Origin of the sequence: Sphingobium limneticum (assembly GCF_008710155.1) — a bacterium.
Lineage (GTDB): Bacteria > Pseudomonadota > Alphaproteobacteria > Sphingomonadales > Sphingomonadaceae > Sphingobium > Sphingobium limneticum.
The window spans coordinates 114257-170554 of record NZ_VYPZ01000007.1; the positions used below are offsets into that span (position 1 = coordinate 114257).

Below are 56298 nucleotides of genomic sequence, written 5' to 3' on the forward strand. Positions count from 1 at the left end.
ATCATATCCGACGACAATCACGAATTCTTCCAGCGCACGTTGCTGCTGAAATTCGGGATGAATTGAACGACCAGATTGTTCCCCCTCCCGCTGGCGCGAGGGGGCTAGGGGGTGGGCTGGACGTCGCTACGGCCCACCCCGCTGCGACTAGCGCGCTGCGCGCGTAAGTCTCGCTGCCCCTCCCGCTGGCGGGAGGGGTGGAATATCATGGGCCACCAAATTCAAACGCAAAAAAGCGGCCCGGTGAGGGGCCGCTCCTTATGCCGAAACGAATCGGTCGAGAATTAGGCTGCGACGGCAGCCTTCTTCTTGACGATGTCGCGCTTCAGGCGACGAGCCTTGAGCGACAGCTTGTCGTCGTTGGTCTTGACCAGCCAGTTGTCCAGGCCGCCATTATGTTCGACCGAACGCAGACCATGGGTCGACACGCGCAGCTTGACGGTGGTTTCCAGCGTCTCGGAGATCAGCGACACGTTCTGCAGGTTCGGCAGGAACACGCGCTTGGTCTTGTTATTGGCGTGGGAAACATTGTGACCCACCTGGCGACCCTTACCGGTCAGCTCGCAAATGCGCGACATAGTCAATCAACCTTTGAAATTCGGGTTCGTTCGGAAAGCCGCGCCGATAACGAGATTCGTCGTCCCCGTCAAGCCGCAGCAAGGCAGGATCGCAACCCTCTGCGACCCCACGCGTTGAAAGGGCAACTAACCCAGAGGAGGGACAAATGCGAGTCATTGGTGGAATATTGGTCATCATTTTGCTGGTTCTGGCCGGCGGCATCGCCACGGGCTTCATCGACCTGCAAAAAACGCAGGAAGGACGCCTGCCCGCAATCGCGGTAAAGGAAGGCGCCTTGCCTAAATATGAGGCGAACGTCGCCAAGGTGGAAGTCGGCACCCGCAAGGAAACGGTCGATGTTCCCACGGTGGACGTGAAGAAGCCCTGATTATTTTGCTTGAGACACCGCACCGGCCCGCTCCCCCACCCGGCCACCCATAGAATACTGGCGTTGGGTAACCGGGCGAGGGACCGGGCCGGTGCGGTGCCAACTTGCTCTCATCCTTTCGCTGGGACGGACAATCCTGTAACGGGCGGGGCTGATGGTCCCGCCCTTTCCCTTGCCCGCGCCCATGCGCCGTGCCCTCGACCTCGCCCGCGCGGCGGAGGCGGCGGGCGAAGTGCCGATCGGCGCCGTCGTGACGAAGGATGGCGCCATCATCGGCGAGGGCGAGAATCGCAACCGCCGCGACTATGATCCCACCGCCCATGCCGAAATCGTCGCGATGCGCGCAGCCGCCAGGCATCTGAGCGACTATCGCCTGACCGGCTGCGACCTGTGGGTCACGCTGGAACCCTGCCCCATGTGCGCGGGCGCAATCTCGCACGCCCGCATCGCCCGGCTTTATTATGCGGTGGACGATCCCAAGGGCGGCGCAATCGAACAGGGACCGCGCCTCTTCGCCCAGCCGCAATGCCTGCATCGGCCGGATGTCTATGGCGGCCTCGCCGAAGCCGAAGCCTCAGCGCTGCTCCGCGACTTTTTCGCCGCCCGGCGCTGAGTAATTGATGCGATAGAGCTGATAGGGCAGCGTCATGCCCGTCTTCAGCGTCACCGGCACCAGCCAGTTCGGGATCGTCCCGCGCATCAGCCCGGCATAAAAGCCACGCGGGCTGCGCGACTGATAAATCGTCCCTTCCGGGAAATTGGGGCAGACCAGCAGATAGGTGGCATGATGCTTCGCCGCGATCGTGCGGAATCCGTCTGCCGGCCCATCATAGGCGTGGTGCATGTCCAGGATCGTTGCGCCGTTGCGATGATAAGGGCCGGCGATCGCGCTATGATGCGTCGTCGCGATCAGGCGCGGCCCCAGATCGACCATGGTGAAGATGGTCGCGGGCGGCAACTGATCCAGCACCTCCAGCGCCGGCAGCGTGCGGCATCGCCCATTTGCTTTCTTGATCGCATCGGTGCGCGCGATCGCCGAAGGGCGCCAGGGCTTGGGCTTCGTCCCCGTCGCCCCCTGATACAGCGTCACCAGCTGCGGATAGAGCGGATAGGCGCAGGCGATCGCCGCCAGCAGCGCCACGCCCACCCCAGCGGCGATCCGCACCCGGCGGGTCCCCGTCAGGATCGCGGCAACCAGCCGATGTGCGGCCCAGGCGGCGGGCGGGATCGCCAGCAACTGCGCCGCCGGCCCGGCCCGCAACTGCCAGAACAGCAAGGCGGTGGAAAAGACCATCATCGCGCCCACCGTCGCCCAGGCCCAGAGCCGCTCGCTGTCCCGCCGCGCATCCCACAAGGCCCAGAGCAGACCGATCAGCCCCGCCGCCGGCAGCGCCAGCAACGGCACGACCATGGACTGTGCCTGCGCCGTGATCGGCTTGGCCTCCCGGATGTTGGCCAGCCACAGCCGCTGCAACTCCGGCGAAATCTGATAGGGGCTTAGGCATTGCGGCCAGTTCAGATAGAAAAACGCCGCCACCGCGCCGCCCACCAGCGCGCCCGCCGCCAGCCGCGCCGGCCAGCTGCGCAGCGGCGCGATCGACAGGATCACCATGCCCGCGCCCGCCGCGCCGAACACCGCCACCCAGATCGGCGATATCGCGTCGCACACCATCTCGCGATTGGCGTAACTGGCGAACAGCACATAACAGAGCGACGTCGCCCCCGCGAGGCTGAGGCCATAGGGCAACATCCGCCGCTCCGCCCCCGGCCGGAATACCCAACGCAGCGCGATCAACCCACCGCCCGCCGCCAGATAGACAATCATTTCCATGCCGATGGCGATCGACAGCGCGCTGCTGATCCCCGCCATAAGCCCGCCGCGCAGCCGGTTGCCGTCGATCACCCCCGCCAGCATCGTCACCGCCAGCGCCAGTTGCCAGCCATGATGGTCGATCCGCATCGGCGCATACATGCCCAGCCCCATCTGCGCGGCCAGCGGCGCCAGCACCGCCAGCAGCCAGCCATTCGGCCCCGCCAGCCGCCGCCCGATAAAGCCCAGGCTCAGCATCAGCAGCAACAACGGCAACAAAGGTGCGATGCCGCAGGCCAGCCGATCGGCCAGCCCCTGATCGACGAAGGCGCGGAAGAACAGGATCAGCCCCGCGATCGGAATGTCGACCAGCCGCGACCAGTGGATGTTCGCCCCGCCCGGCGGGTCCAGTCGATATTGGCGCAGATCATACCAGCCCTGCCCGGCCAGCCAGTCCTTCACCTGCACATAACGGATATTGTCGTCCGTATCGCTCAGCACCAGCCAGTGAATGGCGGGCCAGCGCGTCGCAACCATCACGATGGCGATGACGATCCAGATCAGGAAGGTCAGCCATTTCCAGTGCCGCTGGGTGTAAGCGGTCAGGATGGGCGCCCAATGGCGCGCGCGGGCGCGCAGGATATCGCGGCTAGGCAAGGTCATGGCTGTCGATTAGACGCTCCGCATCAAAGCGCAACGGGGCGATCCATGAAATATCTGTCACGACTTTATGCAGAACATGGCGCGCTCTTCTGGCAGATCGTCCGCTATGGCGTGACCGGCCTGTTCGTCACCGCCTGTCAGGCCGCGATCTACTGGAGCCTCGCCGCGCTCGCCGGCTTCCATCCGCAGGCCGCCAATTTCATCGGCTATCTCGCCGCCGTGGCGATCGGCTATGTCAGCCACAGCCTGTTCACTTTTCGCGGCCAGGGCGGCACGGGCAACCCCGCCACGCGCGGTGCGAAATTCGTCATCGTCTCGCTAATCAGCTATGCGCTGAACGCCCTCTGGGTATTCCTGTGCGTCACCCATATGGGCTGGCCCGAATGGTCCCCCATCCCCGCGATGATCTTCGTGACGCCGGCGGTGATGTTCGGCCTGAACCGGCAGTGGGTGTTCAAGTGACATCGAGAGCAGGGGATTGTGACCCGAAATGGACATCTACGACATCGTCATCCCGGGCTCGAACCGGGATCCCGCTTTTCTTTTAGGCCTGACTTGGAGAAGATAGCGGCCCCCCGGGTCAAGCCCGGGGTGACGGGGGTGAAACCGTCACCTCTCTAAATCGCCATCGCCACCTGCGGCATGGCCCGCAAGCGCCCCATATCCCGCACCGGCGGCGCGCCGAAGAGGCGGCGATATTCGCGGCTGAATTGCGACGGGCTGTCATAACCCACCCGAAACCCCGCCTCCGCCGCGTCCAATCGGTCGGCCAGCATCAGCGTGCGCGCCGCCTGCAACCGCAATTGCTTCTGATATTGCAGCGGCGTCATCGCGGTTGCGCGGCGGAAATGGTCGTGGAAGCTCGACACGCTCATCCCCGCCAGATCCGCCAGTCCCGGCCCGTTATACGGCTCGCGGAAATGCGCCTTGAGCCAGCCGATCGCCCGCGCAATCTGCCCCGTCCGGCTCTCCCCCGCCGCGATCGCGCGCACGATGCCCCCGCTCGGCCCGGTCATCAGCCGCACCAGCAATTCCCGCTCGATCAGCGGCGCCAGCAGCGGCGCACTCGCCTGATCGCCCAGCAAAGCCGTCAGCCGGCTCGCCGCATCCAGCAATTCGGGCGTGATCGGATGCAGCGACAGCGCACTCCCCTCCACCACCGGCCCCGCCGGCGGCAGTGAAATGGCGATGTCGGACAGCAGCACCGGGTCCAGATAGAGGCAGAAGCAGAGATAGGGCGCATCGTCGCTCGCCTGCGTCACCATGCCGGTGATCGGCAGGTCGAGCGAGGCGACCAGATAGCTGGCCGGCCCATAGGCCACCACGCTGTCGCCCAGCATCACCCGCTTGGCCCCCTGCGCGATGATGCAGAGCGCGGGCCGCTGGAGCATATGCACCGGCTCATCCGCATGGCTCCAGCGCACCAGTGTAAGGCGCGGAATGGCCGTGTCGACGATCCCGTCCCGATCGGCATATCGGGCAATCTGCTGACCAAGGGAATCATGCGACATAAGGCTTTCTCCTTGCCGTCGATCTTATCGGCCATGCCTCCGCCTGAACAGCCCGCTCACCCCATATCTGGAAAATCGTGCAAGCATCGCGCAAGCCCATTCTACCGCCTCCGCCCCATGATGGCCCATCCATGGGTCATCGGATCGACGGTCGATCCGCCCAATCGGGAGACAGGATATGGCAATCGACAACAAGGTCATCGCAATCACCGGCGCCAGCAGCGGCATTGGTGAAGGCACGGCGCGGCTGCTGGCGGCGCGCGGCGCGAAGCTGATGCTGGGCGCGCGGCGCACCGACCGGCTGGCCAGCCTTGCCGACGAACTCAACGCGGCCGGCGGCACGGTCGCCTTCCGCGCGCTCGACGTCACCGACCGCGCCGATGTGGAAGCCTTCATCGCCACGACCGAGGCCGAATTCGGCCGCATCGATGTGCTGGTGAACAATGCCGGGCTGATGCCGCTATCGCGCTTCGACAGTCTGAAGGTCGATGAATGGGACCGGATGATCGACGTCAACATCCGCGGCGTGCTGCACGGCATCGCGGCTGCCCTGCCCCGGTTCAAGGCGCAGCGCAGCGGCCATTTCGTCAACATCTCGTCGATCGGCGGCTATCGCGTCTGGCCGACCTGCGGCGTCTACAGCGCCACCAAATATGCGGTGCGCGCCATTTCCGACGGGTTGCGCATGGAACATGACGATATCCGCGTGACCGTGGTGTCGCCGGGCGTGGTGGAATCCGAACTGGCCGGCACCATCACCGAAGCGGGCGCCGCCGCCGCGATGCAGGATTTCCGCGCCATCGCCCTCACCCCGGACGCGATCGCCCGCGCCATCGCCTATGCGGTGGAACAGCCCGATGATGTGGACGTCAACGAACTGATCGTGCGCCCGGTGCGGACGATGGATTGATACCGACAAGCGACGATAAGAAGCTTTGCCTCTATGTTCCCCGGCGCAGGCCGGGGCCCAGTTCCACGGTCTGAACTGGGCCCCGGCCTGCGCCGGGGAACGCTTCCTCAGAAACAAGCTGTCGCGTCTTGGATCGAACCATAGAAAAGGGGCATTCCCGCCTACGCGGGAATGCCGATCGGCTTATGTCAATGGACGAACCGCGCCACCACGTCGCGGTACGACCGGCTGACCTTCACCTGCGCGCCGCTTTCCAGCACCAGGAAACATTCGCCGTTGGTGTGGGGCTTGACTTGCCGCACCTGGCTCAGGTTCACGATGGTGGACCGATGCACGCGCTGGAAATTGCGCGGGTCCAGCCGCTTTTCCAGATCCTTCATCGTTTCCCGCAGGATCAGTGAATTGTCGGCGGTGTAGATGCACATATAATCGCCCGCCGCGTCGATCCGCTCGATCGAATCCACATCCACGCGGAAAATCTGCCCGCGATCCTTGATGTTGATCAGTTTCTCGAATCGGTTGGACGCTGGCGAATCATCGTCGGTCACGAAATCGCTCATCGCCTGCGGCGCGACTTCGGCCAGCACTTCGCGCAGTTTCTCGACTTCCTGCACCTGTCGCTTTTCGTTCAGTCGCTGGCGCACGCGGTCCAGCGCGTCGGCCAGGCGCCCTTCGTCCACCGGCTTCATCAGATAATCGACCGCCTGCGCCTCGAACGCGCGGATCGCATGGTCGCTATAGGCGGTGCAGAAGATGACGAGCGGCGGCTCCACTTCCATCAGCCCCTGGACGACGGAAAAGCCGTCGAAGCCGGGCATCTGAATATCGAGGAACACAAGGTCGGGTTTATGCGTCTTGATCGCGCGGATGGCTTCGCGGCCGTTGTTGCAGGTTTCGATAATTTCGACATCCTCATGCGCTTGCAGACGCAGCTGGAGCCCTTGAATGGCCAGGCTTTCGTCATCGACGAGGATTGTTCTGATGGTCATGCGGCCACTTTCGATGTTTCATCCATGTTAAGCGGAAATTCGATGATGACCGAAAATCCGCCCGGCGTGGAACGCGTTTCGAAGCTCTGTCGTTCCCCGAAGGCCTGAATTAATCGGTCCCGGATGTTCGGCAGGCCCACTCCGGTCCCCTCGCTCATGGGAATGTGCGGCTTCATTCCGCCTTCGTTCAATCCCGGCCCGCTGTCCGATACGACGATCCGGACGTTATCCCCGGCAGGCTGCGCCGTAACCGCGATTTCGGCCCCTTCTTCCTTGGGCGTCACCGCATATTTGATCGCATTTTCGACCAGAGGCTGGAGCAGGAGGGATGGCAAGCGCGCATGGGCGACGGCCGGATCGATGGTGAAGACCGGGCGCAACCGATCCTCGAACCGCATCTTCTCGATCTCCAGATAGAGCTTCAACGTCTCTATCTCCTGCTCGATCGTCACCTGCGCGGTCGGCTCATTGATCAGCGTATAGCGCAGGAAGGACGACAGGCGCGATAGCATCGCATTGGCCCGGTCGGTCTGTTTGAGCAGCACCAGCGTGGAGATGCTGTTGAGCGTGTTGAACAGGAAATGCGGGTTCAGCTGGTACCGCAGCATCGCCAGCTGCGCGTTCGCCGCCTGATTCTCCAGCCGCAACAGCTGATCCGCCTGCTCCTCCACCGTCAGGTAGAAGTTGATCGCATAATAAAGCGAGGACCAGGCGCCGAGCAGCGTCATCGACAGATAGAAGGCGCCCAGGAACAGTTGCAGCCCCGCCGTCTCGCTCGCCCGATTTTGCGTCGAAAAGACCCAGGCGTCGATGAACGCGACCAGCCCCGCTGCGAACACCACGGTCACGATCGACACGCCCCAGGTGATGATCGGCCGCTTCTTCACCAGAAAGCGGAACATCACCGCGATCAGCAGCGTCACCGAATAGCCCGAGACGGTGGAGATCAGCACCGGCACCAGGCTGGAAAGCGGCTGGCCATTGGCGATGGTGGACGATCCGCGCAACAGGAAAGCCCCGGCCCATCCCAGCGACTGGAGGTTCCAGAAAGCGCGATTCTTGTCAGCGAAAAAGGGCTGCGGCTTGATGCGGGGGACGGTGACGGACATTGCGTCCAGACTTAAGCCATTTGTGCGCCCGGTCAAAGATGCTTTGCGTCCGGGTGGTCGGATCGGCCTGAGGGCTGCACCCTGCGCAGTGGCACGCCGGACAATGTTTTGCGTGGGAACACAATATCAAGCCCCTCCCTTGAACGGAAGGGCTGACAGCAAAGTCAGCTTCTATCCCCCTCAGGCCGCGACAGCCGGCTCCTCGGTCATCGGCGTCACCTCGTCAGTGCACAGCCAGACCAGATCGGCCAGTTCCAATGTGCGCCCGTCATGCGCCAATATGCCGATCGGCCGGATCGGATGGCCATCGCGCTTGTCCGCCAGCACCTGGCAGGCGGGCGTGCCGCATCCCCATTTTTCGCCCCACTGGCGCAGCGCGATCATGGCGGGGGCAAGCCCCTGCCCCTTTTCGGTCAGCCGATATTCGACCTTCCGCCGGTCGCACTGCATCGGTTCGCGCACCAAAATGCCATTTTCGACCAGCCGGGCGAGCCGGTTGGCCAATATGTTGCGCGCGATGCCCAGGGTCGATTGAAACTCTTCGAAATGGCGGATGCCCGACAATGCGCCGCGCAGGATGAGGAACGACCAGCGTTCGCCCATCATCTCCAGTGCGCTGGGCAGCGCGCATTGTTCCAGATCCTGAGCAAGGTTATGTTTCATGGCCCTAACGCATAGCGTAAAGTCACAGGCGTTGCAAAATCGCCGCCTTATTCATTCAAATGGGATTTTTTTGTTGCACCGCAAGCCCGTTCTCACACAATCGGGCAACGATGCTGCGTCAATATGAACTTGTCGAACGGGTAAAGCGCTACGATCCGGATGCGGACGAAGCGATGATCAACCGCGCCTACGTCTTTTCGGTCCAGAAGCATGGCAGCCAAAAGCGCGCCAGCGGCGACCCCTATTTCAGCCACCCGATCGAGGTGGCGGGGATTCTCACCGACTTCAATCTGGACGACCAGACGATCGTGACCGCGCTGCTGCACGACACGATCGAAGATACGCTCGTCACTTATGAGGAGATCGAAAGCGCGTTCGGCAAGGATGTCGCGCGCATGGTCGATGGCGTGACCAAGCTCAGCAAGATCGAGGCCATGTCCGAAAATGAGCGGGCCGCGGAAAATCTCCGCAAATTCCTGCTCGCCATGTCGGACGATATCCGCGTGTTGCTGGTGAAGCTGGCCGACCGGCTGCACAATATGCGCACGCTTCACTTCATCAAGAATCCCGACAAGCGCCGCCGCATCGCCAAGGAGACGATGGATATCTATGCCCCGCTGGCGGAGCGGATCGGCATGTATGATTTCATGCGCGAAATGCAGCTGCTCTCCTTCCGCGAGATCGAGCCGGAAGCCTATGCCAGCATCACCAAGCGGCTGGAGCAGTTGAAGGAAGGCGGCCATGACAAGGTCGACCGGATCGGCGCCGAACTGCAACTACTGCTGGCGGGCAAGGGCATGTCGGTCAGTGTTTCGGGCCGCGAGAAGCACCCCTATTCCATCTTCCGCAAGATGCAGGAACGGCATATCAGCTTCGAACAGCTGACCGACGTCATGGCCTTCCGCGTCATCACCGACAGCCATGAAGACTGCTACCGCGCGCTCGGCATCATCCACCAGACGTTCAAGATGGTGCCCGGCCGGTTCAAGGATTATATCTCCACGCCCAAGCGCAACGGCTATCAGTCGCTGCACACCACGGTCATCCATCAGGACAATGCCCGGATCGAGGTGCAGATTCGCAGCCGCGACATGCATAATGACGCCGAACTCGGCCTGGCGGCGCATTGGGCCTACAAGCAGAAGGGCGACGCCACCGACCATCATGCCGCCTGGCTGCGCGACCTGGTCGAAATCCTGGAGCAGAGCCAGGATGCGGACGAGCTGCTCGAACATACCCGCATGGCCATGTATCAGGACCGCATCTTCGCCTTCTCGCCCAAGGGTGAGCTGCATCAGATGCCCAAGGGGTCGACCCCGGTGGACTTCGCCTATGCGGTCCACACCTCGCTCGGCAACCAGACGGTCGGGGCCAAGGTCAACGGCCGCGTCGTGCCGCTGCGCACCAACCTTGAAAATGGCGATCAGGTCGAAATCCTGAAATCCGAAGGGCAGGAACCGCAGCCCGGCTGGCTGACCTTCGCCATCACCGGCAAGGCCCGCGCCGCCATCCGCCGCTACATCCGCCAGAAACAGCGGGGCGAGGAAATCAAGCTGGGCGAAAAGCTCTATGACGAGATCGTGGGCCGCTTCTCCCCAGACCTGGCGAAGGAACTGGGCGACAAGGCGCTGACCGCCGCGTTGAAACGTCTGAAGCTGGAGGATCGCGCCGGGCTGATGGTGGCGATCGCGACCCACCGCCTGCTCGACAGCGAAGTGATGGAGGCGCTGGTCCCCGGCTCCACCTCGCATGAAGGCATGGCCGAAGCGCATCCGCGCCAGCACGAACCCGTCTCGATCCGCGGCCTGACGCCCGGCATCGCCTATAATCTGTCCGATTGCTGCCACCCCGTGCCGGGCGACCGGATCGTGGGCGTGCGCCGCACCGGCGAACCGATCGAGGTGCACACGATCGACTGCCGCTCGCTGGAGGTGGATCAGGACGACGACTGGGTCGACCTGTCGTGGGACAGCAAGTCGAAGGGTGGGACCGCCCGCCTCTCCGTCATCGTCAAAAACCAGCCGGGCGCGCTGGCCGCCGTCGCCAACGTCTTCGGCGCGACCAAGGCGAACATCCTCAACCTGCAACTGGTCAACCGCGAAGGCCCCTTCCACACCGACATCATCGACCTGGAAGTGGCGGACGCGCAGCATTTGAACCGCATATTGTCGGCGTTGCGGGCGATCGACGTGGTGGTGCAGGCGGACCGGGTCTAGATACCGAACCGCCTGAACGGCATGGCCTATTTCTGCGCCGGCGCCTTCACGCCCGCTTCCGCCATCAACGCCTCCCACTGCGGCTTGTCCAGATGGTTGGTGAGATCGGACATATAGGCGTTGGAGGCATCTTCCCGCATCAGGTCAGCCATGGCGATCTGCCCCAATGTGCCGAACGCCTGCTGGATCGCACCAGCACCTTCATATTTGATCGCCTCGACCGTCTGCCGATGGCAATCCGTCAGCATCAAACGCTGCATCAGGCCAGCCGCGTTGACGCTCAAGGACTTGGCCTGATCGGCAGATACCTGCGACATATCCTTGATCTTGGGATTGGAGGCCATCGCGGCAAAAACCCAGCGCAGCAACATCGTCCTGTCCTCGGGCTTTGCCGCGGAAACCAGACAACGGCTCAAATCATCCTGATAAAGACCGGCCTGCCCCGCCGTCGCACCAACGCCAACAGCCAAGACTGCAACCACCAGCTTCGCTGCACGTCGCAATTTCATAACTTCTCCCTGTCTATACCCCCCATGCCCGTTCGATATGGCATGATAGCTCGCTATCCTCCATCGCGCGCGCCTGCGCAACGAACAGAAACCGCGTGACATCGCCGTCCATTTCCCCTAATGGCGCGCCAGCAGATCGGTGGCTGAACCCCGCCGATCTTCCGTCCGAGACAGTTGGTGAAGGGAATATGCCCTTCTTAATGCCCAGCCTAGACGGGGAAAAGTTCTTTACCGAACGGGTCATGCACCCGATTCGGGTCTGCCTGTTCCTTTGAGGGGACATGGCCGGTCGATCTCTCCCCTTTCGGACTTAGTGCCCCGCGCGCCCAACAGGCTTGCGGGTTTTAGCCGTTCGCTTGGACCTTCCGGGCGAAGCGAACATGAAGTGGAGTAATGGCATGGATCGTAATCAGAAAGCTGATGTCGTTTCCGCGCTGAACGCAGAACTGAACGAAGTTGGCGTGGTCGTCGTGACCCGCAACCTCGGCATGACCGTCGCACAGTCGACCGTCCTGCGCCAGAAGATGCGCGAAGCCGGCGCGACCTACAAGGTTACGAAGAACCGCCTCGCCCGTATCGCCCTTGATGGCACCAGCTACACCGGCCTGAGCGACCTGCTCACCGGCCCGGTTGGTCTGGCCACCTCGGTCGACCCGGTTGCAGCCGCCAAGGTTGCGATCGATTTCGCCAAGACCAACGACAAGCTTGAGATCGTTGGCGGCGCGATGGGTGAAGTGCTGCTCGATGCAGAGGGCGTCAAGGCGCTCGCATCGATGCCGTCGCTGGATGAACTGCGTGCGAAGCTGGTCGGCCTTCTGGTCGCCCCGGCTACCAAGCTCGCAACCGTCACCCAGGCACCGGCTGCGCAGCTTGCGCGCGTCTTCAACGCCTATGCGGAGAAGGAAGCGGCGTAAGTCGTTCCCGACCTGTTTTTTTGACCCTCATCTGACGGGGCATTTCGCCCCAAAAAAGGAAATATATCATGGCAGACATCAACGCTCTGGTCGACCAGCTCTCGGCCCTCACCGTCCTCGAAGCCGCCGAACTGTCGAAGGCTCTGGAAGAAAAGTGGGGCGTTAGCGCCGCTGCTGCCGTCGCCGTTGCCGGCCCGGCCGCTGCCGCCGCTGCACCGGCTGCTGAAGAGCAGACCGAATTCGACGTGATCCTGACCGGCGACGGTGGCAAGAAGATCAACGTCATCAAGGAAGTCCGCGCCATCACCGGCCTGGGCCTGACCGAAGCCAAGGCTCTGGTCGAAGGCGCTCCCAAGGCTGTCAAGGAAGGCGTGAACAAGGACGAAGCCGACAAGCTGAAGAAGCAGCTTGAAGAAGCCGGCGCGACCGTCGAGCTGAAGTAATCGGACTGGCCCCGGTGCGAAAGCGTCGGGGCACACCGATCCGGTTTCAGCCGGAGAAACAGGGGCGGCACCTTCGGGTTGCCGCCCCTTCTTCGTGGGCGCCGCATCGGGGCGTAAAGTGCCGGCTTCGGGTGTGGGACGCTATCCTTGGCCCTCTCCCGTCTTCACAGGAGAGGACGCATAAGGCCGAACCGCCCCCGCTTCCGATCAATAATTCCACTGCACCTGCGTACGGATCAGGCTACCTTCGGCCCGGCCCACGCGCCGCTCGTCCGCCTCGCTCCGCTTCATCCGGGCATAGGCCAGCGTCCATTCCAGCGCCTTCCATATCTGCCACTCGACACCCAGTTCGAGTTCATCGGTTTCCAGTCGCGGCGCGCTGGTCGATGCCTTCCATCCGCCGCGATAGCGCTGCCAGCGACCATAGGGGATCAACGTACCGACCGTATCGGTGGGCAGGCGGTACATCATCTGGACATAGCCACCGCTCAGCTTCTTGGTGTCGATCGATTGGCTGGCCAAGTCATATTCCGGCCCCTTGCCCCAATTCCATTCGACCTGGATGCCGAAGGGCTGCGGATAGAGCATCGCGTGCAGGCCGACGCGATTATCCTTGTAGGCAACCGGGCTGATGGATCCGCTGCGCAATTCGGGCTGGACATCGTTCAACATCGCCGACCCGCCGATTTCGACCACCTGCCCGCCCAGGTCGAAAGGCCATGTGGCAAAGGCGACCTTCATCAATCCCCGGTTCTGCTCGGTCCGGTTGATACCCTGACCGTTGAACACGCCGACGCCGAAGGCGCCGTAATTGCCGAACAGCTTTTGCCCGTCATCCCCCAGCCGGTCCCAGATCTTCTGCACCGACGGCGGCGTATAATAAGCGATGACGCCCAGATCGCGCTCGCTGGGCACCGCGCTGTTGATCGCGTCGCTTCGGTCCAGCGTCAGGCGATTGGACGAGGACTGCATATTCTCCCAGCCATAGGGCACTTTGGACTGGCCCAGGCGCAGGCGGAAATTCTTGTCCTTGTCGATGAAGATGTCGGCATAGGCATCGCGCAACTGGACATAGCCCTCGCGCCGTTCGCTGCCGGCCTGATTGTTCACCGCCGTCGCGAAATCGGATTGGAAATAGAGCGATACGCGATCGGACACATCGCCCTGCAACACCAGCCGCGCCCGACGCAGCGAAAAGCCGCCACGATCGGAAATCGCACTGTCATGGACGGACCGCAGGCGCGATACGCCCGCCGGTGCGCTATCGTCGCCGGACAGGAAGGCGTTGTAGCGCATCTGAGTATAGCCGCGCAGCGACAGCTTTTCGTACCAGGCCTTCGACTTGGGCGATGGCGCCGATGCCGCGACGGCGACCGGCGCGGCGGCAGGCGGCGTGGACGTCGCGGCCAGAGCGGAGGACGCGCCCTCGCCAGCCACCGGTGCGGCCGCAGGACCGGGCGTCGGACCTGGCGCCGGCGCATTCCTGCTGGCGGCCAGCGCGGACGTGAGCGCCTGCACCTGCGCCTTCAACTCGTCTATCTGCTGCTGCAACGCGGCGTTGCTCTGCGCCTGCGCCACCTCCGGCATCAGGGCGATCAGGCTTACCGCCAGCATCGCGCCTTTCCATCTTGATCCTGTCATGGCCCCGCCTCCGATCCGAATGCGGCGGAGCATTATGTCAGTTTGATGACGTGAAAATGACATTTACATCTCACTTTGATGACAGCGGTGGAGGAATGGTCGAGAAGCGTCGCGGGTGCATGGCAGCGGGAGGTCCGTCATCGCTGGCTTATCGCGATGGGCGCGTCTTCCTGCCCTTCGGGTGTTTCCACCTGCCCCCCAAATGCTCTAAGCCTTCGATCAGCATGTTCATCTTCACCCCCTTCGCCCGGTCTTGCCGCCGCGCCACGCTGGTCGCCGGAGCGGGGCTGGCCCTGCTCGCAAGCGGCTGTTCGGACGAGGGCAAGGGGCCGGTCGTCGTGAGCGTACTGGGCGATAAAGACGATTTCGCGAAACCGCTGCTCCATCTGCCCGACCCTGGCGCCAAGCTGATATTGGAGGCGACGGCACAAGGGCTGGTCGCCTTCGACGCCAGCGGGGAAATCCTGCCCGCGCTGGCACAGCGCTGGATCGTGGAGGATGACGGGCGATCCTATATTTTCCGCCTGCGCCGCGCTTTCTGGGCCAATGGCGCGCGCGTCACCGCCCCCGATGTCGCCCGCATGCTGATGGCGCGAATCGAATCGCTGCGCCGGCTCGACCCGGACGGTCCGCTCGATGTGGTGCAGTCGGTCGTGCCGATGACCGGCGAAGTGATCGAAATCCGCCTGACCGCCCCGCGCCCTTATGTGCTGCAAATGCTGGCTCAGCCGCAGATGGCCGTGCTGTCGCGCGACGGCGGCACCGGCCCCTATCGCCGCGCGACCAAGGGCAACGCCTCTTATCTGACGCCCGTGGACCGCACGACCGGTGACGACCCCGACGAACCGCCATCCCCTTCCCAAACGCTGGTTCTGCGCGCCGAACGTGCTGCGCTGGCGATCATCCGCTTCCGGGAAAGGGATGCCGCGCTGGTGCTGGGTGGCCGCTTTACCGACCTGCCGCTGCTGGTGCCGGCCGGTGTCGACCGGAACAGCGTCCGGGTCGATCCGGTCAACGGCCTGCTCGGCCTTGCGGTCACCGGTCAGGGCAAGCTGCTGGACGATCCGGCCATCCGCGCCGCGATTAACATGAGCATCGACCGCAGCCAGCTGCCCGCCCTCTTCCCACTGGGCGGCTGGGCGACCAGCGAGCGGCTGCTGCCCGATCAGATGGACCTTGGCCGCGCGCCCACCGATCCCGACTGGGCGGGGCTGCCGCTCGACCAGCGGCGCGCGCAGGCCGGGGCCAGCGTCACCCGCTGGCGCGCCGATAACCGTGCGCCGCCGCCGCTGCGCATCGCCCTACCACGCGGCCCCGGTGCCACCTTATTGTTCGGCATGCTGCGCCGCGACCTCGCCACCATCGGCCTGCCCATCCGGCGCGTGGCGCTCACCGCCGAAGCCGATCTGCGGCTGGTCGATGAAGTCGCCGCCTATGACAGCGCGCTCTGGTATCTGGGCCGTATCGGTTGCGCGCGGAAAATCCATTGCAGCGATGCCGCCGATGCGCAGCTTCACGCTGCCAGCCTGGCCCCGACCATGGACGAACGGGTCGCCCGCATCGCCGAGGCGGAGGCGCAGATGGTCGGCCACAACGGCTATATCCCTCTGGGGGCGCCGGTGCGCTGGTCGCTGGTGTCGAAGCGCCTCACCGGCTTCCAATTATCCGCCCGCGCGCGCCACCCATTGAACCATCTCTTGCGCACCACCAATTAAGGGGGCCGAGGAGAATTTTCAGATGGCGATTTCCCAGGACCAGTTCGACCGTATCGCGCGCGAAATGCCCGGTTTCGGCCGCGACCCCGCCTCGATCCGCCGTCGGATCGAAGCGATGGAGGCGGTGCTGGAAGGGCTGTTCGTCATTCCGGGCACCAAATATCGCGTGGGCCTCGACAGTCTGGTCGGGCTGGTCCCGGTGGTGGGCGATCTTGCCACCGCCGCCATGGGCGCCTGGATCGTGTGGGAAGCCCGGAACCTTGGCATGTCGAAATGGCAGATCACCCGCATGGCCGCCAATGTCGGCGTGGATACGGTGATCGGCGCCATTCCCTTCGCCGGCGACCTGTTCGACTTTCTCTACAAGTCGAACACCAAGAATCTGCGCATCATCCGCAAGCATCTCGATCGCCACCATCCCGCGACGGTGACGATCGACGCATAATCAGGCCTTCGGTTCGATCCGCAACTGCGCCCGGTCCTTCACCCCGCCCTGCTGCGGCGGGCAGCTGATGTAGCGATAGTTGCGGTTCATGCAGATCCACACTTCGCTGAGCGCGCCGTCGCGCGTCACGTTCAGGCGAATGCCGTCCGCGACCATCCCCTTATTCTCCGCTGCAAAGGCCTGCGCGAAATCCCGCGCCGACAAGGTCGGCCGCGCAGCCAGCGCCGCCATGTCGGGATAGCGCAGCCCCTGATAAAGCTTGCGCGACAGGGCGAAGAATTTGGTCGGATTGGTCGGCATGCAGGTGCCGTGCTTTTCCCATTCATGCTGGATCAGCTGCACCGACGGCGTCGAACAGAGGTGATCGCGGACCACCTTACGCGGCAGGACACCCGAAGCCTTGCAATATTGCGGCCATTCCTGCCCATAGCCGTCCGGCCACAACCCATGCAGGGTGAAGGCGAAATCATTGCCCGACTGGCACTGGAACGCATCGCGCGCACCGCCCCGCGACGTCTTGCAATATTGCGGCGCCCAGCTGACGGCGAGCGTATAATAGCCGATCGGCAGCACCCGCTTGGGATCATCGGCCGTCGGCCCCTCGATCTTCGGCCGCGCGATCACTTCCGGCAGGCGGCACTGATTGGCCTGTGCCATGGCCACGCCCGGCATGGCGATCGCGATGAGGGGCAGCAGCATTTTAAGCATAAGCGAAATCCAGTCCGATGTCGGCCGCCGGCGCCGACTGGGTCAGTCGGCCGACGCTGATATAGGTGACGCCCGTTTCCGCCTTGGCGCGAATCGTGTCCAGCGTGACCCCGCCCGAGGATTCGGTCGGCACCCGCCCACCGATCAGCGTCACGGCCCCGCGCAGCGTCGGCGCATCCATATTGTCGAGCAGCAAATGGGTGGCGCCAGCGGCCAGCGCCGGCTCGATCTGGTCCACCCGGTCGACCTCGACGATGATCCGCTCGACGCCCGCCGCCGCCGCGCGGCGCACCGCTTCGTCGACCGATCCGGCGACGGCGACATGATTGTCCTTGATCATCGCCGCATCCCACAGGCCCATGCGATGATTGGTCGCGCCGCCCTGCCGCGTGGCATATTTTTCCAGCACCCGAAGCCCCGGAATAGTCTTGCGTGTGTCGAGCAAGGTCGCGCCGGTCCCCAGGATCGCATCGACATAGGCCCGCGTCATCGTCGCGATGCCGGTCAGATGCTGCACCGTATTGAGCGCGGACCGCTCCGCCGTCAGCATCGCCCGCGCCTTGCCCCGGATGCGCAGGATGTCGGTCCCGGCCGTCACCCGATCGCCATCGCGATGCAGCAGTTCGATCTCGACCTCCGGATCCAGCGCCCGGAAGAACGCTACCGCGATCGGCAACCCCGCCAGCGTCACATCGTCCCGGCTGTCCATCACCCCGTCGAACACCGCATCGGCAGGGATCACCGCCTCACTGGTCACATCGCGCCCATCGGGGCCAAGATCTTCGGCCAGCGTGGCCGCCACGAAAGCATCAAGGTCGAAACCGGGTAGGGAGAAGGCGGTCATGTCAGGGCCGCGCGCCCACATCGCCCTGCCCTACCGTGCCGCTGGCCATTTCCAGCATCCGGTCCAGACTCTTCTTCGCCTGCAACCGCAGCGTCTCGTCCATTTCGATGCGCGGCTGCAAGTCGCGGAGCGACAGATACAGCTTCTCCATCGTGTTGAGCGCCATATAGGGGCAGATGTTGCAGTTGCAGTTGCCGTCCGCACCGGGCGCCCCGATGAAATTCTTGTCCGGCACGGACTTCTGCATCTGGTGGATGATATGCGGTTCGGTCGCCACGATCAGCGTGTCGCCGGGCATCGTCTTGGCAAAGTCCAGGATGCCGCTGGTCGACCCGACATAATCGGCATGATCGACGATATAGGGCGGACATTCGGGGTGCGCGGCGATCGGCGCATCGGGGTGGACGGCCTTCAGCTTCAGCAACTCCGTCTCGCTGAACGCCTCATGCACGATGCACACGCCCGGCCACAACAGCATGTCGCGGCCCAGCTTGCGCTTGAGGTACCCGCCCAGATGCTTGTCGGGGCCGAAGATGATCTTCTGATCCTTAGGGATCTGCGCCAGAATCTTTTCAGCGGACGAAGACGTCACGATGATGTCGGACAGCGCCTTCACCTCGGCCGAACAGTTGATGTAGCTGAGCGCAATATGATCGGGATGCGCCTCGCGAAACGCTTTGAACTGGGCCGGCGGGCAGCTGTCTTCCAGGCTGCAACCGGCGTCCATGTCCGGCAGCACGACGATCTTGTCCGGCGACAGGATCTTGGCCGTTTCCGCCATGAAGCGCACGCCGCAGAAAGCGATGACGTCGGCGTCCGTCTCCGCCGCCTTGCGCGACAGTTCCAGGCTATCGCCGACGAAATCGGACAGATCCTGAATTTCGGGCGACTGATAATAATGGCCAAGGATCACGGCATTGCGCTCCTTGCGCAACCGCTCGATTTCAGCACGCAGGTCGGTGCCCTGCGGAATCCCGGTGAAAGCGTTCATACCCTGTAACTCCTGCGTCCCTGCAAAGCGGGCTTACCGCGCGCCCTAGCGGGCCTGTCTCCGGTTTGCCAGTACCTCGTTGATCGGTGTGGTGACGTCCCATTGCTCGCGATGATCCGCCCTGCGCTCCGACGGGAAGGTCACGATCACCCGCGCATCGCCAAAACCCATCGCGGCCAGCGGCGCACTCATCAGCCTGGCCGTCGCATTGCGTCCATATTCGCGCGCCTGTGCCATGCGTTCGGGCGACCGGGCGGAGGCTTCCGCCCGCGCCTGCGCATGGGCGGACGCCTTGCGGCTCAATGCCTCGCCCGCCTCGCGCGTGACGAACATGCCGCTGGTGCGCACCAAAGTCCGGCGCGCTTCGTCCACATTGGCCTTGTCCGGCTTCACGTCCGGCGCGTTCACGATCAGCGTCCGGCTCTTTGCATCCCATTCCAGATCGCGCGCGGTCAGGCCCGACAGGTCGATGAAATAGTCGACCGAATAGGGCATCTTCACCACCTGGTCGGATTTCAGCCAGCCAAAGCCGCGCACATCCTGCGCCGTACTCTGGACCACACCGTTCAGCCGCGACACGCGCAGGTCGCTGGTGCCGGCGATCTTTTCGGCGATGATCTTCGTCACCGCCGACCCGTCATCCTCCACCGCCACGACATAGTCGCGATTATAGCGCTGCCAGCCGACCAGCATCGCCGCGCCCACGAACAGGATCAGCAACGCGGCGCCGATCGGCCCGGCATAGCGTTTCAATGCGCCTGTCAACGCATCTGCCATCGACCGTCCCCGGTGGGTTCGGCCAGTCCCCGACCGCCCAGGTCGATCAGATGCGCCAGCACCGATCGTCCGGCGGCGCCATGCAGGCGCGGATCGACGCCCTTGTACATCTCCGCCACCATGTCCGGGATGGCGCTGTCGCCATTGCGTTCGAGGAAGCGCAATATCTGCCCCTCCCGCTGCTTGCGATGCCCCATCATCCCGCGCACCAACCGCTGCGGATTCTCGATCGGCTCGCCATGGGCCGGGTAATAGACGACATCGTCGCGGCCCAGCAGCAACTGCATGGACCGCATATAATCGGTCATGTCGCCATCGGGCGGCGAAATGACGCTGGTGGACCAGCCCATCACATGATCGCCGCTGAACAGCGCCTTTTCCTCCAGCAGGGCGAAACATAGATGGTTGGACGTATGGCCCGGTGTCGCCACCGCCGCCAACGTCCATCCCGGACCACTTACCTGATCGCCATCGGCCAGCACTTGGGTTGGCCGATAATCGGCGTCGAAAGCCGCATCCGCGCGCGGCCCGTCATCGTCCAGCGTCAGCGGCGCGCAACCGATGACCGGCGCGCCGGTCAGGTCGCTCAACGGCCGCGCGGCGGGGCTATGGTCGCGATGGGTATGGGTGCATAATATCGCCACCACCGGCCGCCCCGCAATCGCGGCGGTCAGCGCCGCCAGATGATCGGCATCGTCCGGCCCCGGGTCGATCACCGCCACCGCCTGCGCGCCGACGATATAGGTCTGCGTGCCCGTATAGGTGAAAGGCGACGGATTGGGCGCCAGCACGCGATGAACCAGAGGGCTGAGCGCCATCATGACGCCGGTCGGCAGGTCGGCCGGATCGAAGGGAGGTGCCATGCCCACCCATGTGCCCATTTACGCGCGGATTTCAAGGGTGGGCGGCGGGGCAATCGCCGAGGCGGCATGTCTTGAAACAGCAAAAGCGAGACTTAGCTTGGTCGTCACCCCGGACTTGATCCGGGGCCCCGCTTTTCTGGACGCAGCGTACCGCGAGAGAAGCGGGATGCCGGGTCAAGCCCGGCATGACGAAAGAGGGTATGACTGCAATCGACCAAAGTCGAACGCCCCTTTGACCCTCTCCCGCCTTCGCGGGAGAGGCAACGAAGACTTGGCAGCCTGCTGCCTAGTCGCAGTCGGTGAGGGTCTTTTTTTTCTTTCTGACCAAGCACTCTCTGCCAGCAAGAAAAAGGCCCTCACCCAACCCTCTCCCGTGAAAAACGGGAGAGGGTTAAGGCAAGCAGCCATTCCGCTAGCTACCCCTACCCGCCGTTCAACTGTCCTACTCCGCCCCTCTCTGCTATGCTTCCCCCATGCCGACGCCGCACCCCTCCTCACCCTCGCCCACCTCGCAACAATATGTCCAACTCCTGTTCCAAAATGTCGCATTCAGGGGGAAATGTGCGAAGTTAAGCGCGGCTTTTCCAACATGAGCGCTGCCCTCCCCGAACGCTGGCGCCAGCATCTCGCGCTTGATCGGCGCCGTTCCACCCACACCGTGCGCGCCTATATCGCCACGGCGGAGCGGTTGATCGCCTTCCTCGCGGAGCATCGCGGGGAAGCCGTCACCGCCACCATGCTCGCCAGCCTCGATCAGGCCGACCTGCGCGCTTTCCTGTCCAGCCGCCGCGCCGACGGCATCGGCAACCTGTCCGCCGCGCGTGAACTGTCCGCCGTGCGCGGTTTCCTGAATTTCGTCGGCGGCGACGATGCCCGCGTGCCGCATCTCAAAGGCCCACGGGTCAAGCGTGGCCTACCCCGCCCCATCTCCCCCGACGAAGCGATCGCGCTGGCGCAGGATATCGCCGAAACCGCCCGCGACGGCTGGATCGGCGCACGCGACTGGGCGGTGCTGTTGCTGCTCTATGGCGCGGGCCTGCGCATCGGGGAGGCGATGGGCCTGAACGGCGACATTTTGCCGCTGGCCGATACGCTGCGCGTCACCGGCAAGCGGAACAAGACCCGCATCGTGCCCTTGCTGCCGCAGGTGCGCGACGCGATCACCGCCTATCTCGACCTCTGCCCCTATCCGCCGGCCCGAGACGAGCCTTTGTTCCGGGGTGCGCGCGGAGGGCCGCTTTCCCCCGCGCTGATCCGCCGCGCAGTGCAGGGCGCGCGCGGGCGCCTCGGCCTGTCGGACCGCACCACGCCGCATGCGCTACGCCATAGTTTCGCGACCCATCTGCTCGGCCGCGGCGCGGACCTGCGCTCCCTTCAGGAACTGCTAGGCCATGCCAGCCTGTCCTCGACCCAAATCTACACGCAGGTCGATGCCGCCCATCTGCTCGACATCTACCGCAACGCCCACCCGCGCGCCTGAAATCGCCTTATATCGGCCGCAATCGCAGGACAGCTTGCATCTTCCTCGGCCCGAAGGGGAATGCGATGATGCTGCGTCTGATATTGGCCCTGCAAAGCGTCGGCGCCGCCGACATTCCTGCCGATTTCGACCTGAAGAAGGTGAAGCCCTCACCTGACGCCAACGCCATCGTCGTCACCGCGCGCCGCCAGAGCCAGCGGGTCGATAACGAGCCTGTCCCATTGAATAGCGAACCGCCACTCGGCCGCGCGGAAATGGGGCTGTTCGGCAAGGTGAAGGGCAATGTCCGTGCCGAAAGCCAAAGCTTCAGCAACGGCACCACCTCCCAACGGGTGATGGTGGGGGTGAAGATCCCCTTCTAGCCTTTGGGCCGCCAGGTCGCGAGCCGCCAGAGATAGAGCAGCACCGCCCCGACGACGCAGGCGGTCGCAGCCGGCCCGACATAATGATCGATGTTGCGGAAATTCTGCCCCAGCACATAGCCGGCATAGGCCAGGATGACGTTCCAGATCAGCGCCCCGCCGGTGGTCCACAACAGGAAACGGACATGCCCCATGCGGAACAGCCCGGCCGGCAGCGATATCATCGTGCGGAACGCCGGCATGAAGCGAAACACGAAGACGACGATCTGGCCATATTTGCCGAACAGCCGGTCCAGCGCCTCGACATCGCGCCATTCCAGCGTCGCCCAGCGGCCATAGCGATCGACCAATGGCTTCAACCGGGCAAAGCCCAGCATATGGCCGACCAGATACCAGAAATAATTGCCGATGGTGGTGCCGATGGTGCCGGCCAGCAGCAGCCATTCCATCGCCATCCGCCCCTGGCCGACGCGAATGCCACCAATGCCCATGATCAGTTCGGACGGGATCGGCGGAAAGACATTTTCCAGGATCATCAGAAAGAAGATCCCCCAATATCCACCCGCGTCGATCAGGCGGAGCACCCAGTCGGTCATATCCCTAAACCCGTTCGTGCTGAATAGAGGCTGAGCCTGTCGAAGCCTCGTATCGAAGCGTCACGCAAAAAATCCTTCGATACGCCATTTCGACAGGCTCAATGGCTACTCAGGACGAACGGTTGAACGGGGTGCATGGCCTCACGCCGCCGCCCGCGCTGCCAATCGCGCGTCGATCGCATCCCAGATCAGCCCGCCCGTATCCGTGCCGTCGAACGCGTCGATCGACACGATGCCGGTCGGCGAGGTCACGTTGATTTCGGTCAGCCATTCGCCGCCGATCACGTCGATCCCCACGAACAACAGCCCGCGCGCCTTGAGTTCCGGGCCAAGCGCGGCGCAGATTTCGCGCTCCTTATCGGTCAATTCGGTCTTGGCCGCCGATCCGCCGACAGCCAGGTTCGATCGGATCTCACCCTTGCCCGGAATGCGGTTGACCGCGCCCGCGACCTCTCCGTCGATCAGCACGATCCGCTTGTCGCCTTCCGCGACGCCGGGGATGAAGGCCTGCACCATGAAGGGTTCGACCCATGACGCGTTGAAGAGTTCCACCAGCGACGACAGGTTCGCGCCGTTGCTGCCGACATGGAACACCGCCACGCCGCCATTGCCGTACAAAGGCTTCACCACGATCTCGCCATGCTCGGCCAGAAACGTCTTCACCTGGGCCAGGTCGCGAGTGATCATCGTTGGCGGCATGAAGCGCGCATAATCCAGCACGAACAGTTTTTCAGGCGCGTTGCGGACGCTGGCGGGATCGTTCACCACCAAAGTCTCATCCTGCACCCGTTCCAGCAAATGGGTGGCCGTGATGTAGCTGAGGTCGAAGGGCGGATCCTGCCGCATCCACACGACATCGACGTCGCGGCCCAGATCCAGCAGCTCCGGCTCACCGAACGCGAAATGGTCGCCCTGCACCTTTTGCACCTTCACCGGCCGCGCCTGCGCCAGCACCCGGCCGTCGCGGAAGGTCAGGTCCGGCGCCAGATAATGATAGAGCCTGTGCCCCCGCGCCTGCGCCGCCAGCATGATGTGGAAGGTCGAATCGCCCCCGATCTTGATCCCCTCCATGGGGTCCATCTGCATCGCGACGGTCAGGGGGTTGAGTTCGGTCATGCGCGCGGCTTCCTTCCATATCCGTTCGTGCTGAGTAGGGACTGAGCGAAGCCGAAGTCCCGTATCGAAGCATCGCCCAGCACCCATCCTTCGATACGCCACCTCGACTTAGCTCGGCGGCAACTCAGGACGAACGGGGAAGCGAGACGCCTATCCCCCATGCCAGACATTGGCCAGATGGCGCGGCGCGCGGCCCGGCGCAAGGAGGATGACGTCGATTCGCATATCATCGCCCGGTTTCGCCAGATCATGCCACAATATTTCCGCCGCCGCTGCGACCCGCGCCAGCCTGCGCTCGTCGATCGCCAGGTTGAGGTCCGCCGCACTCCCCCGCGCCTTCACCTCGACGAAGGCGATCATGCTGCCGCGTCGCGCGACCAGATCGACCTCGCCCGCCGGGGTCCGCATGCGGCGGCCCACAATCTGCCAGCCTTTCAGCCGCAGCCACCAGGCGGCGATGCGTTCGGCCTGACGCCCGCGCTTCTCCGCCTGCTGTTTGCTCATTCCTCGGCTTCCGCGGCCTTCAATTCCGTCGCCCGGTCGTAGAGCGTCCGCCGGTCCAGACCCAGCTTCTTCGCCACCTCGCCCGCCGCCTTCGATACCGGCAACCGCGTCAGCGCCTCGAGCAACGCCGCGTCGGCATCTTCCGCGCTCGCCGGTGGTGCTTCTCCGGGCGGTCCGACGGTCACGACGATCTCCCCCTTGGGCGGCGCATCGGCGTAGCGGGCGGACAATTCGGTCAACGTCCCCGTCGCCGTCTCCTCGAACGTCTTGCTGATTTCCCGGCTGACCGCAGCATCCCGGTCGCCCAGATGCGCGGCCATCGACGCCAGACTGTCCGACAGGCGCGGCCCGCTTTCGTAAAAGACCAAGGTCGCCCGCAGCGCCGCCACCTCGTCCAGCGCATCACCCCGCGCCTTCGCCTTGCTGGGCAGGAAACCCATGAACAGGAAACGATCGGTCGGCAGCCCCGACAGCGTCAGCGCCGCGATCGCCGCGCTGGGGCCGGGCAGGGTCGTGATCCTGCGCCCCGCCGCCCGCGCGTCGCGCACCAGCTTATACCCCGGATCGGAAATCAGCGGCGTCCCCGCATCCGAAAGCAAGGCGACCGATTCGTGGCCCATCCGCTCCACCAGTCGCTGCCGCACATTTTCCGCGCTATGATCATGATAGGGGACCATCGGCCGGTCCGACCCGGCATGGCGCAGCAGGCGCGCGCTCACCCGTGTATCTTCCACGGCGACCACATCGGCCAACCGCAGGACTTCCGCCCCGCGCGGCGTAAGGTCACCAAGGTTGCCGATTGGCCCCGCCACGATATAAAGCCCGGGTTCAAGCCCTGAAGGTTCAGTTTCCATAAGGACGCCAGATGACAGAGACGGATGCCCCCCGGCAAGCAAACATGTTCGCCGCCGCAAAAAGGGGCGCACGGATCGCCTTCATGGGGGCGGCGCTGTTCCTGGCCGCCTGTCAGTCGATCGTGCCCAAGGGGCCGGGACCAGTCGCGCCCACTGGCCCCACCCAGCCGACCGGCCCCGAAGTGGTGCAGGGCCTGCCGACCGACACCGCGCGTCATCGCGTCGCGCTGCTGGTGCCGATGACCGGCACCAATGCGGGCGTGGGCCAGTCGATCGCCAACGCCACCACGCTGGCGCTGCTGGATACCAAGACCGACCGGGTGCGCATCACCACCTATGACACGGCGCTGGGCGCGGCGGCCGCCGTCAACAAGGCACTGGCCGACGGCAACCGCCTGATCCTTGGCCCCTTGCTGGCGGAGGATGCCCGCATCATCGGGCCTATCGCCGCGCGCGCCAATGTGCCGGTCGTCAGCTTCTCCAACGATGCCAGCATCGCGGGCAGCGGCGTCTATGTGCTGGGCTACAACACCGCCCAGTCGATCGACCGCGTCGTCGATTATGCCAAGGACAAGGGTCTGACCCGCTTCGGCGCGCTGGTGCCGCGTGGCGTCTATGGCGAACGGGCCGGCAACGCCATGCTGCGCGCGGTCGAGCAGGCCGGCGGCACCGTCGTGTCGATGCAGACCTTCGACCGATCGCCCGCCTCCATCACCGCTGCGGTGAAGAAGCTTCAGGCGTCATCCAGCTATGACGCGCTGCTCATCGCCGACAGCGGCCGGGTTGCGTTGCAGGTCGCGCCGATCGTGCGCAAGAATGGCGGCGCCACCGCGCGCCTGTTGGGCACGGAACTCTGGAACACCGACACCGCGCTGGCCGCAAGCCCTGTGCTGCGTGGCGCTTGGTTCGCCAGCGTGTCCGACACGCTCTATCGCCAGCTCGCCAACAAATATCGCGCCCGCTACGGCAGCGCGCCTTTCCGCCTGTCGTCGCTCGGCTATGATTCGGTGCTGCTGACCGTCCGCATCGCGCAGGACTGGAAGCCCGGCTCCCCCTTCCCGGCGGCCCGCCTGCGCGATGCCGGTGGCTTTTCCGGCATTGACGGTGCCTTCCGCTTCAACCGCGCGGGCGTTGCCGAACGCGCGCTGGAAGTCGGCGAAGTCGGCGCCGGCGCCATCACCGTGATCGACCCCCCCCCGCGCGGCTTCGGCGAGTAAAAGACGATCCTCCCCCGCAAGGGGGAGGATTTAGCGGACCCGCCCCATCGGCAGGATCAGCGGCACGTCCCCGTCCCGCTCGATCCGGGCGGTCACGCCATAGACGCGCGCCAATATGTCGGGCGTCAGCACATCCATCGGCGCGCCGTCCGCGACCAGCGCGCCATCATCCATCAGCAGCAGCCGGTCGCAATAGCGCGCCGCCATGCTGAGGTCGTGCAGCACCGTCACCACCAGCGCCCCGTCCCGCGCCTCGGCCCGCAGCAGGTCCATCACGTCGATCTGATGTCCGGGGTCGAGCGCGGCCAGCGGCTCGTCCGCGATCAGCGCTCGCGCGCCCACGGCCAATGCCCGCGCCAGCAGCACGCGCGCGCGCTCACCGCCCGACAATTCGGTCGCGACCCGGCCTTTCAAATGCAGCACATCGGCCCGCGCCATCGCCGCCTCGATCACCGCCGCGTCATCTGCCGACAGGCGCGACAGCGGGCCCAGATGCGGCAACCGTCCCAGCGCCACCAGCCGCTCGACACCCAGCGGCCAGTGCAGCGTCTGACCCTGCGGCAGATAGGCGATCGACCTCGCCACGCTCTGCCGATCCAGCCCGGCGACATTGCGCCCATCGATCAACACTTGCCCGGCTTCCGGCTTTACCAGCCCCAGCAGCGCGCGGATCAATGTGGACTTGCCTGCGCCATTGGGGCCGATCACGCCCACCAACGTCCCCGGCGCCATCGTCACGCCGACATTCCGAACCGCCGCATGGCGCCCCAGCCGGACCGACAGCCCTTCCGCAACGATCGTCACCATAGCCGCCGCTCCCGCATCAGATGGACAAGAAAGACCGGGACGCCCAGCAACGCCGTGACCACGCCCAGCTTCAGTTCGTTGGTCGACGGGATCAGCCGCACGCCGATATCCGCCAGCGTCAGCAGCGCCGCCCCGCCCAGCAGCGAGGGCAGCAGCACGGCCGATGGCGACCGGTCGGTCAGCGGCCGGACCAGATGCGGCACGATCAGGCCGATAAAGCCGATCGAACCGGACACCGCCACAGCGCCGCCCACGCCGATCGCCACGCCCAGCATCATGCGCAGCCGCGCCGCCGACAGGTTGACGCCCAGCGCCTGCGCGCCTTCCTCCCCCAATGTCAGCGCGTCCAGCGTCCGCCCGTCGGCCAGCAGCAATGCCGCGCCGACGATGACGCAGGGCAGCGCGATCCAGACATGGTCATAGCTGCGATTTTCCAGGCTCCCCAACAGCCAGCTCATGATTTCCATCGCGGCGAAGGGGTTGGGCGACAGGTTGAGCGCCAGGCTGATCCCCGCCCCCGCCAGCGTCGATACGGCGATGCCGGCCAGGATCAGCGTCAGCGGGCTTTCCGCCGATCCCGACAGCAGGAACAGCGTCAGGATCGCGATCGCCCCGCCCAGGATGGCCAGCAACGGCAATGCCAGCGGATGCAGTTCGGACAGGCCGAAATAGAGCGCGCAGACTGCCCCGAGTGCCGCCGAATTGGATGCGCCCAGCACGGATGGTTCGGCCAGCGGATTGCGCAGATAGCCCTGCAACGCCGCCCCCGCCACGCCCAGCATCGCGCCGACCAGCAGGCCCAGCAGCATGCGCGGCAGGCGCAGGTCCAATATGATGGTGCGGGCGATCATGTCGCCGCCACCGGTCAGTACAGCCCAGATGCGCGTCGGGCTGATCGTCACCGCGCCCAGAAATATGGAGGCGAAGGCCGCGCCGACGACGATCAGCGCCAGGCCGGGGATCAACAGGGGATGATAGCGGCCTGCGCTCATGGCTTGCCTCCTTGCCTGTGCTTGTTAAGGCGGTGGGGATGATCGGCCGAATGATCCTTGCGGCGACCGCCCTGTTCGCGCTCAGCGGCGCGGCTGCGCCTCCACGTCGGATCGTATCGCTCAATGTCTGCGCCGACCAATATCTGCTCGCACTGGCCGATCCGGGTCAGATCGCCGCGCTCAGCAGCAATGCCCGCGACCCCACCTTGTCGGCGGCGGCGGACAAGGCGCGCGGGTTTCGAATCCTGCGCCGGCCGTCGGAAGAAGTGCTGGCGATCCAGCCCGACCTGATCCTGGGCTATCCGATCGGCCCCGACAAGGTCGCCGGTGCCCCGCCGGGCGACTGGCGCACGCTCGGCCTCGCCAGTGCGGAAAGCTATGGCGCGATCCTCGACCAGATCCGTCAGGTCGCGCGCGCCATCGGCCATGCCGACCGGGGCGAAGCGCTGATCGCCGGCATGAACCGCGATCTTGCCACCCTGCCCCATATTGGCCGGGATAAGGTCGCGGCCTATTATCAGCGGCGCGGCTATATGACCGGCACCGGCACGTTGATCGACGATCTCATGCATCGCGTTGGCCTCACCAATCTCGCCAGCCGGCTCGGCAAGCCGATGCTGGCGCAGATATCGCTGGAGGAAATGGTCGCCGCTCGCCCCGACTGGCTGATCGTGGAAAGCGCGACCGACCGGGTGGTCGATCAGGGCACGGAAATGCTGCACCATCCCGCGCTGCGCACCATCCCGCGCATCAGCCTGCCGCAAAGCTGGACCGTGTGCGGCGGCCCGGCCTATGTGCAGGCGGCAAGGGCCATCACGGCGCGCCTGAACGCGCCGCGCTGACCCCAGCCAAAAGCCCTCAGAAGCGGACACGCACGCCGCCATAGGCAGCGCGGCCATAGGTGCCGTAACCATAGGCCGTCTGGTAATTCTCATCGGTCAGATTGTCGACGCGACCATAGACTTCGAGCTGCTCGCCCACGGGGAAGGAGGCCCTGATGCCGGCCAGCGCATAGCCATCCAGCCGGCGCGTGTTCGCCGCATTGTCGAAACTGTCGCCCACCATCGTGACGGTCGCGCCGGTCGACAGGCCGAAGGGCCAGACATAGTCGGCCGACACGCTCACCGCATTGGCGGCGCGGCGGGCAAGGCGATTGCCATAGGTGGCCGATCCGGCCGACCGGTCGCGCGCATCGACATAGGAGTAGCTGCCCGTCACGGTCAGCGCGTCCACCGGCTTCAAGGCGATCGAGGCTTCCACGCCCTTGGCGCGGGTCCGGTCCAGATTGGCGTAGCCACCAAAGGGCGGAAGCGAGACGTCATAATTGATCTGGTTGCGGGTATCGCGCTGGAACGCCGTGACCGACAGCACCGCCCGGCCACCATCCAGCCGCTGGTCGAAACCGATATCATAGCTTTTCGACCGTTCGGGGGTCAGCGCCCTGTTGCCGCTGAACGTGTCGTACAACTGATAGAGCGACGGCGCCTTGAACCCCTCGCCATAGCTCAGCCGTACATTGGTCGCGCCGCCATTGGGCGAATAATTGGCGTTGGCGCCAAAGGTGGTCGCGCCGCCGAACTGGCTATGATCGTCATGACGCACACCGCCGGTGACGGCCAGGCCCGTGAAGGGCTTCACGATCGCCAGCGCATAGACGCTGTCGATGTTGATCTTCGCGCTCGTCGTGCTGCCGAAGCCGAAATAATCATAGTCCGGCCGCTCATGCTCGTAACCGAAGACCAACTTGGCCTGATCGACCGGTGCATAGACGCCTTCATATTCGAAGCGCAGGTTGGTGCCGCTATAACCATAATCGACATCCGCGCCGCGCGCCGAATAATAGTCGCGATCGTTGCGCATCCAGGTGACGGCCGCCCGATTGGTCAGCTTGCCGTCCAGCAGCGCAAGGTTGATGCCGGCATAGCCGACATATTGGTCGGTAATGGCGACTTCGGGCGTATCGGCCAAAGCATAGGCCGGCGCCGGGAAGCCATCCACGTCCAGATCGGCATGAATATAGTAGCCGCGCAGGTCGAGGCTCAGGCTGTCCGAAAAGGCCAGCTTCAATCGTGCATTGGCGGCGATATTCTCGCTGCCGTCGCGCTCTGTGCCGTTGGCGGCCGACGAAATGCCATCGGTGCGGAAATAGGCAGCGCCCACGCCGCCCGACGCGATACCGGCGGTACCGGATATGTCGGCCTTGGCGCTAAACGTGTCGCTATAGCCATATTCGGCCGAAGCGTTGGCGCCGAAGCCATCGGCCGGCACGCCGGTCATGATGTTGACCACGCCGCCGATCGCCTGGCTGCCATGCACCACCGAGTTGGACCCGCGCAGCACCTCGATCCGGCGGATATTCCCGGTCAGCAGCGGGCCGAAATCATAGCCGTCACCGATGCCGCTGGGGTCGTTCACCTTCACCCCGTCGATCAGCACCAGCGTCTGCGTCGTTTCCGCGCCGCGCAGCGACACGCCGGTCTGCGCACCGACGGTGCCGTTGCGGTTGAAACGCACGCCCGGCGTCGTCGCCAGCAGGTCCACCACGTCGATCGCCTGCCGCGTTTTGATCGTATCCGCGTCGATCACGGTGATCGCCTGACCGACCTCGTCGCGCGACTGCTCGATGCCCGCGGCGGTCACGACGATATCGTCGTCCGCCTGCGCCAAGGCCGGATTGGCAGCAACCAGAGCCACCAGCGAAAGTCCATATTTCAACATTGTCATTGCCCCTAAAGCGTCGGTGCGACGTCGGCAGGGGCGTCCGCCCGAAAGCGGTCGGGCCTTCGGGGGGATGACGCCATATCCCGTCCGCAGCCCGATGCGGCCCCGGCCGCATGGCGTCGCTCGACGGAAAACCACCGTGCCCCGACCATCCCCTGGACCAAAGCAAGAGCGACCAAGCGCCGGCCGGTCTCCTGGCTCGCGGGTCACGGCACGATGCACGCCTTCCCGGATTGCTCCAGTGGCTGCCCTTTGGGGGCCAGTGCATCGCGCTATCCGCTCACAGTTGCAGGGACAGCCGTGGATTAAGGCGCTTGTGACGCCCGCACCACATTCCCGATTAACCCGTTTCCGGGCACCGGCGCGATCATGTTGCAGGAAAGACATGCCTCCCCCACAGCGCGCGCCATAAGGGAAAGCCGGGACGCTGCCAAGCGGTCCTATGTTTGGCGGATGTCGCTGTGGCCCCGCAGCAACAGGGCGTCGGACCGCGCCAGTACGACCAGCGGCAATCCGGCCGCCTCGGCCCGCTCCGCCGCCAGCCGGGTCGGCGCGGATATGGTGACCAGTAGGGGGCAATCGGCCAGCACCGCCTTCTCCACCAGTTCATAGGAACAGCGCGACGACAGCAGCGCAAAACCCCCGTCCCAGTCCGCCCCCATCCGCACCATCGCACCGATCAGCTTGTCGAACGCATTGTGCCGGCCGACATCCTCCCGCGCCAGCCGGATCGCGCCGTCCACGCCGACCCAGGCCGCCGCATGCGCCGCACCGGTCGCAGCATTCAACGGCTGATGATCGCGCAAGTCATCCAGCGCGCGGAAGATGGCCGCCCGGTCCGCGCGTGAGCTCGTGGTGACACGCGGCAAAGGCCGGATCGCCTGCTCCAGATTCTCGATCCCGCACAGGCCGCAGGAGGAATCGGACGCGCGATGCCGCACCCGATCCAATAATCCATCGGTGCGATGCGGCGGCAATGTCGCGCGGGCAACGATCCCCGCGCCTGTATCATGCACATCAATGTCCAGCAGCGCATCGTCCCGGCTCACCAGCCGCTCGGCCAGGCTGAACCCTTGTACCAGATCGCCGATATCGCTCGGCGTCGCCATCAACACCGCATAGCCCGCGCCATTATATTCGATCGCGACCGGCACTTCTTCCGCCAATGGCCGCTCGACGGCCCGCGTTGCGCCGTCGGGTGTCAAACGATCGAATGTCAGGGGGCTTGCGGCGGCATCATCCATGATCACGGCCTAGCGGCAGACGGCATCCCGCTCAACCGGCGTCGCAATGGCCCGCCTCATCCACCGCGTTGAACTGCGCCGCATCGACATCGGGCGCCGGCCAGCCCTGCGCCATTCGGGCCACTGCGGCGGCTACCGTCGGCGAAAGCCGTTCGGGCTGATCCTGCGCGATGGCGACGATCTGCGCCTTCATCCGCGGATCCCAGAAGCGGGTCAGATGTTCGGCCAGCGCTTCCGTCGCCTTCGCCTCGCCCATCATCGCCATGTTGCGGGCGATCTGGTGCGCCATGTAGATCAGCCTGTCGGTGGTGGACATGACATGCGTATCGTCGCTCATATGTCCCGCCTATTCCGCCGCTTCCAGCGGGACGATGCGGCGGCTGGTCCGGGCCTGCTCCGCATAATCCTGCTGCCAATCGCTCGGCCCGTTGGACGCCATCACCTGCACCGCCGTCACTTTATATTCGGGGCAATTGGTGGCCCAGTCCGAATAGTCGGTGGTGATGACATTGGCCTGCGTCTCGGGATGGTGGAAGGTCGTATAGACCACCCCCGGCGCGACCCGTTCGGTAATCAGCGCGCGCAAGGTCGTCTCCCCCGCCCGGCTGCGCAGCGTCACCCAATCGCCATCCTTCAGGCCACGATTGTCGGCGTCGCTCGGATGAATTTCCAGCCGATCCTCGGGATGCCAAGCGGTATTGGCCGTACGCCGCGTCTGCGCGCCCACATTATAATGCGACAGGATGCGCCCGGTGGTCAACAACAGCGGGAAGCGCGGCCCGGTCTTCTCGTCGGTCGGCACATAGTCGGTGACGACGAATTTGCCCTTCCCCCGAACGAAGCCGTCGATATGCATGGTCGGCGTTCCGTCCGGCGCGGCATCATTGGCCGGCCATTGCAACGACCCCTCCGCCTCCAGCCGGTCATAATGCACGCCGGCAAAGGTCGGAGTGAGCGCCGCAATCTCATCCATGATCTGCGCGGGATGGTCGTAGGTCCAAGCCAGCCCCATGGCATTCGCCACCAATTGCACGATCTCCCAATCGGCATAGCCATTGAGCGGCGCCATCACCTTGCGCACGCGCTGGATGCGCCGTTCGGCATTGGTGAAGGTGCCGTCCTTCTCCAAAAAGGTCGATCCGGGCAGGAAGATATGCGCATAATTGGCGGTTTCGTTCAGGAACAGATCCTGCACCACCACGCACTCCATCGCCGCCAGCCCCGCCGCGACATGATGGGTATTGGGGTCGGACTGGAGAATATCCTCGCCCTGCACGAACAGCCCCTTGAACGTGCCGTCGGTCGCCGCGTCCAGCATGTTGGGAATGCGCAACCCAGGCTCGGCGTCCAGCGTCACGCCCCATGTCCGTTCGAACAGGCTACGCGTGGCGTCGTCCGACACATGGCGATAGCCGCTGAACTCATGCGGGAAGCTGCCCATGTCGCACGCCCCCTGCACATTATTCTGACCCCGCAGCGGGTTCACGCCCACGCCTTCACGCCCGACATTGCCGGTCGCCATGGCGAGATTGGCGATCGCCATCACCGTCGAACTGCCTTGCGAATGTTCGGTAACGCCCAATCCATAATAGATCGCGCCATTGCCCCCGGTCGCATAGAGCCGCGCGGCCGCCCGCACCTCCTCCGCCTTCACGCCGGTCAGCGGTTCGATCGCCTCGGGCGAACGCGCCGCCTCCGACACGAACTCCGCCCAATCCATGAACTCGTCCCAGTCGCACCGTTCGCGGATGAAGGCTTCGTCATAGAGTTTCTCGGTCACGACCACATGGGCGATCGCGGTCAGCATCGCGACATTGGTGCCGGGCCGTAAGGGGAGATGATGTTCCGCCGTGATATGGGGCGATTGCACCAGATCGGTACGGCGCGGATCGATGACGATCAGCTTCGCGCCCTGCCGCAGCCGCTTCTTCATGCGCGACGCAAACACCGGATGTCCATCGGTCGGATTGGCGCCGATGACCAGAATCACGTCCGCATGCATTACGCTGTCGAAATCCTGCGTCCCCGCCGACGTGCCGAAAGTCTGGCTCAACCCATAGCCGGTCGGCGAATGGCACACCCGCGCGCAGGTATCGACATTGTTGTTGCCGAACCCCTGCCGGATCAATTTTTGAACCAGAAAGGTTTCTTCGTTGGTGCAACGGCTCGACGTGATCCCGCCGATGCTGCGCGTCCCATATTTGCCCTGGATGCGGCGAAACTCGCTCGCGGTGTAAGCAATCGCCTCCTCCCACGACACTTCGCGCCACGGCTCGCTCACCGACGCGCGGATCATGGGGTTGAGAATCCGGTCCTGATGCTGGGCATAGCCCCAGGCGAAGCGCCCTTTGACGCAGCTATGGCCGCGATTGGCCTTGCCGTCCTTCCACGGCACCATCCGCACCAGCTCTTCCCCCCGCATTTCCGCGCGGAAGGTGCAGCCGACGCCGCAATAGGCGCAGGTGGTGACGACGGCGCGATCGGGCGTGCCGATCTCCACCACCACCTTCTCGATCAGGCTGGCGGTCGGGCAAGCCTGCACGCACGCCCCGCAGGACACACATTCCGACCCCAGAAAATCCTCGCCCTGCGATGGCGATACCTTGGAGTCGAATCCCTTGCCCTCAATGGTCAGCGCGAAAGTGCCCTGAACCTCTTCGCACGCCCGCACGCAGCGCGAACAGACGATGCACTTGCTGGGATCAAAATCGAAATAAGGGTTCGACTGATCCTTCGCCTGCCCCATATTCGTCGCGCCATCATAGCCATAGCGCACATCGCGCAGGCCCACCGCGCCCGCCTGATCCTGCAATTCGCAATCCCCGTTCGCGCCGCAGGTCAGGCAATCGAGCGGATGATCGGAAATATAGAGTTCCATCACGCCGCGCCGCAACTGCTTCAACCGCTCGGTCTGGGTGCGCACCACCATGCCCTGCGCGACCGGCGTGGTGCAGGATGCGGGATAGCCGTTGCGCCCCTCCACCTCCACCAGACACAGCCGGCACGATCCGAAACTCTCGACATTGTCGGTCGCGCATAATTTGGGGATGGAGCCGCCCAGCAGCGATGCGGCGCGCATGATGCTGGTGCCTTCGGGCAAGGTGACATTCTGCCCGTCGATGGTCAGGGTGATGGCCTTGCCGGTCGCCAGCGCCGGCGGCGTGCCATGGTCGGTTTCGCGGGAAAAGCTCATTCCGCGGCCTCCTTCACGGGCGCATCCGCGCCGAAATCCTCAGGAAAATAATCGAGCGCGCTCAGCACCGGATAAGGTGTGAAGCCCCCCAGCGCGCAAAGCGATCCATATTTCATAGTATCGGCCAGATCGCGCAGCAGATTGGTTTGCGCTTCGATCGACACATTGATCCGGTCGGGCGCGCGGGAATACAGCGCTCGATTCAGATACCCCTCCCCCGTTCGCCCTGAGTCTGTCGAAGGGCCAGCATGTGCTTCGACAGGCTCAGCTCGAACGGAACTTGCGCTTTCTCGCGCGCCTATAATCCGGTCCATAATCTCCACCCCGCGCGTCGATCCGATCCGGCAGGGTGTGCATTTGCCGCAGCTTTCCGCCGCGCAAAATTCCATCGCGAAGCGCGCCATATGCGCCATGTCGACACTGTCGTCGAACACGGTGATGCCGGCATGACCGATCAGCCCACCCGCCTGCGCGAAAGCCTCATAATCGAACGGCAGATGGAACATGCTCGGCGGGAAATAGGCGCCCAGCGGCCCGCCCACCTGCACTGCCCGCACCGGTCGCCCGCTCGCCGTGCCGCCACCAATGTCATGCACCAGTTCGCCCAGCGTGATCCCAAACCCGATCTCGTACAGCCCGCCATGCCGCACATTGCCCGCCAGTTGCACCGGCATGGTCCCGCGCGACCGGCCGAAGCCGACCGCCGCATAAGCCTCCGCCCCCTCGGCCAGGATGAACGGCACGGCGGCCAGCGACAGCACATTATTGATGACGGTCGGCTGACCGAACAGCCCCTTGAGCGCCGGCAGTGGTGGTTTGGCCCGCACCTGCCCGCGCTTGCCCTCAATCGAATCGAGCAGCGCTGTCTCCTCCCCGCAGACATAGGCCCCCGCGCCCTCGCGCACCTCCAGCACGAAAGGCGCGACGATGTGCGCCGACGCCTCGATCGCCGCACGCATCGTCGCGATGCAATAGGGATATTCGGAGCGGATATAGATATAGCCATAGCCTGCCCCGACCGCATGCGCCGCGATCGCCATGCCTTCGATCAGGCAATAGGGGTCGCCCTCCATCAACATCCGGTCGGCGAAGGTGCCGCTGTCGCCCTCGTCGGCGTTGCAGACGATATATTTGTCGCCCGCCGGCGCATCCAGCACGGTCTGCCACTTGATGCCTGTAGGGAATCCCGCCCCACCACGCCCGCGCAGGCCCGACGCCTTGACCGCATCGACGACCTTTTGCGGCGCCTGCGCCCGCGCTACCTCCAGACCGACCCAGCCACCCAATACCGCATAATCATCCAGGCTCAGCGGATCGATCACCCCACAGCGCGCGAAGGTGAAACGCTGTTGCCCGGCAAAGAAGGGCAAATCCTCCATCTTGCCCAACCGCGCCGCATGGCTGCCATCCAGCACCGCCGCCACATCGTCCGGCCCGACCGGCCCGAAACCGATCCGCCCCTCGTCCATCTCCACCTCGACCAGAGGCTCGATGCTGAACAGACCGCGCGATCCGGTGCGCACCACCGCGCAACCGGCATCGGCAAAGGCGCGCGCCACCTCGTCCGCGCCCAGCGCCACCGAAGCCATGTCGCGGCTGATGAAAACCCGGCTCATGCCGCCACCTCCAGCGCGATCCGCTCCAGCGCGGCGGCATCGATGCGCGCCACCGGCCGCCCATCGACCAGCGCATTGGGACCGACCGCACACAGGCCCAGGCAATAGACCGGCTCCAGCGCCACCTGCCCATCAGCCCGCACCGCACCCATCGCCACGCCCAGCCGTTGCGCCGCCGCCTGCTCGATCGCCGCACCGCCCCGCGCCTGACAGCTTTCCGCCCGGCACAGTTTCACGACATGGCGGCCCGGCGGCATCCGGCGAAAATCATGATAGAAAGTGATGACGCCATGCACATCGGCCCGGCTGAGGTTCAGCGCCTTTGCGATCGCGGGCACCCACGCATCGTCGATATAGCCGCCCTCTTCCTGCATCGCGTGCAGCAGCGGCAATAATCCGTCGCGCGTCGTGCCATGGCGCGCGGTCCAGGCGCCGATAAACTCTTCCATCATACCCTGCCTTTTGGCTCATTTTGCGCATGATCCTGCGCGCGAGCCATCAGCGGGTCAAATCGAAGTCCGATATCGTTGATAGAGAATGACTATCACGCAATCCGAAAGCCGGACGGCAGACACAGTTCGCGCGCCACGCCCAGCACCGCCTGCGCCAGCGGCCCCATCGGCGCGCTGTCCGACACGATCACGCCGACGCGACTGCCTTCGTCCGGCGCCGGCATGGCATGCGTCCGTGCCCAGGCCAGCCCGTCGAGCAGATTGGCATGGCTGTCCGGGATGATGGAACAGAGCCGCCCCTGCCGCACCAGCCCCAGCAGTGCAACATAGGAGTCAGCCGTCACCAGCGGCCGCAGCGCCAGTCCTCGTTCGGACAGGCGCGCATCCAGAATACGGCGGTTCTGCATCCCCTGATGTAGCAGGCAAAGCGGCAACCGCGCCAGATCGGCCCAATCCAGCGGGTTGGGGATCGCCACGCCATCCACCGCACTCACCACCATCGTGCGCTCGACATAGAGCGGCACCGACAGCGCATGGGCAGGCGGTTCGAAATCCAGATAGGTAAGGCCCGCATCCAGCTCGAACGCCGCCAGCTCCCGCTCGATCTGCCGCGACGTCAGCGCCCGGATCGACACGTTGAGGCCCGGATGCCGCGCCAGCATCGCCGCGACCAGACAGCCGATCGCCGGCATCGCCGCCGGGATCGCGCCCAATCGCAATTCGCCTTTCAACGGTCCCCGCGCCGTCTCCGCCGCCTGCCCCAACGCCTCGGCCGCCGCCACCAACTGCCGCGCCCAGGGCAGGATCGCCTCCCCCTCCGCCGTCAGCCCGCCATATTTGCGGTCGCGCAGGATCAGCCTTTTGCCCAGCTGCGCCTCCAGCGTAGCGATGCCGGCGGACAGCGTCGGCTGCGACACGTTGCAATGCGCCGCCGCCCGCGCAAAATGGCCCTCGCGCTCCAGCGCCAGAAAATATTCGACAAGGCGGGTCTGCATTCTCCCACCTTATGCCTTATAGAGCATAGCTATCAAGGGAGGCGTGGTTGCGCGAAGGACCGATTTTGGGCGCGGTACTGGCCGGCGGCCGGGCCAGCCGCTTTGGCAGCGACAAGGCGATGGCCCTTCTCGATGGGGTCACGCTGCTCGATCATGCGCGGGCCGGGTTGGCGCCCCATGTTGCGGAGGTCGTCATTTGCGGTCGCGACGGCGGGTTGGCGGATCGCCCCCATCCCGGCATGGGACCATTGGGCGGCCTCAATGCCGCGCTCCACCATGCGCTCAGCCACGGTTTCGTCGGCGTCCTCACCACCGGCTGCGACATGCCGATTTATCCTGCCGCGCTACCCGCCGCGCTGATCGGCGATAACGCCGCCATCCTGCATGGCCAGCAACTGCTCGGCTGGTGGCCCGCCACACTGGCGCCCGAACTGGACGCGCATCTGGGCGAAGAGAATAACCGCTCCATCTATGGCTGGCTGGAGCGCATCGGCGCGCGCGTGGTGGAGGTGCCTGGCCTCATCCTGCCCAACATCAACCGACCGGAGGATCTGGCGAACCTTGCCGCCCATCCCCGTTCGGGCTGAGCCTGTTGAAGCCGGTCCTTATCAGGCCTCGATCATCGCACCCATCGCCACGTCCGCCAACGCAGGCGTCCCCGCCACCGCTTCCCCGATCAGCAGCAAGGTGGGATCTTCATCGCTGATCGTCTGCACCAGAAACGCAAGCGCTGACAGCTTGCCGCGGATCAGTCGCTCGCCGGGCAAGGACACATTGACCGCCACCATCACCGGCGTTTCGGGATCGCGCCCAGCCGCGATCAGCGATCGCGCAATCTCACCCGCCGCCGCGCGTCCCATATAGATGCCCAGCGTCCCGCCCGGCCGCGCCAGCGCCTCCCAGTCCAGCGTCAGCGGCTCGCCTGCCTTCAGATGCGCCGTCGCCAAAGTCAGCCCGCGCGCCACCCCGCGCAACGTCAGCGACGCACCACCGCTCGCCGCCGCCGCGCTGGCGGTGGTGATGCCGGGACAGATGCGAAAGCGCACGCCCTCGCTCGCCAGATGCGCCATCTCCTCGGCAGACCGGCCGAATATCGACGGATCGCCCCCCTTCAACCGCACGACGCGCTTGCCCACCTTCGCCGCCGCCAGCAGCAAGTCGTTGATGCTGTCCTGCGCTTTCGAGTGCCGGCCCGATCGCTTGCCCACGCTGACTCGCTCCACGCCCTCTGCGATCATATCCAGCACGCCCGGCCCGACCAGCGCGTCGTAAAAGACGATGTCCGCCGCCCCGATCAGCTTCTCCGCCTTGCGCGTCAGCAGGTCGGGATCGCCCGGCCCTGCGCCCACCAGCCAGACTTCACCGGGTGCAATCAGATCATTCGGCTGCATGGAGCGTCTCCTGCGATATTTGCATAAGGATGTTGGCGATCGCCGGCCGGCACGATCCGCAATTGGTGCCGGCGCCCAGCGCCTTGCCGATGGCCGGCACATCGACCAGTTGCTGGTCACGGATCGCCGCGACGATCTGGTTGAGGCCGATGTCGAAACAGACGCAGATGGTCGCGCCCTTGTCCGGCTGGCTACCCGGCCCTCGCGCGGCCAGCACGGTCGCGCCCACATTCTCCGCCGACAACTGGCCGATCAGCCAGTCGCGCGAAGGCAGCAAACCGGTACGCGTGACGATCAATATCCCCGCCAGCTTGCCCTCCTGGATGATCGCCACCCGCCGCGTCCCGCGCGTTCGGTCGATCGCCTCGACCCGGTCGCCCTTGGGCAGGCAGGCCTCCAGCCGCGCCACATCGCCATTGCCCGCCACCTCATATAGCGCGCCGCCCGGCACGGTCACCTTGGTCGCCCAAAGGCAGGGCAGCCGCACCGCATCCTGTCCGCGCAGGATCAAGAAACCCGTCCACTCGGTCGCGACCCGCTCGACGCTGGCCGGGGTGGATTTGAACCCCGGCTGGCCCGAATGCGGGTCCACCAGTGGACGGGGCAGCAGGCCGGTTCGCCCGCCGCTCGATATCTGGTCGGTCCAGTGGATCGGCGTGAAAATCTCGCCAGGCCGTTGCCCTTCGCTATAGGCGACGCGAAAGATGCTGTGCCCCTGCGCCGTCTGGACGCGGGCCAGATCGCGGTCGGCGATACCCAGCGCCTGCGCATCGCACGGATGGATGTCCACCAGCGGCTCCTCGCGATGCCGCGCCAGCTTGGGGGCGAGGCCGGTCCGCGTCATCGTGTGCCACTGGTCGCGATAACGGCCGGTGTTGAGCGTCATCGGCCAGTCCTTGAGCGGCGCCTGCACGTCCATCTGGCGGGTCAGTACCAGCCGCGCCTTGCGGTCGGGCGTCGAAAAGCCACCGGCAAATGGCGCATCGCCCCCCCAACGAAACGGCGCCATCGCGTCATAGGCTTCATTGCCGATCGCGGCCTGCGCCCGCAGGTTCAGCACCCGCGCGCCGTCATTCTGGTACGCGGTCAGGCGTGCATGCTCGCGCCAGATATCGGCCGGCCGCTCATAGGCGAAAGCGTTGCGCCAGCCCATCCGCCGCGCAACCTGCGTTACGATCCACCAGTCCGGCTTCGCCTCTCCGGGCAGTGTCATGAAGGGGCGCTGCCGGCTGATGGTACGATCGGAGTTGGTGACGGTCCCATCCTTCTCGCCCCAACCGGCGGCGGGCAGGCGGACATGGGCATGGGTGCTGCTGTCGGTATCGGCAATGATGTCCGACACGACGAGGAAGGGGATCGACTCCAGCGCCTCCCGCACCCGGCCTGCATCGGGGAGGGAAACGGCCGGGTTGGTCGCCATCACCCACAGCGCCTTGATCCGCCCTTCGTTGATCGCGCGAAACAGGTCCACGGCCTTCAACCCCGGCTTGGTCGCCATCGTCGGCGCGGCCCAGAAACGGCCGACGCGCGCGACATTGTCCGGCGCGAAATCCATATGCGCCGCCAGCGTAGAGGCCAGGCCGCCCACCTCCCGCCCGCCCATGGCGTTGGGCTGGCCCGTGATCGAAAAAGGCGCTGCGCCCGGCTTGCCGAAACGGCCGGTGGCGAGATGGACGTTGATGATTGCATTGACCTGATCGGTGCCGCGGATCGACTGGTTGATGCCCTGGCTGAACATCGTAATGGTGCGCGGGGTCGCGGCGAACAGCTCGAAAAACTGTTTCAGCAGCGCCGGTTCCACATCGCAGGTCGCGGCCGTCGTCCACAGATCATGACCGGTGCGGATATGCTCCCAAAAGCCTTGGGGCGCGGTCACATGATCGGCCATGAAGGCAGGATCGGTGATCCCCTCCGCCTCACACGAGGCCAGAAGCCCGTTCATCAATGCGACGTCGGTACCCGGCTTTATGGCCAGATGCAGGTCGGCGCCTTCACAGGTTTCGGTGCGGCGGGGATCGATGACGACCAGCTTCGTACCGCGCGCCGCCCGCGCCGCCTGTATGCGCTGGTAAACGATCGGGTGGCACCAGGCGGTGTTGGAGCCGACCAGTACGATCAGGTCCGCCTGATCCAGATCCCCATAGCTGGCGGGCACCACATCCTCACCAAATGCCCGATTGTGGCCCGCCACCGCGCTCGACATGCAGAGGCGACTGTTCGTGTCGATATTCGCCGACCCGATGAAGCCCTTCATCAGCTTGTTGGCGACATAATAATCCTCGGTCAGCAACTGGCCAGAGACGTAGAAGGCCACGCTGTCCGGGCCGTAACGGTCGATCGTCTCGCGAAACCGCCTCGCGACCAGATCCAGCGCCTTGTCCCAACTGGCGCGCTTGCTGCCGATCATCGGATGCAACAACCGCCCGGTCAGCCCGACCGTCTCGCCCAGATGCGTGCCCTTGGAACAGAGGCGCCCGCCATTGGCCGGATGCGCCTCATCCCCCTTGATCACGACCGAGCGCGGCCCGGTCGGCGTGGCCGCTATGCCGCAACCAACACCGCAATAAGCGCAGGTGGTGCGGATAGAGCTAGTCATAGCCCCTCCCTTCCAAGGGAGGGGTTGGGGTGGGTGCGAGCGAAGCGGGCCTGCAACATCACCGGTGCAAGCGCCGCTGACGCGGCGCACCCACCCCCGACCCCTCCCTTGAAAGGGAGGGGAGAACGAAATCGCACCCTCACGCCGCCACCGGCATCGCGACCGGCCGGGCGATCAAAATCCGCTCGCCCTCCACCCGCACCGCGATGGTCGGCGTGCAGCCCTCATCATTACCCTGCGCTTCACCCGTCCTGAGCGCGATATTCCAGTTATGCAGCGGACAGGCGACATTATGCCCGTGAACGATGCCCTGGCTCAGCGGTCCCTTCTTGTGCGGACATTCATCGACCAGCGCGAAGACATGATCGTCGCCGGTGCGGAACACCGCGATTTCCTTCTGCCCATCAATCTGCACCGTGCGGGCGCCGCGCTGGGGAATGTCGGCTAGCGTGCCGATATCGATCCATGTCGTCATGAGGGGTTACTCCGCAGCGGTGGCAAAGGGGGCGAGCGGCTGGTGCAGTTCGGCATGCTGGCCGGCCGCACGTTCAGCCCATGGATCGTCCTGGCTGAAGCTTTGCGCATAGAGGAAGCGCGCCCTCAGCGCCTCGCGCCCCGCCTCATCCTCGACGATCCTCTGCTTGATATAATCGACGCCCACCCGCTCGATCCATGGCGCGGTCCGCTCCAGATAGCGGGCTTCCTCGCGATAGAGCTGAGTGAAGGCGGCGCAGTAATCCATCGCCGCCTGCTCGGTCGCGACCTTGCACAGGAAATCGGTGGCGCGGACATGGATGCCGCCATTGCCGCCGACATGCAGTTCATAGCCGGAATCGACGCACACCACCCCAAAATCCTTGATCGTCGCCTCCGCGCAATTGCGGGGGCAGCCCGACACGGCGATCTTGAACTTGTGGGGCATCCACGATCCCCAGGTCATCCGCTCGATCTTGACGCCAAGGCCGGTCGAATCCTGCGTGCCGAAACGACACCATTCGCTACCTACGCAGGTCTTCACGGTGCGCAGCGACTTGCCATAGGCATGGCCCGACACCATGCCCGCGGCATTCAGGTCGGCCCAGACGGCGGGCAGATCTTCCTTCCTGATGCCGAAAATGTCGAGCCGCTGGCCGCCCGTCACCTTCACCATCGGCGCGTTGAACTTCTCGACCACGTCGGCAATCGCGCGCAATTCACGCGGGTTGGTCAGGCCACCCCACATGCGCGGTACGACCGAATAAGTGCCGTCCTTCTGGATATTGGCGTGCATGCGTTCGTTGACGAAGCGGCTCTGCTGGTCGTCCTGATAGTCTCCCGGCAGCGCGCAGAGCAGATAATAATTGAGCGCAGGACGGCAGGAGGAGCAGCCATCCGGGGTCGACCAGTGCAGCAACTGCATGACCTCGGGGATGGAGCGCATATTCTGCGCCACGATTTCCCGCCGCACATCATCATGGGTGAAGCTGGTGCATTTGCATAGCGTCTTCGGCCCGGATTTGACGTCGTCGCCCAGCACCACCGCCAACAGATTTTCGACAATGCCGGTGCAACTGCCGCAGCTGGCGGATGCCTTGCAGGTGGAACGGACGGCATCCAGGCTGCCATTGCCCGCCTCGATACAGGCGACGACCTGACCCTTGCTGACGCCGTTGCAGCCGCAAATCTCGGCATCGTCCGAGAGCGCCGCAACGGCCGCCTTAGGGTCCAGCGCGCCCCCTCCTTGGGCGAAGGCTTGTCCGAAGATCAGCAGATCGCGAATGTCCGCGACATTTTCCTCGCGCTTCAGCAGGTCGAAATACCAGCCGCCATCCACGGTATCGCCGTACAGCACCGCGCCGATGACCTTGTCGTCCTTCACGACGACCCGCTTATAGACCCCACGCGAAGCGTCGCGCAGGACGATATCCTCGCACCCTTCACCACCCGAAAAATCACCGGCGGAAAAGACGTCCAGCCCCGCGACCTTCAGCTTGGTCGAGGTCACCGACCCCTTATAACCACTATGCTGGTCGGTCAGCCCATCGGCCAGGCTGCGGCACATATCCCACAGCGGCGCGACCAGGCCATAGACATTGCCGTCATGCTCGACGCATTCGCCGACGGCGAGGACATCGGGGTCGCTGGTGACCATATGGTCGTCGACCCTGATACCGCGATTGACCTCCAGCCCCGCTTCGCGCGCCAGCGCCGTCGCGGGACGGATGCCCACAGCCATCACGACGAGGCTGGCCGGAATCTCGGTGCCGTCCTTCAGGCGGACACCTTCGACCTTGCCGTCACCATAGATGCTTTCGGTATTGGCGCCGGTCAGGATGGTCTGACCCCGGCCCTCCAGTGCGCTCTTCAGCAGCCAGCCCGCCGCCTCGTCCAGTTGCCGCTCCATCAGCGTGTCCATCAGGTGGATGACCGTCACCTTCATGCCGCGCAGGGTCAGCCCATGCGCCGCCTCCAGCCCCAGCAGACCGCCACCGATCACCACCGCAGCGCCGCCGCCCAAAGCCTTACCAGCTTCGGCCGCCGCCAGCATCGTGTCGACATCCTTCATGTCGCGAAAGCTGATGACGCCCTGCAGATCCTTGCCCGGCACCGGAATGATGAACGGGTCGGAACCGGTCGCGATCAACAGCTTGTCATAATGGACGCTGCGGCCGCTCTGCGCCGTCACCCTCTTGGCCGCCCGGTCGATCGCCGTCACCGGATCGCCCGCGATCAGCTCGATGCCGTTGTCGTCATACCAGGCGCGGTCGTTGATGACGATCTGCTCGAACGTCTTCTCGCCCGCCAGCACCGGGGACAACATGATCCGGTTATAATTCACATAAGGCTCGGCCCCGAAGACGGTGACGCGATAGCGCCCCCCATCCCGCGCCAGCAGTTCCTCGACCGCGCGGCACCCGGCCATACCGTTGCCCACGACCACCAGATGCTCCCGCACATCGTCGGCCGGCACGCGGATATCGTCCCCGCTATCCACCGCCGGCTCGATTGTTCCGATCTGAAATTCCATCCCCGACACTCCAGAAACCAAAAAAGCCGCCATCCTGACCCCCGGTGAGAACCGAGAGTCAGGATGGCGGCTTTGCCATCATATAGTGCCTTGCCGGTTCTACCCTGAACCGCCGCGGCATGTGTGTGGGGACATCCTTGTCCCTTGCAGTGCAGCATATGGGGAATCGCCTGCATGCTCAAGCGATTCCTCTCATGCTTTTTCAATCAGATGGACCAGTCCGCCTGCACCCAGATCTTGTCCGTATCACTCGCCATCGCCTTCGCATCATAATGGGCGTAGCGCAGCGACAGCGCGGTCTTCCCTGCCTTGGCGGATGCAAGAAGGTCGATCTCGTCGCCATAATGCTGGTCCAGCCGATCGCTCTCGAACCGATGCCATGTCGCCGCCAGCGTCACGCCGGTCAGCGGCCCCATCTGCTTCCAGCCATAGCCGCCCCCGACATAGAGATCGCGGATGCCATTGGCCGGCGTGGTGAGGAATTTGTCCACCCAGCCCTGAAATTTGAAATTGGTGCCGAGTGGCGTCTGGAAGCTGGTGAAAGCGGCACCGCTACTGGCGCCCAGCACCTCATAGCCACCGTTCAGCTTCCATCCGCGCACATCCAGCGTCGCGTCCGCCAGCCAGTAATCCGCGCCATAATCATTGGGATTGCGATGATAATCGGACTGGCGGGCATAGCTGAGCTGATAGCTGATCTTCGCTACCGTCGACAAAGGGCGCGCTCCCGCCAGCCGCACCCCATAGGTCTGGCTCGACAGGCGAAACGCCTGCACCGCCGCCTCATCCTGATCCACCAGATAGGCAAAGCCGGTCAGCGTGCCGACGGGCGTCACATAGGACAGGTTCGCCAGGATAGTGTCCCCGCTCACCGCCTGCTGGCGCGCGCCCTTGCCCTGAAAACCCCAGATCGTCCGTGCGCTCCACGCATAGGCAACATCCAGCTTCAGTCCCTTGGCCGGCGTCAGTTCCGCCCGCACCGCGTCGAACGTCTGCGCGTTGTCGCGAAAGGCGACATTGCCCACGAACCGCTCGTCATCCAGCACGATTTTCTGCCGCCCGCCGGTCAGCGTCAGCGCCTTGGTCCTATATTGCAGCTGGGCGATGTAGAGCGCGATATTCTGCGGATCGGCGATGATCGGCCGCGTGGCCGCGCCATTCAGCCCGTCATGATAATCATCGACGGCAGCCAGCGTCCCCTGTCCCACGATTGTTGCCGACAGGGCGCCGCTGCTGGCCGTCAGCCCGGCGCGAGCACGCACGGTCAGCGCGTCGGCCTTATCTTGCGCCAACCCATCCTGATCGGCATGCTCATAGCGCAACCGCGCTTCGGCAATCGGCTTCAGGCTGATGGTCTGGGCATAAGCCGGCCCCGCGACGGCCAGCACGGCCGCCGATGCGAATAGTATCTTCATGAAAAATCGTCCCCCCTCGGACGAATTGGAGCATCGAGCTCAGAATAAAAATCCGTTCGCCCTGAGCCTGTCGAAGGGCTGCTCTTTCTTCATGCCGTCATGGAAAGATGGGACTTGGAAAGGCTCAGCCCGAACGCCATGGATATGGATTGGAGCGACGGTCCGTGCCGCCGCCCTCCTCTCCAACCCTCAGATGCGCGCGCCGCTGGTCCAGGTGGCGCGCCACTTAGCCTTCACCAGCGTCAGGCCCGCCAGCGCTACCAGCGCCAGCCCAGCAAAGATCAGGAAGCCCGGCGCAAAGCTGCCGGTCATCTGCTTGGCCAGCCCCAGCGAACTGGCGAGGTAGAAGCCGCCAACGCCGCCGGCCATGCCGACCAGTCCCGTCATCACGCCGATTTCCGCCTGAAACCGCTGCGGCACCAACTGAAACACCGACCCGTTGCCCGTCCCCAGCGCCAGCATCGCCAGCACGAAGAAGCCGAGCGCCCCGATCAGCGTCGTCGCATAGGCCACGCCCGCCAGCGCCAGCGCCGCCACGACCAGCACCATGGTCAGCGTCTTCACGCCACCGATCTTGTCGGCCAGCGCACCACCCATCGGCCGCACCAGCGACCCGGCGAACACGCAGCCGGCGGTGCAGTAACCCGCGATGATCGGGGTCAGGCCGAACTGGTCGGTGAAATAGATGGGCAAGGACGCAGCCAGACCCACGAACCCGCCGAACGTCACGGAATATAGCCCCATCAGCCACCAGGCGTCGCCCTGCTTCAGCGGCTCGAAATAGTCGATCATCTTCTTGGGCGCCGGCGCGTTGGGCGCATCCTTGGCCATGATCATATAGACGACAAACACGATGCTGAGCGGAATACAGGCCAGACCCAGCACGGCGTTCCATCCGAACAGCTTGGCCAGCATCGGCGCGAAGAGCGACGCCAATACCGTGCCGCTATTGCCCATGCCGGCCAGACCCATCGCCTTGCCCTGATGCTCGGCCGGATACCAGCGGCTCGCCAGCGGCAGCGCGATCGCGAAGCTGGCGCCGGCAAAGCCCAATATCACGCCCAGCGCCAGCGTCCCGCCAAAGCTGTTGACCCCCATCGCCCAGGCCGTGAACAGCCCGGCAATCACGATGATCTGGCTGATCGCGCCCGACCGCTTCGGCCCGATCCGATCGACCAGCAACCCGTTGACCACGCGCAGCAGCGCACCCGCTAGCGTCGGCGTCGCGACCATCAGCCCCTTTTCGGCCGGGGTCAGCATCAGTGTCTTGGCAATCATCGGGGCCAGCGGCCCCAGCAGCACCCAAACCATGAAGGCGAGGTCGAAATAGAGAAAGGCAGCGATCAAGGTCGGCATATGGCCGGCCTTCCAGAAGCTGGTCGCGGGCGCGGCCGTTTCGGCCTCCTGTCCTTCGCGATCCCAATAAGCGGTTGCCATGCTACGTCCCCCAATAGATGGAAAATGGACACGAAAAAAGCCGCAGGCCGGACGTTACCTAGTTGGTAAGTCCAGTCAGCGGCTTTGCTGCGAAATTTGGTGAGGACGGCCATCCCACCCTTGGGACGGCACATCCGGATCAGCGCGCTTCGATGCGCGACTCCATGATCATCCTGCAAGATGCGTCATGTTGCAAGGCACAAAATAGGGCGGCGACTTACCCCAACCCCCGTCATCCCAGCGCAGGCTGGGATCTCTCTGCCTTTTCAATTCTGTAGATCATAAGAAGAGCGATGCCAGCCTTCGCTGGCATGACGAAAAACTGGCTCGCCCAGCCATTTCTCACCCCGTCGGCGCAAACCCCGCCAGATAATCCTCTATCCTGTCAGGATCGAACACCCGCCCGTCGAAGAAACGATCCGGCCCCAACGTCAGTTCGCCCCGGCGCGATCCCACCGCCAGCGGCAGGTCCATCGCCCCTTCCAGCTTCATGCTCGCGCCCGGCATGGCGACGTCACTGTCCGCCAGCGCCTGGCGATAGACGTCCGGGCGGAACACCCCGCCCGCCTTTGCCACGCTCGCCGCGTCATGCTCGACCATGCCCCAACGCACCAGCTGCGAGTAGATCCACAACGCCTGGCTGCGCCATGGGAAGGACGTCGCCTCACGGCTGAACAGCATGAAATCGGGATTGGCGATCGGCGCCTCCCCCGCCCGCGCCACGATCTGCCCATTCAGCGCCCGGCCGATCAGTTCGGCCGGCTGATCGACATAGCGTGGATCGGCCAGCAGATCGGCCAGCGCCCCATGATGGGCCGGATCGTCGCACCAGGCCGCCGCCCGCGCCAGCGCGCGCAGCAACCGGTCAACCGTTTCGGGATTTTCCTCCAGCCAGCTTTCACGGAAGGCCAGAACCTTCTCCACGCCGCGTCGCCAGATCCGCTCGCCGATCGCCACCGTCTCGGCCAGCCCCGCCTCGACCGCCGCGCTGCCCCAGGGTTCGCCCGCAATAAAGCCGTCAATCTCGCCCGCGCGCATCGCTTCGACCGTCAGCGACGGCGGCAGCACGCGCAGCACCACATCCTTGTCCGGGTCCACACCCGCGCTGGCCAGCCAGTAACGCAGCATCAGGCTATGGCTGGAAAAACGATGCACCACGCCGATGATCGGTTTGCGCCGCCACAGCCCGATCGCGGCGGCAAAATCATGCGCCGTTCCCAGCGGATCGGCCAGCCGCGCCGCGACATCCGGCTCCAGCGCCTTGGCGAAATCGCTCGCCATCACCAGCATATTGCCGTTGACGCCCAGCTTGTAGGGCGCGGCCAGCGCGGCGGGCTGCTGGCTCAGCCCCAAAGTCACAGCCACCGCCAGCGGCGCCAACATCTGCGCGGCATGCACCTGTCCAAAAACCAACCGGTCGCGCAACGTCGCCCAGCTGGTCGTGCGGATAAGGTCCAGCCGCAGCCCCTCTTCCTCGGCAAAGCCCCGTTCCTGCGCCGCCACCAGCACGGCCGCATCGGTCAGCGGCAGGAAGGCGATCTTCAATGGCGTCGTCATAGCCCTCCTCCCAGCAAATCGCTGGCGGTAATCAACGCCTGCGCCACCTCCACGATCTTCTTGCCCTGGTTCATCGCGCTCGACCGCAACAGCGCATAGGCATCCTGCTCGCTCAGCGACCGCTGGTTCATCAGGATCGACTTGGCCCGGTCGATGATCTTGCGGTCGGACAGCGCGGTGCGCGCCTCGTCCAGTTCGCCCTGTATCTTGGCAAAGGCGTTGAAGCGCCGCACCGCCAGTTCCAGCACCGGCTTCACCCGCTCCTTGCGCAGGCCATCGACGACATATGCCGACACGCCGGCATCGATCGCCGCGCCGATCATGCTGTCATCGGATTGATCCACGAACATGGCGATCGGCTTGGCCAAAGCGCGGCTGACGATCAGCATCTCCTCCAGCGTATCGCGGCTCGGGCTGCCCAGATCCATCAGCACCACGTCGGGCGCCATCCGCTCCAGCCGCGCGACGAACGCACCGCGCGGTGGCACGATATGGATATCGTCATAGCCCGCCTCGCGCAGCCCTTCCTCCAGGACGGTCGCACGCAACCCGCTGTCATCGATGATGACGATTCGCATCTACCCTTGCCTCTTTTGCCCCGTGAGTGGCGCCAATGCTGCGCCGCGTCAATCGGGAGGCGCGGTGTGGGAGGTGACGGGCGCGTTTAGGTGGGAAGCGGAACGTCCTTATCCCTCTCCCCTTGGGGGAGAGGGCTGCGCAGACTTGGCAGCTTGCTGCCTAGTTGTAGCTGGGTGAGGGGGAAGCAACCTCGCGGCAGTACGCCAATCTTGCGCCAATCCCCCTCATCCAACTTCGCCTAACCGCCACGCGGTAAGGCTTCATATCCTTCTCCCTCCAAGGGAGAAGGAACGTCTCAAATGCTTGCAACTTGCCTCTCATCCCTCACCTGCCTACGATACACCTTCGCCTGAACCGACAAGGATCGCCGCCATGGACATCGCCCTGACCGCAAAGCCCAATTGCTATGCCTTCAGGAAAGTTATCGTCCATGCCTGCCATCACCCTCTCGAAACTCAGCTGGTCCGCGCCTGACGGCACCGCCGTCCTTGCCGGCCTCGACTTCCGCTTCGCCTCTGAACGCATCGGTCTGATCGGCCGCAACGGCGTCGGCAAATCGACCCTGATTGCCCTGATTGCAGGCGAAATCCGCCCCACAAATGGTGACATCCGGGTTGAAGGCAGCATCGCCATGCTCCACCAGACACTGGAGCCGACGCCCGGCCAGACGCTGGCCGACCTGTTCGACGACCGCGCCGCCCTGAGCCTGCTCGACAAGGCCGAGGCGGGCGACGCGACCATGGACGAACTGGACGCTTGCGACTGGACGCTGCCCAGTCGCCTGACCGATGCATTGGCGGAGGTCGGGCTGACCGCCGACCCGCTGACGCTTCTCGCCAACCTGTCCGGCGGCCAGCGCACCCGCGCGGCGCTGGCGGCGGCGATCTTCACCCGGCCCGATTGGCTTTTGCTGGACGAGCCGACCAATCATCTGGACGCTGACGGCCGCGACGCGCTCGCTACTCTGCTCCATCGCTGGCGCGGTGGCGCGATCATCGTCAGCCATGACCGCACCCTGCTGGAGCAGGTGGATGCGATCGCCGAACTCACCAGCCTCGGCATTGCGCGTCATGGCGGCAACTGGTCCAGCTGGCGCGCACGCAAGGATATCGAACTGGCCGCCGCACAGCATGCACTTGATCATGCCGAGCGGCAGGCGTCCGACCTTTCCCGCAAGACCCAGGTCGCGACCGAGCGGCAGCAGCGCCGCGATGGCGCAGGCGCGCGGCAGGCCGCAAAGGGCGGCATGCCCCGCATCCTGCTGGGGAAACGCAAACAGCAGGCCGAACAATCGAGCGGCGACGCCGCCCGCCGCGCCCAGCAGCAGGGCCGCGAAGCGCAGGCCGCCATCGCCGATGCCCGCGCGCAGATCGAAATCCTTGCCCCGCTCACCGTTGCCCTCCCCTCGGCCCATGTGCCGCCGGGCCGCATCTTGCTGACGCTGGGCGGGGTGACGGCCGGCCATGATCCGGCCCATCCCCCGCTGCGCGACCTCAGCCTGACCGTCGCCGGTCCGGAACGCATCGCTATCACCGGCCCCAACGGCGCGGGCAAATCCACGCTGCTGCATCTGATCGCTGGCCAGATCGAACCGCTGACGGGCCAGGCCCATCGCCCCGTCGCCTGCGCATTGCTCGATCAGCATGCGGGCCTGCTCGATCCCCATGCCAGCATCGCAGACAATTTCGCCCGCCTGCACCCCGGCGCCACCCGCAACGCCATCCACGCGGCGCTCGCTCGCTTTCGCTTCCGCGCGGATCTGGCGCTGCAACGGGTGGAGAGCCTGAGCGGCGGCCAGCGGCTACGCGCCGCGCTCGCCTGCGTGCTGGGCGGCGAAAATCTACCGCCGCTCCTGCTGCTGGACGAGCCGACCAACCATCTCGACCTCGATTCCATCGCGGCTGTCGAACAGGGCCTGGCCGCCTATGACGGTGCGCTGCTGGTGGTCAGCCACGATCCCGCTTTCCTCGACGCGATCGGCATCACCCGCCGCATCGCCCTGGGTTAATGCGCGGAGGAGGTATCGACATTGGCGCGCGGCTTGGGCGCGATCCACACGATCACGGCGGCTGCGAACAGGATGAGCGCCGACAGGAAGAATACATGATCGACCGCCATGACGATCGCCTCCTGCTCCACGATGTTGGAAATGGTCTGCCGCGCCTGCTCGGCGGAAAAGCCCATGCTCGACAGCATCGACTGGGTCTGGTCGGGTTGCAGCACATTCGCCATGTCGCTGCGCGACACGCGCTGGCTGTCGCCCCAACTGGTCAGCACCAGCGATGTCGCGATCGCGGTCGCCATGGTGCGCACGAAATTCTGGAGGCCCGCCGCCGATGCCGTCTCCTCCGGCCGCACCGACCCCAACGTCAGCGTCGTCAGCGGAATGAAGAAGAAGGGCAGCGCAAAGCCCTGCACGAATTGCGGAATGGCCATGGTGTAGAAATCGACACCGCTCGTCCAGTGCGCGCGCCACAGCGACATGATCCCGATCCACGCCACCGCGCCCGAAATCATCAGCCGCACGTCGACACGCGATAGCAGGAAGCCCGCCAGCGGCGCGGTGAACAAAGCCGCCATCGCCGTCAGCGCGGTGATGATGCCGGCCCAGGTCGCGGTATAGCCCATCGACATCTGCAACCATTGCGGAATGACAACGATGCTCGCGAAATAGGAACCGAAACAGAGCGACATGGTGAACAGGCCGGAACTGAAGCCGACATGGCGGAAGATGCGCAGATCCACCACCGGATGCTCCTCGGTCAGCTCCCAGATGACGAAGGCGACAAAACCGACGATCGCCATCAGCGCCAACGCGAGGATCAACGGATCGGCGAACCAGTCATGATCGCGCCCGATATCCAGCATCACCTGCAAACAGCCGATCCAGAACACCAGCAGGAACAGGCCGACCTTGTCGATCGGCACATTGGCCGTCTCCGTCTCCACCGGCTTCAGCAGCGCCTGCGCCGCCAATATGCACACCACCGCGATCGGCAGGTTGATGAAGAAGATCCAGTGCCAGCTCCAATTGTCGCTGATATACCCGCCGACGATCGGCCCCAATGCCGGCCCCATCAGGGTGGTCATCGCCCACATGCCCATGGCCCGCCCGCGCGTTTCGGGCGGGAAGATGCGCATCAGCAACGTCTGCGACATGGGCATGATCGGCCCGCCGCAAATGCCCTGCCCGATCCGGCAGGCGACCAGCATCCCCAGCGTGGAGGACAAGCCGCACAGAACGGAAAACAGGCCAAAGCCGATCATCGCCCAGGTGAACATGCGCACCACGCCGAAACGCTGCGCCAGCCATCCGGTCAGCGGCACGCAGATCGCCTCCGCCACCGCATAGGAAGTGATGATCCAGGTGCCCTGATCGGGCGAGATGCCAAGGTTGCCGGCAATGTGCGGCACGGACACGTTGGCGATCGTCAGGTCGAGCACGACCATCAGATTGCTCATCGCCAGCACCAGGCCCGCCAGCGTCCGGCTGCGCGGGGAGAGCCGCGAAAAAATATCGTCGTCGCCGCTCATAACCCGCGCGTCCTTATTTGTCGGAAAGGTCGATCTCGACATCCATGGACAGGCCCACGCGCAACGGATGCGCCGCCAGTTCCTTGGGGTCGAGCGCGATGCGCAGCGGCAGGCGCTGCACCACCTTGATCCAGTTGCCGGTCGCATTCTGCGCCGGGATCAGCGACATGGACGCACCCGTGCCGCCCGAAAAACCGACGACCTTGCCATGATAGACGACGTTGCTGCCATAAAGGTCGGACGTCACCGTGGCGGGCATGCCGACCTTCACGTCGCGCAACTGGCGTTCCTTGAAGTTCGCATCGACATAGACCTGGGTCAGCGGCACGATGCTCATGATCGGGCTGCCCTGCGCCACGCGCTGGCCGACCTGCACCTGCCGCTTGCTGATGACGCCGTCGATCGGCGCGCGGATGACGGAGCGATCGAGGTTCAGCTTCGCCGTATCCAGCTTGGCCTGCGCCGCCATCACCGCCGGGTCCGTGTCGATCGTCGATCCACGCACCAGCGCGTCGTTGGCCGCCAGCTGGCCGCTCGCCGCGCCACGCGTCGCCTGCGCCGTCTGCACCCCGGCACGCGCCAGCTCCAGTGCCGCGCGGGCGGATACATAGGCCTTGCGCGCGCTGGTCACTTCGTCGCCCGACACCGCGCCGTCACCCACCAGCGCCTCGCGCCGTTGCAGGTCGATCCGCGCCTTGTCGAAATCGGCCTGCGCGCTCGTCAGCTGCGCGCGCGCCTGCACGATGTCCGCGCCACGCGCATCCACCTGCGCCGCCAGCGATGTGCTGGTCGCGCTGGTCTGGCGGAACTTGCGCTTGGCTTCGGCCAGATCCGCTTGCGCCTGCGCCACCGCGATCTTCGCGTCGGTCGGGTCCAGCTTCACCAATATGTCGCCGCGCTTCACGGCCTGCGTATCGCTGACCAGAACCTCGGTCGCCTGCGCCGACAACAGCGGCGTGACCTGCGCCATTTCGGCGTTCACATAGGCATTGTCGGTCGCGACATGATTGCGTCCGACCAGCAGATACCAGCCGGCCCACAACACGCCGCCCACGACGACGATCAGGCCCAGCCGGATCAGCCATGTCTTGCGCGCCGACTGGCGGGCATCCTGCTGCGCATCATTGTCCGGCGCGCCATTGTCCGGTGCTGGGGTTTCGGGCGTGGCATCAGCCATTGGGACGATCCTTGGACTGGAAGTCGCTGGCGGCAAAACCGCCGCCCAGCGCACGGATGAGGGCAATATCGGTGGAGAAGGCGCTCGCCTCCAGCCCGGCGAGGGACTGGCGCGCGCCCAGCAATTGATCCTCGACATTCAGCACGTCGAGATAGGTGGAAAGGCCACCCTTGTAGCGTTTCTGCGCAATGCCATAGGCGTCCTGCGACGCGGCGACCGCCGCGCGCGCATCGACCAGTCGCTGGTCCAGCGTCTTGCGCGTGGTCACCGCATCGGCGACCTCCTGATAGGCGGCGAGGACGGTCTTGTCATAGGATGCGACCGCCTCGTCATAGGTTGCCCGCGCGCCGCGATACTGGCCCTGCAACGCCCCGCCGTGGAAGATCGGCAGGCTGATCGCCGGGCCGACATTGCCGAACAGAGATCCCTTGTCGAACAGGCTGTCGATGAAGGGTTTGCGCGTGCCGGTGGCCGACGTGCCGTTGAAGACGGTGTCATAGCCCAGCGACTGGAAACCGACCAGGGCGGACAGGCGAAGCGCCGGGAAGAAATCGGCGCGCGCCACCTTGATCCGCTTGGCTGCCGCTTCGGCACGGGCCAGCGCGGCGGCGATGTCGGGGCGACGGGCGATCAGATTGGTGGTGACGTCGGCAGGCAGGCCCAGCGGCGCCAGCGCGCCAACCTTGGGCCGGCTGATCGACAGGCCACGATCCGGCCCGGCGCCGATCAGCGCCGCGATCTGATGCTGCCGTATTTCGATCGCCATAGTGGCGGCCGCCAGTTGCGCCC

Annotated in this window: 53 protein-coding genes and 1 riboswitch (2 of these 54 only partly in view); of the genes, 16 read left to right on the top strand and 37 right to left on the bottom strand. The window is 64.9% G+C overall.

Features of this window, described 5'->3' with window-relative positions; all coding sequences use genetic code 11:
* Window positions 1-66, top strand: partial view of an esterase-like activity of phytase family protein gene (locus F4U94_RS10885; protein ID WP_120250799.1) — the final stretch only. Its footprint begins 918 nt before the window's first position; only the last 66 of its 984 coding nucleotides appear in the window; its start codon lies off the left edge, out of view; the stop codon is at window positions 64-66.
* 218 nt (window positions 67-284) lie between these two features.
* Here F4U94_RS10885 and rpmB read toward each other — a convergent pair whose 3' ends face one another.
* Complete coding sequence (rpmB, locus tag F4U94_RS10890; protein WP_120250800.1) at window positions 285-578, bottom strand: 50S ribosomal protein L28; 294 nt, start codon at window positions 576-578, stop codon at window positions 285-287.
* Window positions 579-724: 146 nt separating this feature from the next.
* On the opposite strand from rpmB, the gene F4U94_RS10895 reads away from it, so the two are divergent.
* Window positions 725-946 (top strand): hypothetical protein, encoded by a 222-nt coding sequence (locus tag F4U94_RS10895; protein WP_120250801.1) that lies wholly within the window; start codon window positions 725-727, stop codon window positions 944-946.
* Window positions 947-1100: 154 nt separating this feature from the next.
* Window positions 1101-1559, top strand: a complete 459-nt coding sequence (locus tag F4U94_RS10900) for a nucleoside deaminase (protein ID WP_120250802.1) — start codon at window positions 1101-1103, stop codon at window positions 1557-1559.
* On the opposite strand, the gene F4U94_RS10905 is transcribed toward F4U94_RS10900, so the two are convergent.
* The gene (locus F4U94_RS10905; RefSeq protein WP_120250803.1) at window positions 1521-3419 is read right to left on the bottom strand and encodes a hypothetical protein; all 1899 of its coding nucleotides are present in this window, start codon (window positions 3417-3419) and stop codon (window positions 1521-1523) included. The two genes, F4U94_RS10900 and F4U94_RS10905, sit on opposite strands and share 39 nt — an antisense overlap.
* A 45-nt stretch (window positions 3420-3464) precedes the next feature.
* On the opposite strand from F4U94_RS10905, the gene F4U94_RS10910 reads away from it, so the two are divergent.
* Window positions 3465-3881 (top strand): GtrA family protein, encoded by a 417-nt coding sequence (locus F4U94_RS10910; RefSeq protein ID WP_120250804.1) that lies wholly within the window; start codon window positions 3465-3467, stop codon window positions 3879-3881.
* A 155-nt stretch (window positions 3882-4036) separates the two neighbouring features.
* On the opposite strand, the gene F4U94_RS10915 is transcribed toward F4U94_RS10910, so the two are convergent.
* Window positions 4037-4930 carry an AraC family transcriptional regulator gene (locus F4U94_RS10915; RefSeq protein ID WP_150411904.1) on the bottom strand — a complete coding sequence of 298 codons (894 nt, stop codon included), beginning with the start codon at window positions 4928-4930 and terminating at the stop codon, window positions 4037-4039.
* Window positions 4931-5108: 178 nt separating this feature from the next.
* Between F4U94_RS10915 and F4U94_RS10920 the strand changes: the two genes are divergently transcribed.
* Window positions 5109-5840: an SDR family oxidoreductase gene (locus F4U94_RS10920; RefSeq protein WP_120250805.1), complete on the top strand. Its 732-nt coding sequence runs from the start codon at window positions 5109-5111 to the stop codon at window positions 5838-5840.
* Window positions 5841-6028: 188 nt separating this feature from the next.
* Here the strand turns inward: F4U94_RS10920 and F4U94_RS10925 are convergent, their stop codons facing one another.
* From F4U94_RS10925 to F4U94_RS10935, 3 genes are all read right to left on the bottom strand, one after another.
* The gene (locus tag F4U94_RS10925) at window positions 6029-6829 is read right to left on the bottom strand and encodes a LytR/AlgR family response regulator transcription factor (RefSeq protein WP_120250806.1); all 801 of its coding nucleotides are present in this window, start codon (window positions 6827-6829) and stop codon (window positions 6029-6031) included.
* On the bottom strand, window positions 6826-7938 hold the full coding sequence (locus tag F4U94_RS10930; protein ID WP_120250807.1) for a sensor histidine kinase: 1113 nt from the start codon (window positions 7936-7938) through the stop codon (window positions 6826-6828). Before F4U94_RS10930 ends, F4U94_RS10925 begins: the two co-directional genes overlap by 4 nt.
* Window positions 7939-8118: 180 nt before the next feature.
* On the bottom strand, window positions 8119-8601 hold the full coding sequence (locus F4U94_RS10935) for a winged helix-turn-helix transcriptional regulator (protein ID WP_120250808.1): 483 nt from the start codon (window positions 8599-8601) through the stop codon (window positions 8119-8121).
* A 110-nt stretch (window positions 8602-8711) separates the two neighbouring features.
* Between F4U94_RS10935 and F4U94_RS10940 the strand changes: the two genes are divergently transcribed.
* Window positions 8712-10817: a RelA/SpoT family protein gene (locus F4U94_RS10940; protein WP_120250809.1), complete on the top strand. Its 2106-nt coding sequence runs from the start codon at window positions 8712-8714 to the stop codon at window positions 10815-10817.
* A gap of 26 nt (window positions 10818-10843) precedes the next feature.
* On the opposite strand, the gene F4U94_RS10945 is transcribed toward F4U94_RS10940, so the two are convergent.
* On the bottom strand, window positions 10844-11326 hold the full coding sequence (locus F4U94_RS10945; RefSeq protein ID WP_120250810.1) for a hypothetical protein: 483 nt from the start codon (window positions 11324-11326) through the stop codon (window positions 10844-10846).
* Between the two features lie 398 nt (window positions 11327-11724).
* On the opposite strand from F4U94_RS10945, the gene rplJ reads away from it, so the two are divergent.
* Window positions 11725-12240 (top strand): 50S ribosomal protein L10, encoded by a 516-nt coding sequence (rplJ, locus tag F4U94_RS10950; RefSeq protein WP_120250811.1) that lies wholly within the window; start codon window positions 11725-11727, stop codon window positions 12238-12240.
* Between the two features lie 68 nt (window positions 12241-12308).
* A complete protein-coding gene (gene rplL / locus F4U94_RS10955) occupies window positions 12309-12683 on the top strand; it encodes a 50S ribosomal protein L7/L12 (RefSeq protein WP_120250812.1) in 375 nt (124 codons plus the stop codon).
* Between the two features lie 207 nt (window positions 12684-12890).
* Here the strand turns inward: rplL and F4U94_RS10960 are convergent, their stop codons facing one another.
* Window positions 12891-14297 carry a porin gene (locus tag F4U94_RS10960; RefSeq protein ID WP_120250813.1) on the bottom strand — a complete coding sequence of 469 codons (1407 nt, stop codon included), beginning with the start codon at window positions 14295-14297 and terminating at the stop codon, window positions 12891-12893.
* 251 nt (window positions 14298-14548) lie between these two features.
* Between F4U94_RS10960 and F4U94_RS10965 the strand changes: the two genes are divergently transcribed.
* Window positions 14549-16039, top strand: a complete 1491-nt coding sequence (locus F4U94_RS10965) for an ABC transporter substrate-binding protein (protein ID WP_120250814.1) — start codon at window positions 14549-14551, stop codon at window positions 16037-16039.
* A gap of 22 nt (window positions 16040-16061) precedes the next feature.
* The gene (locus F4U94_RS10970) at window positions 16062-16484 is read left to right on the top strand and encodes a DUF4112 domain-containing protein (protein WP_120250815.1); all 423 of its coding nucleotides are present in this window, start codon (window positions 16062-16064) and stop codon (window positions 16482-16484) included.
* On the opposite strand, the gene F4U94_RS10975 is transcribed toward F4U94_RS10970, so the two are convergent.
* Genes F4U94_RS10975 through F4U94_RS10995 form a run of 5 tightly spaced genes read right to left on the bottom strand, consistent with a single transcriptional unit; the run spans window position 16485 to window position 20667 of the window.
* Complete coding sequence (locus F4U94_RS10975) at window positions 16485-17192, bottom strand: ribonuclease T2 family protein (protein ID WP_120250816.1); 708 nt, start codon at window positions 17190-17192, stop codon at window positions 16485-16487.
* A complete protein-coding gene (gene nadC, locus F4U94_RS10980; protein WP_120252163.1) occupies window positions 17185-18036 on the bottom strand; it encodes a carboxylating nicotinate-nucleotide diphosphorylase in 852 nt (283 codons plus the stop codon). The genes F4U94_RS10975 and nadC overlap by 8 nt, the downstream gene beginning before the upstream one ends.
* Before the next feature lies 1 nt (window position 18037).
* A complete protein-coding gene (nadA, locus tag F4U94_RS10985) occupies window positions 18038-19027 on the bottom strand; it encodes a quinolinate synthase NadA (protein ID WP_120250817.1) in 990 nt (329 codons plus the stop codon).
* A 45-nt stretch (window positions 19028-19072) separates the two neighbouring features.
* On the bottom strand, window positions 19073-19792 hold the full coding sequence (locus tag F4U94_RS10990) for a DUF4230 domain-containing protein (protein ID WP_120250818.1): 720 nt from the start codon (window positions 19790-19792) through the stop codon (window positions 19073-19075).
* Window positions 19789-20667, bottom strand: coding sequence for an MBL fold metallo-hydrolase (locus tag F4U94_RS10995; protein WP_120252164.1), 879 nt, complete (start codon window positions 20665-20667; stop codon window positions 19789-19791). Before F4U94_RS10995 ends, F4U94_RS10990 begins: the two co-directional genes overlap by 4 nt.
* 589 nt (window positions 20668-21256) lie before the next feature.
* Here F4U94_RS10995 and F4U94_RS11000 point away from each other — a divergent pair.
* Together F4U94_RS11000 and F4U94_RS11005 are read left to right on the top strand one after the other, a co-directional pair.
* Window positions 21257-22147 carry a tyrosine recombinase XerC gene (locus F4U94_RS11000; protein WP_120252165.1) on the top strand — a complete coding sequence of 297 codons (891 nt, stop codon included), beginning with the start codon at window positions 21257-21259 and terminating at the stop codon, window positions 22145-22147.
* Between the two features lie 65 nt (window positions 22148-22212).
* Complete coding sequence (locus F4U94_RS11005) at window positions 22213-22509, top strand: hypothetical protein (protein ID WP_232015727.1); 297 nt, start codon at window positions 22213-22215, stop codon at window positions 22507-22509.
* Here the strand turns inward: F4U94_RS11005 and F4U94_RS11010 are convergent.
* From F4U94_RS11010 to rsmI, 4 genes are all read right to left on the bottom strand, one after another.
* Complete coding sequence (locus F4U94_RS11010; RefSeq protein ID WP_120250819.1) at window positions 22506-23105, bottom strand: DedA family protein; 600 nt, start codon at window positions 23103-23105, stop codon at window positions 22506-22508. The two genes, F4U94_RS11005 and F4U94_RS11010, sit on opposite strands and share 4 nt — an antisense overlap.
* Before the next feature lie 141 nt (window positions 23106-23246).
* The gene (gene gshB, locus F4U94_RS11015) at window positions 23247-24221 is read right to left on the bottom strand and encodes a glutathione synthase (protein WP_120250820.1); all 975 of its coding nucleotides are present in this window, start codon (window positions 24219-24221) and stop codon (window positions 23247-23249) included.
* A gap of 150 nt (window positions 24222-24371) precedes the next feature.
* On the bottom strand, window positions 24372-24725 hold the full coding sequence (locus F4U94_RS11020) for a YraN family protein (protein WP_120250821.1): 354 nt from the start codon (window positions 24723-24725) through the stop codon (window positions 24372-24374).
* Entirely contained in the window at window positions 24722-25579 is an 858-nt protein-coding gene (gene rsmI, locus F4U94_RS11025) for a 16S rRNA (cytidine(1402)-2'-O)-methyltransferase (protein ID WP_120250822.1), read from the bottom strand. Before rsmI ends, F4U94_RS11020 begins: the two co-directional genes overlap by 4 nt.
* Window positions 25580-25590: 11 nt before the next feature.
* On the opposite strand from rsmI, the gene F4U94_RS11030 reads away from it, so the two are divergent.
* On the top strand, window positions 25591-26796 hold the full coding sequence (locus F4U94_RS11030; RefSeq protein WP_427771228.1) for a penicillin-binding protein activator: 1206 nt from the start codon (window positions 25591-25593) through the stop codon (window positions 26794-26796).
* Window positions 26797-26826: 30 nt separating this feature from the next.
* Here the strand turns inward: F4U94_RS11030 and F4U94_RS11035 are convergent, their stop codons facing one another.
* Together F4U94_RS11035 and F4U94_RS11040 are read right to left on the bottom strand one after the other, a co-directional pair.
* Window positions 26827-27603 carry an ABC transporter ATP-binding protein gene (locus tag F4U94_RS11035; protein ID WP_120250824.1) on the bottom strand — a complete coding sequence of 259 codons (777 nt, stop codon included), beginning with the start codon at window positions 27601-27603 and terminating at the stop codon, window positions 26827-26829.
* A complete protein-coding gene (locus F4U94_RS11040) occupies window positions 27597-28595 on the bottom strand; it encodes a FecCD family ABC transporter permease (protein WP_120250825.1) in 999 nt (332 codons plus the stop codon). Before F4U94_RS11040 ends, F4U94_RS11035 begins: the two co-directional genes overlap by 7 nt.
* 38 nt (window positions 28596-28633) lie before the next feature.
* Between F4U94_RS11040 and F4U94_RS11045 the strand changes: the two genes are divergently transcribed.
* Complete coding sequence (locus F4U94_RS11045) at window positions 28634-29437, top strand: ABC transporter substrate-binding protein (RefSeq protein WP_120250826.1); 804 nt, start codon at window positions 28634-28636, stop codon at window positions 29435-29437.
* A 16-nt stretch (window positions 29438-29453) separates the two neighbouring features.
* Here the strand turns inward: F4U94_RS11045 and F4U94_RS11050 are convergent, their stop codons facing one another.
* The 7 genes from F4U94_RS11050 to F4U94_RS11080 all read right to left on the bottom strand — a co-directional run bounded on the left by F4U94_RS11050 (window position 29454) and on the right by F4U94_RS11080 (window position 38816).
* The gene (locus F4U94_RS11050) at window positions 29454-31313 is read right to left on the bottom strand and encodes a TonB-dependent receptor plug domain-containing protein (protein ID WP_120250827.1); all 1860 of its coding nucleotides are present in this window, start codon (window positions 31311-31313) and stop codon (window positions 29454-29456) included.
* A 170-nt stretch (window positions 31314-31483) separates the two neighbouring features.
* Window positions 31484-31694, bottom strand: a riboswitch (cobalamin riboswitch).
* A 62-nt stretch (window positions 31695-31756) separates the two neighbouring features.
* The gene (gene fdhD / locus F4U94_RS11055) at window positions 31757-32560 is read right to left on the bottom strand and encodes a formate dehydrogenase accessory sulfurtransferase FdhD (RefSeq protein WP_120250828.1); all 804 of its coding nucleotides are present in this window, start codon (window positions 32558-32560) and stop codon (window positions 31757-31759) included.
* Between the two features lie 31 nt (window positions 32561-32591).
* Window positions 32592-32897 carry a formate dehydrogenase subunit delta gene (locus tag F4U94_RS11060; RefSeq protein ID WP_120250829.1) on the bottom strand — a complete coding sequence of 102 codons (306 nt, stop codon included), beginning with the start codon at window positions 32895-32897 and terminating at the stop codon, window positions 32592-32594.
* Window positions 32898-32906: 9 nt separating this feature from the next.
* Complete coding sequence (gene fdhF, locus F4U94_RS11065) at window positions 32907-35753, bottom strand: formate dehydrogenase subunit alpha (RefSeq protein ID WP_150411905.1); 2847 nt, start codon at window positions 35751-35753, stop codon at window positions 32907-32909.
* A complete protein-coding gene (locus F4U94_RS11070) occupies window positions 35750-37369 on the bottom strand; it encodes an NADH-ubiquinone oxidoreductase-F iron-sulfur binding region domain-containing protein (protein WP_150411906.1) in 1620 nt (539 codons plus the stop codon). Before F4U94_RS11070 ends, fdhF begins: the two co-directional genes overlap by 4 nt.
* The gene (locus tag F4U94_RS11075) at window positions 37366-37818 is read right to left on the bottom strand and encodes an NAD(P)H-dependent oxidoreductase subunit E (protein WP_120252167.1); all 453 of its coding nucleotides are present in this window, start codon (window positions 37816-37818) and stop codon (window positions 37366-37368) included. Before F4U94_RS11075 ends, F4U94_RS11070 begins: the two co-directional genes overlap by 4 nt.
* Before the next feature lie 95 nt (window positions 37819-37913).
* Entirely contained in the window at window positions 37914-38816 is a 903-nt protein-coding gene (locus tag F4U94_RS11080; RefSeq protein ID WP_120250830.1) for a LysR family transcriptional regulator, read from the bottom strand.
* Window positions 38817-38863: 47 nt separating this feature from the next.
* Between F4U94_RS11080 and mobA the strand changes: the two genes are divergently transcribed.
* On the top strand, window positions 38864-39403 hold the full coding sequence (gene mobA / locus F4U94_RS11085) for a molybdenum cofactor guanylyltransferase (RefSeq protein WP_120250831.1): 540 nt from the start codon (window positions 38864-38866) through the stop codon (window positions 39401-39403).
* Between the two features lie 21 nt (window positions 39404-39424).
* On the opposite strand, the gene cobA is transcribed toward mobA, so the two are convergent.
* The 8 genes from cobA to F4U94_RS11125 all read right to left on the bottom strand — a co-directional run bounded on the left by cobA (window position 39425) and on the right by F4U94_RS11125 (window position 50797).
* The gene (gene cobA / locus F4U94_RS11090; protein WP_120250832.1) at window positions 39425-40207 is read right to left on the bottom strand and encodes a uroporphyrinogen-III C-methyltransferase; all 783 of its coding nucleotides are present in this window, start codon (window positions 40205-40207) and stop codon (window positions 39425-39427) included.
* On the bottom strand, window positions 40194-42803 hold the full coding sequence (locus F4U94_RS11095; protein ID WP_120250833.1) for a nitrate reductase: 2610 nt from the start codon (window positions 42801-42803) through the stop codon (window positions 40194-40196). The genes cobA and F4U94_RS11095 overlap by 14 nt, the downstream gene beginning before the upstream one ends.
* Window positions 42804-42942: 139 nt before the next feature.
* The gene (gene nirD / locus F4U94_RS11100) at window positions 42943-43278 is read right to left on the bottom strand and encodes a nitrite reductase small subunit NirD (protein ID WP_120250834.1); all 336 of its coding nucleotides are present in this window, start codon (window positions 43276-43278) and stop codon (window positions 42943-42945) included.
* A 6-nt stretch (window positions 43279-43284) separates the two neighbouring features.
* Window positions 43285-45810 (bottom strand): nitrite reductase large subunit NirB, encoded by a 2526-nt coding sequence (gene nirB, locus F4U94_RS11105; RefSeq protein ID WP_120250835.1) that lies wholly within the window; start codon window positions 45808-45810, stop codon window positions 43285-43287.
* A gap of 206 nt (window positions 45811-46016) precedes the next feature.
* Window positions 46017-47225 carry a hypothetical protein gene (locus F4U94_RS11110; RefSeq protein WP_120250836.1) on the bottom strand — a complete coding sequence of 403 codons (1209 nt, stop codon included), beginning with the start codon at window positions 47223-47225 and terminating at the stop codon, window positions 46017-46019.
* Between the two features lie 189 nt (window positions 47226-47414).
* Entirely contained in the window at window positions 47415-48662 is a 1248-nt protein-coding gene (locus F4U94_RS11115; protein WP_120250837.1) for a nitrate/nitrite transporter, read from the bottom strand.
* Window positions 48663-49004: 342 nt separating this feature from the next.
* A complete protein-coding gene (locus tag F4U94_RS11120) occupies window positions 49005-50219 on the bottom strand; it encodes a CmpA/NrtA family ABC transporter substrate-binding protein (protein WP_120250838.1) in 1215 nt (404 codons plus the stop codon).
* On the bottom strand, window positions 50216-50797 hold the full coding sequence (locus F4U94_RS11125) for an ANTAR domain-containing response regulator (RefSeq protein ID WP_120250839.1): 582 nt from the start codon (window positions 50795-50797) through the stop codon (window positions 50216-50218). Before F4U94_RS11125 ends, F4U94_RS11120 begins: the two co-directional genes overlap by 4 nt.
* Window positions 50798-51228: 431 nt before the next feature.
* Between F4U94_RS11125 and F4U94_RS11130 the strand changes: the two genes are divergently transcribed.
* Window positions 51229-52806 (top strand): ABC-F family ATP-binding cassette domain-containing protein, encoded by a 1578-nt coding sequence (locus F4U94_RS11130; RefSeq protein WP_120250840.1) that lies wholly within the window; start codon window positions 51229-51231, stop codon window positions 52804-52806.
* Here the strand turns inward: F4U94_RS11130 and F4U94_RS11135 are convergent.
* The 3 genes in view from F4U94_RS11135 to F4U94_RS11145 are tightly spaced (at most 13 nt apart) and all read right to left on the bottom strand, a layout consistent with a single transcriptional unit that may run on beyond the window.
* The gene (locus F4U94_RS11135) at window positions 52803-54332 is read right to left on the bottom strand and encodes a DHA2 family efflux MFS transporter permease subunit (protein ID WP_120250841.1); all 1530 of its coding nucleotides are present in this window, start codon (window positions 54330-54332) and stop codon (window positions 52803-52805) included. The genes F4U94_RS11130 and F4U94_RS11135 overlap by 4 nt on opposite strands.
* Before the next feature lie 13 nt (window positions 54333-54345).
* A complete protein-coding gene (locus F4U94_RS11140) occupies window positions 54346-55509 on the bottom strand; it encodes an EmrA/EmrK family multidrug efflux transporter periplasmic adaptor subunit (RefSeq protein ID WP_120250842.1) in 1164 nt (387 codons plus the stop codon).
* Window positions 55502-56298 carry the 3' portion of an efflux transporter outer membrane subunit gene (locus tag F4U94_RS11145; protein WP_150411907.1) on the bottom strand. It continues 718 nt past the right edge of the window, so only the last 797 of its 1515 coding nucleotides appear in the window; its start codon lies off the right edge, out of view; its stop codon occupies window positions 55502-55504. Before F4U94_RS11145 ends, F4U94_RS11140 begins: the two co-directional genes overlap by 8 nt.

What these genes read in the sequence shown, in the direction of transcription:
- F4U94_RS11020 (WP_120250821.1), bottom strand. Translation starts at nt 24,725, where the DNA reads ATGAGCAAACAGCAGGCGGAGAAGCGCGGGCGTCAGGCCGAACGCATC.
- nirD (WP_120250834.1), bottom strand. Translation starts at nt 43,278, where the DNA reads ATGACGACATGGATCGATATCGGCACGCTAGCCGACATTCCCCAGCGC.
- rplJ (WP_120250811.1), top strand. Translation starts at nt 11,725, where the DNA reads ATGGATCGTAATCAGAAAGCTGATGTCGTTTCCGCGCTGAACGCAGAA.
- F4U94_RS10940 (WP_120250809.1), top strand. Translation starts at nt 8,712, where the DNA reads ATGCTGCGTCAATATGAACTTGTCGAACGGGTAAAGCGCTACGATCCG.
- nirB (WP_120250835.1), bottom strand. Translation starts at nt 45,810, where the DNA reads ATGGAATTTCAGATCGGAACAATCGAGCCGGCGGTGGATAGCGGGGAC.
- fdhD (WP_120250828.1), bottom strand. Translation starts at nt 32,560, where the DNA reads ATGGATGATGCCGCCGCAAGCCCCCTGACATTCGATCGTTTGACACCC.
- F4U94_RS11005 (WP_232015727.1), top strand. Translation starts at nt 22,213, where the DNA reads ATGATGCTGCGTCTGATATTGGCCCTGCAAAGCGTCGGCGCCGCCGAC.
- F4U94_RS11060 (WP_120250829.1), bottom strand. Translation starts at nt 32,897, where the DNA reads ATGAGCGACGATACGCATGTCATGTCCACCACCGACAGGCTGATCTAC.
- F4U94_RS10925 (WP_120250806.1), bottom strand. Translation starts at nt 6,829, where the DNA reads ATGACCATCAGAACAATCCTCGTCGATGACGAAAGCCTGGCCATTCAA.
- gshB (WP_120250820.1), bottom strand. Translation starts at nt 24,221, where the DNA reads ATGACCGAACTCAACCCCCTGACCGTCGCGATGCAGATGGACCCCATG.
- F4U94_RS11140 (WP_120250842.1), bottom strand. Translation starts at nt 55,509, where the DNA reads ATGGCTGATGCCACGCCCGAAACCCCAGCACCGGACAATGGCGCGCCG.
- F4U94_RS10900 (WP_120250802.1), top strand. Translation starts at nt 1,101, where the DNA reads ATGGTCCCGCCCTTTCCCTTGCCCGCGCCCATGCGCCGTGCCCTCGAC.
- F4U94_RS11080 (WP_120250830.1), bottom strand. Translation starts at nt 38,816, where the DNA reads ATGCAGACCCGCCTTGTCGAATATTTTCTGGCGCTGGAGCGCGAGGGC.
- F4U94_RS10965 (WP_120250814.1), top strand. Translation starts at nt 14,549, where the DNA reads ATGTTCATCTTCACCCCCTTCGCCCGGTCTTGCCGCCGCGCCACGCTG.
- rplL (WP_120250812.1), top strand. Translation starts at nt 12,309, where the DNA reads ATGGCAGACATCAACGCTCTGGTCGACCAGCTCTCGGCCCTCACCGTC.
- F4U94_RS10915 (WP_150411904.1), bottom strand. Translation starts at nt 4,930, where the DNA reads ATGTCGCATGATTCCCTTGGTCAGCAGATTGCCCGATATGCCGATCGG.
- F4U94_RS11120 (WP_120250838.1), bottom strand. Translation starts at nt 50,219, where the DNA reads ATGACGACGCCATTGAAGATCGCCTTCCTGCCGCTGACCGATGCGGCC.
- F4U94_RS11050 (WP_120250827.1), bottom strand. Translation starts at nt 31,313, where the DNA reads ATGTTGAAATATGGACTTTCGCTGGTGGCTCTGGTTGCTGCCAATCCG.
- F4U94_RS10935 (WP_120250808.1), bottom strand. Translation starts at nt 8,601, where the DNA reads ATGAAACATAACCTTGCTCAGGATCTGGAACAATGCGCGCTGCCCAGC.
- F4U94_RS11095 (WP_120250833.1), bottom strand. Translation starts at nt 42,803, where the DNA reads ATGACTAGCTCTATCCGCACCACCTGCGCTTATTGCGGTGTTGGTTGC.
- F4U94_RS11045 (WP_120250826.1), top strand. Translation starts at nt 28,634, where the DNA reads ATGATCGGCCGAATGATCCTTGCGGCGACCGCCCTGTTCGCGCTCAGC.
- F4U94_RS11010 (WP_120250819.1), bottom strand. Translation starts at nt 23,105, where the DNA reads ATGACCGACTGGGTGCTCCGCCTGATCGACGCGGGTGGATATTGGGGG.
- F4U94_RS10910 (WP_120250804.1), top strand. Translation starts at nt 3,465, where the DNA reads ATGAAATATCTGTCACGACTTTATGCAGAACATGGCGCGCTCTTCTGG.
- F4U94_RS11110 (WP_120250836.1), bottom strand. Translation starts at nt 47,225, where the DNA reads ATGAAGATACTATTCGCATCGGCGGCCGTGCTGGCCGTCGCGGGGCCG.
- F4U94_RS11135 (WP_120250841.1), bottom strand. Translation starts at nt 54,332, where the DNA reads ATGAGCGGCGACGACGATATTTTTTCGCGGCTCTCCCCGCGCAGCCGG.
- rpmB (WP_120250800.1), bottom strand. Translation starts at nt 578, where the DNA reads ATGTCGCGCATTTGCGAGCTGACCGGTAAGGGTCGCCAGGTGGGTCAC.
- nadC (WP_120252163.1), bottom strand. Translation starts at nt 18,036, where the DNA reads ATGACCGCCTTCTCCCTACCCGGTTTCGACCTTGATGCTTTCGTGGCG.
- F4U94_RS11075 (WP_120252167.1), bottom strand. Translation starts at nt 37,818, where the DNA reads ATGGAAGAGTTTATCGGCGCCTGGACCGCGCGCCATGGCACGACGCGC.
- F4U94_RS11130 (WP_120250840.1), top strand. Translation starts at nt 51,229, where the DNA reads ATGCCTGCCATCACCCTCTCGAAACTCAGCTGGTCCGCGCCTGACGGC.
- fdhF (WP_150411905.1), bottom strand. Translation starts at nt 35,753, where the DNA reads ATGAGCTTTTCCCGCGAAACCGACCATGGCACGCCGCCGGCGCTGGCG.
- F4U94_RS10905 (WP_120250803.1), bottom strand. Translation starts at nt 3,419, where the DNA reads ATGACCTTGCCTAGCCGCGATATCCTGCGCGCCCGCGCGCGCCATTGG.
- F4U94_RS10995 (WP_120252164.1), bottom strand. Translation starts at nt 20,667, where the DNA reads ATGGCACCTCCCTTCGATCCGGCCGACCTGCCGACCGGCGTCATGATG.
- F4U94_RS11070 (WP_150411906.1), bottom strand. Translation starts at nt 37,369, where the DNA reads ATGAGCCGGGTTTTCATCAGCCGCGACATGGCTTCGGTGGCGCTGGGC.
- F4U94_RS10895 (WP_120250801.1), top strand. Translation starts at nt 725, where the DNA reads ATGCGAGTCATTGGTGGAATATTGGTCATCATTTTGCTGGTTCTGGCC.
- rsmI (WP_120250822.1), bottom strand. Translation starts at nt 25,579, where the DNA reads ATGGAAACTGAACCTTCAGGGCTTGAACCCGGGCTTTATATCGTGGCG.
- F4U94_RS11040 (WP_120250825.1), bottom strand. Translation starts at nt 28,595, where the DNA reads ATGAGCGCAGGCCGCTATCATCCCCTGTTGATCCCCGGCCTGGCGCTG.
- F4U94_RS10930 (WP_120250807.1), bottom strand. Translation starts at nt 7,938, where the DNA reads ATGTCCGTCACCGTCCCCCGCATCAAGCCGCAGCCCTTTTTCGCTGAC.
- F4U94_RS10960 (WP_120250813.1), bottom strand. Translation starts at nt 14,297, where the DNA reads ATGCTGGCGGTAAGCCTGATCGCCCTGATGCCGGAGGTGGCGCAGGCG.
- cobA (WP_120250832.1), bottom strand. Translation starts at nt 40,207, where the DNA reads ATGCAGCCGAATGATCTGATTGCACCCGGTGAAGTCTGGCTGGTGGGC.
- F4U94_RS10970 (WP_120250815.1), top strand. Translation starts at nt 16,062, where the DNA reads ATGGCGATTTCCCAGGACCAGTTCGACCGTATCGCGCGCGAAATGCCC.
- F4U94_RS11030 (WP_427771228.1), top strand. Translation starts at nt 25,591, where the DNA reads ATGACAGAGACGGATGCCCCCCGGCAAGCAAACATGTTCGCCGCCGCA.
- F4U94_RS10920 (WP_120250805.1), top strand. Translation starts at nt 5,109, where the DNA reads ATGGCAATCGACAACAAGGTCATCGCAATCACCGGCGCCAGCAGCGGC.
- F4U94_RS10975 (WP_120250816.1), bottom strand. Translation starts at nt 17,192, where the DNA reads ATGCTTAAAATGCTGCTGCCCCTCATCGCGATCGCCATGCCGGGCGTG.
- nadA (WP_120250817.1), bottom strand. Translation starts at nt 19,027, where the DNA reads ATGAACGCTTTCACCGGGATTCCGCAGGGCACCGACCTGCGTGCTGAA.
- F4U94_RS10945 (WP_120250810.1), bottom strand. Translation starts at nt 11,326, where the DNA reads ATGAAATTGCGACGTGCAGCGAAGCTGGTGGTTGCAGTCTTGGCTGTT.
- F4U94_RS11035 (WP_120250824.1), bottom strand. Translation starts at nt 27,603, where the DNA reads ATGGTGACGATCGTTGCGGAAGGGCTGTCGGTCCGGCTGGGGCGCCAT.
- F4U94_RS11125 (WP_120250839.1), bottom strand. Translation starts at nt 50,797, where the DNA reads ATGCGAATCGTCATCATCGATGACAGCGGGTTGCGTGCGACCGTCCTG.
- F4U94_RS11000 (WP_120252165.1), top strand. Translation starts at nt 21,257, where the DNA reads ATGAGCGCTGCCCTCCCCGAACGCTGGCGCCAGCATCTCGCGCTTGAT.
- F4U94_RS11115 (WP_120250837.1), bottom strand. Translation starts at nt 48,662, where the DNA reads ATGGCAACCGCTTATTGGGATCGCGAAGGACAGGAGGCCGAAACGGCC.